Here is a 54,993-nt window from a genome sequence, read left to right as displayed (position 1 = left end):
GCATACCGCCATGGAAGCCGGTCCCATGCTGCGCAAGGGTGACATGAAGGGCGCTACCTGGATCGGTGCCTACGAGAAGAACAACGTGCAGACCGGTTTGGCGTGTGGCCTGCGCGGTCGGGCGCAGATCGGCAAGGGCATGTGGGCGATGCCGGAGCTGATGGCAGCGATGATCGAGCAGAAGATCGGCCATCCCCAGGCGGGCGCGACCACGGCCTGGGTGCCCTCACCCACGGCGGCGGTGCTGCATGCGCTGCATTATCACCAAGTCGACGTCGCGACGATTCAGCGTGAACTGGAAGCCAAGCCGAACGACGACCTGCTCGACGATCTACTCACCGTGCCGGTGGTCAAAAGCGCGGCTTCAGGCGCTAACAAGAACCCGAGCTGGGCCGATGACGAGATTCAGCAGGAACTGGATAACAATTGTCAGGGGATCCTCGGCTACGTGGTGCGTTGGGTCGAGCACGGCGTGGGCTGTTCCAAGGTGCCGGACATCCACGACGTAGGGTTGATGGAAGATCGCGCCACGCTGCGGATCGCCAGCCAGTTATTGGCCAATTGGTTGCACCATGGCATCGTCAGCGAGGTACGGGTACGCGAGACGCTGGAGCGCATGGCCAAGGTCGTCGACGAGCAGAACGCCCACGACCCCGACTATACGCCGATGACCTCGCACCTGGCGGAGTCCAGCGCCTTCCAGGCGGCATCCGACCTGATCGTCAAGGGACGCGAGCAACCGGCCGGCTACACCGAACCGCTGCTGCACCATTGGCGAGCGGTGCACAAGGCCAAGTTGGGTTGATCTGAACTGGGCGCCGAGGCTAACTCTTTCCTCGGCGCTCACCATCTGAGCCTGGCATCCCGCTTTCTGTCATGTCAGGCTTTTTGCCGATTTTGAACGCAAAAGTTTGGCGAGCTACGTCGCTCGTCAGGCTGCACATGGTTGCCGCATAGTGTAAGGGTGTTTTTAATACTCATTTCAGCTTTATGGGATATAAAGTATTTGTACCCAATGAAATGAGGTGTGCCATGAAAGTGAAAATGATTGCATTGACAGCTTTTATCTCCAGCGTGTTAGCAATTCCTGCTGTTGCGAGCGTTGGTCATGACGGTGGCGTTCCCGTGCTAGAAGATGGTATTTCATCGAGTCAGATGATTAGCAATGGCAACGAAAACCGATACACCGTGCCTATTGATAAGCCGACTACTTTAACAGTAACAAGTGAGCACTATGCTGGTAGCTCTAGCCGTGGAAACTATCTGAAGGCGGTGCTCTATGACGCATCAGGAGAAATGGTTGCCGCAGCGTCAGATCCTGATGGGCACTTTTCTCTTGTCAGGTCATTAGAGCCAGGAGATTATCAGCTTATGGTTACTGGAAGCACTACCATGGGAGGCGCTCATGAAAGTCGGAATATCTACCAACTCCACACCCAATATCAATAAGTGATGCATGGTAAATTAAGGGCCGGCTGATTGGGGTTGGCCGGTTCTTCTTGTAGTGTGCAATCCTAAAATAGCATGGGGTGTGGATAATGAAGGCAACGGACTCATATAAATACTATGGTGTTGTTAGTCGCGTATTGCATTGGATAACTGCAATATTGGTCATTATACAGCTAGCCGATGTATATATGCGTAGTTGGGACCCCAAGAATATTTTTAGTCAGTATGTACAGCCGTGGCATATGACGATAGGGGTTTCTATTTTGGGGGTAATGTTGCTCCGCATGATCTGGTTGTTGGTGCAGAGAAAGCATAGGCCACGAAGTAGAAGTATAATGGTAAGGTTTGGGCATTTTAGTATATACGTTGTTCTGATCGCTATCCCGTTGAGTGGCTTATTGCAAGGTTATCCCGTTTTAGTTTTTGATACTCTTCTGACAAAAGGTCTTGACACAAAATGGGATACGATTTTTCAGGAGCTGCATGGCCCACTTGCTTATATACTGACAGCGTTGATTGCAGGACATGTGTTTATGGCGATATTGCATCGCCTAGTACATCGTGACGGAACTTGGGAAAAAATGATAGGGAAAAATCAATAGCTTTGGTTAAGAATTTGTCGTGTGTAAAAAAGGAGGGGAGATGCTCCCCTCTAAAAGCCAGGCTGCGATGAAAATATTTTCTAAAAAGTCATGAAAGAATGGTCTTTATTATTTTTAAATTCATAGATTTTAAAGGGTGCTTCTTGAGCCCCGGGCATGCCTGGGGATCCTTTCGGCATGCCGACAAGGCCAATGCCATTTATATCTGGTTGTTTAGAGAAAAGCGTTGCTAGTGCTTTCTTAGGAACGTGACCCTCGATCCAATACTTACCCATTTTAAGGGTATGGCATGAAGCCAAATTCTTGGGCACTTCTGCTCGCTTCTTGATGCTATCCAGCGCAACATCATCCACGATCGTGATCCTGACACCTTGCGTTTCAAGGTAATGTGCATAAGCTGTACAACAGTCGCACCTGGGGTCTTTGTAAAGAATTGCTTCATCAGGTAGGTCGTTTGCCGACACTGCCCCTGTTGCCAAGAAACTACATGCCAGTAGTGAAGCAAGGAGTTGTTTAATGCCTGTATCCTTCATGAGGCCCCCTGAAAAGGTACCTGATTCCGTGAAGCCAGCGCCGACACTTCCCCTATCACCGCCAGCGAGCATTTTCTGACCGCCGATTCCGTCTCAACCGCTGAACGCATACCGGGGAGGACCAACCATGGCGACGCTGACCGACGAGAGCAGCCCATTTTGACAGGCATTTCTACCCGCCGGGCACGCTGATACTGGCTGCCGATGACCGTCAGCTCTCTGCGTGGTGCCTTTGTCCGACAGACGATCAGCATGGCGTGCCTCGGGGATAGCGCAGGCGGCTTCGCAAGGTGTTCAACACCGTCATGCGTCCGATGTCCTGCCCGAAGTCGAGGATGATCTGCCGCGCCTTGTGAATCACGAGCGCCGCACGATGCACCAGCTCTTGTAGCACGGTGCGGATCCGGCGCCGCTTGGCGGGATGGCGCACCGGGCTCAGCTCGCCGGTCATGCCCAGCTGCCCCATCAGCCGCAGGATGTTGTAGGCCAGCTGGGCGAGGTGCAGGATCAGATCGTTGGTGGCGAACTTGCCCGACGGCAGCCGCTCCAGGTCGAGATCGGTCTTGATCTCACTGTGGAATTGCTCGTGGGTGGCATGCGCCTGGTAGCGTTTGATCACCGCCTCCGGCGCCTCGTCCAGGCTGGTCCACCAGCCTTCCAACTCATAGTCCGGTTCGAGCAGCAACTGGCCATCGCGATCGGCGGTGCGCTCTACCAGGCGCATCACGCGTTGGACGACGTATTCGGTCTTGTTGTCGTCGTGGATCGAGACGGTCTGCGTCCACAGCGCCTGGCGCTTGCCAGGACGCAGCTCTTCCCAGTAGTCCGCCGCCACAGCCAACCAGGTATCCTGATCCGCCGTGGCCGAGCCGCGCGGGTTCCATTTGACGACATAGTCGAGCCGGCGCCCCTCGTCGGCAAAGACCTGGCGCTGCTGTTCGAGAAGCGCCAGGTGCGCCTGGCTGTCGAAGCCGCTGTCCTCGCGTAACAGGATCGGTTGCTTGGTCAGGCCTTGGGCGCGAGGCAGTACCCGCTCCAGAAAGGCGTTGCTCTCCTTCATGGTGTGCTGCTTGCCAGGCCGCAGTTCCAGACCCAGGCACCACCCTTCGTTGCCCAGATAGGCGGCGATCGGGGTGTAGCCATCGACCTTCTGGTAGGTCCGCGAGACGCCTTCCTTCTTCGAGTTGCTGTTGTCCATGACGAAGGTGTCGATGTCCAGGCAGACGTGCGTCGTCTCGGCGGTGATCGGTGCTTCGATCAGTGACAGCAGGGTCGTGGACCAGGTGGCGGTGCGCGCCTGCAGGTCGTTGGCGGCAAGTTTCTCCAGCCGCTGTCGCAGCGTCGCCGCGCTCGGCACCTTCTGCAGGGTCAGCAGTTGTTGGAAGGGCTTGTCGCGGCGGAAGTTCTCGACAGCGTCATAGTCGCTCATGCCCAGACACAGCAGGCCCAGGTAGCTCTTGATCACGTCACTGGTGCGCATGCCCAGCGTGGTGGGGAAGCGGCTGTCGATGCTGTCGACGCCAGCGATCTCGAAGCATTGCCCGATGATGGACAGCCCGGCGTGGCTGGTGAGGGTGCGGCGACTGGCGCGGAACTTGACGTTGGGCATGGCACTGTCTGGGTGAATGGCGATATTCGCTATATTGCCATGCAGTTCAGTAGGTTAGAAGCATTTCTGGGGGCTGGTCTCACGGATTCAGGATCAAATAATTGCTCCTGCAATAACGGATGCCAATTTAGAGCCGATCAGAGCGGACGAAGAGGTCATCGGTGGGATCATCCATAAACCGATGTTTGAGCGGCTTATGATGTGCGACTATGCGGTAGCAGACCTCACGACTGCTAACGCCAACGTATTTTATGAATTGGGGATAAGACATGGTGTGCGACCATACAGCACGGTTCCGGTAGCCGGAAGCGGCATGCGCTTACCTTTTGATGTTTCTCCTTTAAGAGCGATTCTCTATAACGTCGATGAATACGGATTTCCAGAAAACCCCGAGGAGACCCGTCACGCGCTAGCTGAAAGGCTTGAGTCATGTCGTGACCCAGCAGATGACAGCCCACTGTATCAGCTGTTAACCGATGTGCCGAGACCGGACCTTCAAAGACTAAAAACAGATGCTTTCCGGGACATTGTAGAGTACTCAAAGACCATGAAAGAGCGACTAAGGAGAGCTCGCGAAGAAAGTAGTTCTGCTGTTGAAAATATTGAGAGAGAAATAGATGTAGTGGACGCGGATCCCGCGATTGTTATCGATCTATTCCTTTCTTACAGAGCAGTAAAAGATTGGCAAAAAATGGTTGATCTAGTTGCTAAGATGTCTCCGCCCCTCAAGCAAACGATACTTGTGCAAGAGCAATTAGGTTTTGCACTGAATAGGCTTGGCCGGCATGACGATGCGGAGAGGATGTTGGCAGAAGTGATTGAGTGTCATGGCCCCAGTAGTGAAACCAACGGTATTCTAGGCCGTGTATATAAAGACCGATGGTTGAAGGCTAGTGAGGAGCAGAACCCGGCTGGTCGTGGCTTCTTGAATATGGCTATAGATGCTTATCTCCAAGGTTTTGAATCGGACTGGCGAGATGCATATCCAGGAATCAACGCGGTAACGCTCATGGAGTGCTCAGACCCTCCTGATCCCAGAAGAAATGAACTTATGCCTGTAGTTGCTTATGCAGTTAAAAGACGTCTGGCTAGTAAAAGGCCAGATTATTGGGATTACGCTACAGAGCTCGAAGTGTCCGTTTTATCTGATAAGGTTGAAGACGCGCAGTCCTCTTTAGGAATGGCCGTCGCATCAGTGCGCGAACCGTGGGAGCCGGAAACTACGGCAAACAATATCAGAATGATAAGGGAGGCGCGCGAAAACAGGGGTGTTGAATGTGAGTGGATCAAGGATATCGAGTCAAACTTGATGCGAACCAAACCTTGAGGCATCGACCTAATGTACTGCCCAACAAGGCCATCCAGCTGACGCTTGTACCTCGCGCGGCTGATGGCTGGCGTTATGCATCAGTAAGGAGTTGATTTCAGTGGAAGATAAAAAGCCATACTTATATTTGAATGCATTCTTGGCAAAGGATGAACATGCTTCTCTGAAAACAGACGACTACTTAAAAGGAACATCTCAAGTTAACGCTTATGAACTAGACAATAAGCATGAGCTTGAAGGTAAGCTATTCGTAAAAATTCCAACAGAGAAAAAGCCAAAATGGAGTGGCTTTACGGAGGATATAACAGGTGCTTCATTAGATGAACTTGCTAATCGTTCTAGCTCAGCGGTTCTTATTATAAAAACTGCAACAGCTACAATGGCTTTTACCTTCGGTTATGGTCGATTCTTGATAGATACAAAATATTTTGTACATGATTTTGGAATAAAAACTGCGCTTAACACACTTAATCATGACAGTTTGCGAAGCGTTGACCTTTTTACACTAGAAGATCAGGCAGTACAGAAAAAGTCGCAAGCCTCTAGAGAGTCTTCTGTTGGAGTATTTGGCATTGATATTTCAAGGGATGTTATTAGAGCTGTCACAGGTTCACCTAAAAACGGTGTAGATTTGAAAAACATCTCCGGTGGTGATGCTGTTTATTCATTTGGCATAGAAATGGGTGTGGATGAAATATCACAAGTGGTTGATTTGCTCTCTGGTTGCTATAAAAGTGATTCATATAAAAGTAACTTTTCGTGGGTTGATAATATCAGAAAGATTAAAGAGAAGTCCGAAATTGATCACTTAGATGGAAAGTTAATTGATGCTGTTAAAGCAAAGAGCTCTGAGATAACTATAACTATCCCCGAGATTGTTCAATGGGATAGTATCTATGGATTCAGCTATACTCGTACTAAGAATTCCATAAAGCCAACAATTGAGGCGAAGGAATACCTTGATAACATAGATGTTGCGACTATTTCTATTGACTCAATTAAGCGAGACAGGCTTTTTGTTTACGACGTTCATGAGAATGAGTCTGACTATCAAATCTATAAGTGCATTTATTTTGAGTATAAGGATACAGATAAAACCTACATATTATTTTCCGGTTTATGGTATGAGATCGATAATAGTTTTATTGCTAGGGTCGACTCTACGCTGGATCGAATAAATGTATCGACTTTAGCCTTTCCTAAGGTTCACGTATGGGACGAAATCAAAGACGGGAAAACAAAATCAAAAATTGAATCAGAAGGTGACTACAACGAACGAGCTTCGACTAGTCATAGCTACCATTTACTCGATAAAAAATTGATAAAAAGCAATAGAACGACTACACCTATCGAGCTATGTGACTTAATGACAGATAAAAAACAGTTTATTCATGTTAAACATAGGAAAGGTGGGTCAGCCGGTTTAAGTCATCTTTTTGCGCAAGGTAGTGTCTCTGCTGAGATTTTACTCGGCGACAAAGAGTTTAGGAAAAAAGCAAGAACTGTTTTAAGGGGAGTAAGCAGTGGTTTGCAGCATAGTGTTCCACTTAATAGTTTTAAAAGCGATGGTGTTGAAGTTGTTTTTTTGATTTTGGGTGAAGATTCAACAAGCTTAAAGAATAATCTACCGTTCTTTAGTAAAGTTAATCTGTCAAAGGCATTCGAAAACCTATCGCAAAGAGGATTTGAAGTAAGTATTGCTGGTGTAGGAACAGAGCCAAAACCTAGTGCATAACCAGGCGCTGCACCCGGATAAATTAGTCGCTTCGCTTCAAATTTACCGGTGAACGCAGCGTTATGCTTGAAGGAGTGAATGTGGAAGAAAGTCGATATTACAGGTACATCCTCAACAAGATAGCCGCTGCAAAAAAAGCAGCGGATGATATGGCAGTAGATATCGACCACCCCGGTATTGAGGGCGATCTGCGAGAGTTAGCGCTGAAAGAATGCATAGAGCCCTTTTTAACTCATAGTTTCAAAGTTGGAACTGGAAAGATCATAGACACCTACCAAAGCCTTTCTGATCAACTAGATGCAGTAATTTACCACACCAAGCTTGTGCCTCCCATTTTTTTTAGCAAAGAACTGGGTATCTACCCTGTTGAAAGTGTCCGCTATATCTTTGAGGTAAAATCGAAAATTTCTGCGACACAAATTAAAGATTCTCTAAAAAAGTTTTCCTCAATTCGTAGACTGAAGTCATTTCCAAGAAAGCAACAAGATAATTCAATTGCTCATGGCGGCTTACCGACTAATGTGATGTTTGCGTTCGGCAGCGATATTTCGGGCCCTGAAATTGATCGATTTTTAAAGTATGAATCCTATGAATCACCATCTACCACTGCTCTTGTGGTGCTGGGAAAGGGATATTGGTTCTACGATTCAGAAAATAAGAAGTGGTTTGGTCTAGATACATCAAGCAAAGCAGATCTATCTGAGTTTGCGATGTTTATGACAGGTTTTATGAACACTCTTTCTCGTGAGGAAAGCACCATGAGGGGGTTTAACCCAGGAGGTTATGTCAACTTAAATATCACCTTGGACCCAGTGGAACAAAAGCATAACCAATAGCGTCAGTCGGACCTGGACTTCCCCCACTCTAGTGGAAACTTCTGGTCTATGATGAGTGCATAGGAGGGAACGCCATGAGCAACCAACGTTACACCCCGGAATTCAAGGTGAAGGCGGTGAGGTCGAGGCAACAGACTCACCTAGGTGTTCAAGGGGGCCCGGGAGCGTTGGATATTAACTAATTAATGTTGTTACGCATGCGAAAGGAATGCCGAGAGGGAAAATGACGTCCTAAAAAGAGCGAGGTAGAGTAGCAATGGAGGAGTATCGTTTCCGCGAAGCGCGATCAGATGATCTTGCATCACTAGTCGAAATGCTTGCTGATGATGAACTTGGGCAAATCCGTGAGTCGCCGGGGACGCCGTTGAAAGTCGGCTACATCAGAGCATTTGAAGCTATCCAAAATGATCCAAATAACGAGCTTCTGGTTTGTGAATCGGATGGCCAATTGCTTGGTATGCTCCACATTACGTTTATCCCTTACCTGACTTATATCGGAAGCTGGCGAGCGTTGATGGAGGGCGTTCGTGTTGCGTCGTCTAAGCGAGGAGATGGGATTGGTGCCAAGCTTTTCGAGTGGGCAATACAGCGAGCTAAGGAAAAAGGCTGCCTGATCGTCCAATTAACCAGTGACAAGAAAAGGCCAGATGCAATTCGTTTTTACGAGAAGCTTGGTTTTAAAGCGACGCATGAAGGAATGAAGCTATGGCTGAACTAGAGAGTGTTTAACAGTTCATTAAAAGCTATCGCTAAAAGTGCTGCCGCGTTTCAAAAATAAACTTGGATGAGGCGTTAGGCGAATCAACTATCCAGATGGGAGGTCATCGATGCCACAAAAAGGTGAGCACAATTATTCTGCTACCGTCGTCTGGACCGGTAATTCTGGCGAAGGTACAAAGAACTATCGCGCCTTCTCGCGCGACCACGAAATAACCTGCGGTGACAAACCCGTAATAGCTGGGTCGGCGGATCCGGCATTTCTTGGCGACTCGTCCCGCTATAATCCGGAGGAGCTTTTGCTGAGCTCGCTCTCTGCATGCCACATGCTCTGGTATCTACATCTGTGCGCTGATGCTGGCATCACGGTGTCGAGTTACGAGGATAACGCCGAAGGGCGCATGATTGAGACCAAAAGCGGCGGCGGTCATTTCGATAAAGTGACACTCAAGCCCATCGTCAGCATCGGCGAAAACGACGATAGTGAGCTAGCGACGTCTCTTCATGAGAAAGCGCATTCGCTATGCTTCATTGCGAATTCGGTGAATTTTGAGGTCGCGTGTGAGGCCGACATTCGCTGCGGCCAATGAAGACCTGACAGTGCGCTACGCGTGACAGGTGCTGCCTGCAAGCAGGAGTGAATATGGAGCCCGAGGCTTTGCCATCACTGCGCGTGGGTGATGTGCTGGAGATCCAGTTCCCAGCCTTTACGCCACGAATCACCATCGAGACGCAAAACACGCTCACCGTGGAGATCGTTGCCGGTGATAACCTCGGCTTCGCTGATACGGTCGATTACGACGCCGTGGCGCTGCGTGATGGCTTGATCATGCTCTCTTGGCAAGAGCATATCGGCAGCACCATCGTGCATGTGCTGGATCTTGAAGCGCGTCAGGCGCGCACGGTGGTCACGCCGGCAAAAGGCGAGCTGATGCGTTTGGCGGGTCGCATCGAATTCACGTCCGCCTCATGAGGCGTGACGCTGGATAGCACCACGCTCCCAGCGGTGCTATACCCGAGGAGGGCCGAGGCACCGCGATCAGCGCGAAGGCGCATTGAATTCTGGCGTTGGCAGCCTTGATGAGCATCAGGATGAGATCTCTGCGGCGTTGGGCGGCGAGACAGGTGAGGACGTAAGCCAAATGCATATTCAAACGATGGCGCGATATAACCGCTGGATGAATCAGAAAATCTACGAGTGCTGCTCTGGATTGTCAGATGAGAAGCGAAAGCGCGATATGGGTGCCTTTTTCAAATCGATTCATGGCACTCTTAACCATTTGCTACTTACTGACCGGGTCTGGATGGGGCGGTTTACGGGTAAGCCCTTTCATGTCACGTCATTAGCTCATGAGCTCTACTCAGACTTCGATGTGCTTCGAAGCGAGCGCGAGGCTGAAGACAACCGCATAATCGAGTGGGTCGCCTCGCTTTCTCCGCAAGATTTAGACGAAGACTTGATCTATACCGGCATCGTAAATCCCGTGCCTCGGCGATATCCGCTTTGGTCTGCCCTTTCACATTTCTTTAACCATCAGACACATCATCGTGGCCAGGCTACAACGCTTCTTACGCAGTTGGGCATTGATGTCGGCGTTACCGACCTGATCGGGCTGCCAAGTGATGAGACATAAGCGATTTTGATTCGCTACGCTCACCCTTTGGGCTCTTGGACACAAGCCGTTGACGTAGAAATAAAAGGAATCTCGATATGTGCGATTATTCGTTGGTGCATTGGCTGGCGTTTTTGTCAGCGGCGGTGCTTCTGAACCTTTCCCCAGGGCCGGATATCGCGTTCATGCTAGGCCAGACGCTACGCAGCGGACGTCGATATGGGTTCGCTGCGATGCTCGGGGGTTGGTCGGGAACGGCATTGCATGTGGCCATGGCGGCGGCGGGCCTGTCGGCCATTCTGGCCACATCGGCCTTGGCGTTCTCGGTGATCAAGTGGGTAGGGGCTGCCTATTTGATATGGCTCGGCGTCAAAATGCTTTTGTCGAAGGGTGACTCTTTTGTCTCCAATAGCGGAAGCCATGATGCAAAGGCGCGGTCGGTCTATTGGCAAGGTGTGTTGGTGTCTGTGCTGAACCCCAAAGTGGCCATCTTCTTTCTCGCATTTTTGCCGCAATTTGTCGTGCAAGGTGCCGGGCCGGTGGGCGCTCAGCTGTTCTTGCATGGCAGTTTGATTATTGTGGTCGCGGCTTTTTATAGAGCCTCTTTTGGTAATGATGGGAGCGAAGCTGGGCGCTTTCTTGAAGGCAAGCCCGCGAGTGGGGATGTGGATGGATCGCGGCCTTGGCTCCTTGTTCGTTGCTTTGGGGGCACGTTTAGCCGCCAGTACCAGGTGACATGAGGATGGCGGCGGGTCTTTCCATCATGCTGAACTCCCCGCCACCAACTCACTCCTTGGGACTGGAGTAGACGCTCAACGCGGTCACTGTGGCGAGGATCAGCACCATCCCGACGATCTGAATGCTCACCAGGCTTTCGCCGAGGACAACGACACCGAAGAGCGAGGCGGTGACGGGTTCCACCATGGCGACGATGGAGGCGACGGCCGGGGCGGTGTGGTGCAGGCCGTTGACGTAGAAGATGAACGAGAGCCCGGCGCCGAGTATCCCCAGCGTGACGAACAGCGGCCAATCCGGCGTATGCAGTACGTCCAGGGTTTGGCTGGTGTCGCCAAGGCCGGCCAGGAGCACGGCGAGAACCGCGAAAGCGATCACCAGAATGGCCTGTGGGCTACCGTGCGGTGCCGCGTACTTGAACCCGAAGATGAACACCGCGTAGGAGACCCCGGCCAGCAGCCCGGCGCCCACCCCGAGCAGGGTGATCCCGCCCGCACCGACGTCATAGATGCGCGTCAGCAGCACGATGCCGAGCATCACCACCACGATGGCGGCCCACTTCAGCGGCGTGGGTTTTTCGAGCTTGAGCACGAACGAGAGCAGGTAGACGAAGATCGGCGCCGAGTACATCAGGGTCGCCGCCACCGCGACGCTGCCCTGTGAAATGCTGAGGAAGTAGAACGCGAAATTGCCCGCCACCCCCAGGCCGGCCACCGCCGACCAGCCCCAGAGGCGAGGGTTGCTCAACCCGCTTTTGCGCGGGCGGATCGCCAGCCAGCCGAGCACGAACACCAGGCCGATGGCGCCCCGGTAGAACGAGACGACGAACGCGTCCCAGTCGTCCGCCATGAGCATGCCACCGATGCCGCCAGATAAACCCCAGCAAAATGAGGCGAGAACCACGAGTGCCGTTGCACCTGTCATTGGGAGCTCCTGTCGTCAGGGGAAAGTGGAAAATCGACGCATTGTCCGCCGTAAAAAACCGGCATCCCCTGCGGGTCATGCCCACAGGGGATGCCGTCTCGTGCTGTGTGCCTCCAAGTGCATCAGGATCGTACCTTTTCCAGAAGTCGCTGGAGTGTCTTCTTGCTCCAGACGAAGAGCCCGGTAGGCGGCATCGCCGGCATGTACATCACCTTCAGCGCCTGTTCATGCTCGGCCTGGTCGCTGGATGAACGATCGTCTCGCTCGCTTTTACGATACTGCTCCTCGTTACGCATACCTTCTCCTTATCGCGTTGCCTTCAAGAACCTGACATGCCCCGTGAGTGCCGCTGCACCTGCCGTGGGAGTTTCTGATGTCAGGGGGAAGTGGAAGCCGGTTGGAACGCCGCGCGCTCGGTGGTCCTGTAGCCGATGAGAGCCGTGGCCACCGCGATCAGCGCGAAGGCGATGAAGCAGACGAGATACCCTCGGCTGCCGATCAGGTAACCCGCGAGGGGCGAGCCGACGATCTGCCCCACGGCGATCATCAGAAAGGGAAGCCCCAACCCGATGGCGGGGCGGTCCGCATACAGCCGGATGCCCCAGACGAGATAAACGCCGGTCAGCATGATGTAGGCCGCGCCGAACAGCGCGCCCGAGACGAACACCGCCGCCAGATTCGAGGGGCTGAGTACCAGCAGCCCGAGTGCGCCGGCCATCGCCGCGAGACTGCCGCGATGCACGGTGTTGAGGCCGAGGCGCGCGATCAGGTCGCCCGCCGCGCCACCCACCAGCCCCGCGACGCCGATCAGAATCCAGGCGATGTTGGCCGTGGCCTGCTCGAAGTGCCCCAGCGTGATGACCACCTCGCTCGAGAAGGTCCAGAAGGCGGCGCTGGCCATGCCCATGCCGGTGGCCGCGGCGATCAGCGTCAATGCTCGGGGCCGCCAGAGCCCGTCGACCTGGCCGTCGGAAGCCTTGGCGGTATCGCTGGCGCATGAGCGTGGCACGCTGATCAGCAACAGCAGGGCGTTGAGCAACGCGGTGACGGCAAAGGCGGCGTAGGCGAGCCGCCACTGGCCGGTGGCGATGAACGCGACCGGCCCGGAGACGGCGACGCCCAGGCTGGTACCGGCATTGATGACGGTGTTGGCCCGCCCTTGCCGAGGCGCGGTGATCGCGCGGGACACCGCCTGCGCCATGGGCGGCGAGGCCAGGCCGGTGCTCGTCCCGGCGAGCAGCACGGCGCCGGCCAGCCATATCGCCTGCGTGCTGACGGCGATGCCCGCCATGCCTACTGCCGCGATCAGGGCAGCAGCGACGGCGATCCGGCGTGGCCCGAAGCGTTCCACCAGCAGCGCGCTGAGCACGATGGCGAGGCAGTAGCCGACATAGGCACCGCTACCGATGATGCCGGCCAGGGTCGCGCTCAAGCCGACTTCCTCGCGCATGCTGGGCAGGAACAGCCCGTAGGCGAAGCGCGCCAGGCCGTAGGTGGTGCCGATCAGCATGGTGCCGGCGACGATCAGGCGGAATTCGGTGCGCGTCATGCGGTGTACTCCCCTCGGCCCGTGGCCGGCATCGTGTTGCTGAATGTAAAACGATCGTTTTCACTATGGGCGTAACGAGCCCCCGGCGCAGGCGCCGGTCGTGTGTACCCGATGACGCTCGTCCGGTCAGCGCTCGGCGGTATCGCTGGTGGCGCTTGGCGAGCCGCTAGCGTTCGATTCGAGTGCCGCCGTTACGCGATCCGCGCGAGACCGGCCAGCCGGTGCGCCGCGCGGCGAGCGGCATCGGCGGCGGCCTCGCCGCGATACGTCGCCGCGTGGGTCGCGCCCTCGAATAGCAACTGAATCGCCTCGACGAGGTCGTCGTCGTGCCGGCCGATCTCCGCGAGGACGATGGCGTCGATCCGCTCCCGCAGGCGCTGCTTGTGCCGCTCCATCGCCTCGGCGATCTCGGGCACGCCGCCGCCGGTTTCCCCCCAGGCGCGCAGGAACAGGCAGCCTCGGGCGCCAGCCTGGCCGAACCAGGTTTCCAGCGCGGCGAACAAGGCGTCGATGCTGTCGGCCTCCACCAGCCGATGGAAGCGGCGGTCGCGCTCGTTCAGGACGGCGGCGATCAGGCCGTTCTTGTTGCCGACGTGCTTGTAGAGCGTGCGGCTCGAGATGCCCGCAGCGCTCGTCAGCCGGTCCATGCCGGTGGCGGCGAAGCCGTGCCGTTCGAAGAGTTGCTCGGCGGTCTCGAGCAAGCGTGTGCGTATGTCCATGCAGGCAGTGTAAAACGATCATTTTACATGTGCAAGGAAGACTCCAACCACAATGTTCGAGGCCTGAGCCGTCGGGTCTTCAGAAGGCCGCGAGTAGCCCTGGGTCGAGCCGGGCTGCGACGATGCCGAGCCCCAGCAGGATGAGCAGGGCGCCAGCCAGCCGCTCGATGTGTCGCAGGCCATGGCCGAAACGACGGATCAGACCCGGATGGCCGGCCAAGTGGCCAACCAGCAGATCCCAACCGAGTACCACAGCGATCATCCACAACGCATAGAGACTCTGGACACCAACGGGCGTGCTACGCGCGTGAAGCACTGCGAACAGGCTGGCGTAGAACAGCGCATTCTTGGGGTTCAGCAACCCCGAGGCCAGCCCGGCGAGCAAGGCGCCGGGCGCGGTGCTCGTAGGGGCTTCTGCCTCGCGGTGCGAGCCTGCCTCGAGGCGAGTCTGCCCCGCCTGACGAATGAACTGGACGCCCATGTAAAGCAGAAAGGCGCCGCCGGCCCACTGGACGGCGATGAAGGGGCCGGCTTCGGCGTCCAGGGCCATGAGCCCACCCATAGCGAGCAGAATGAACAGGCCGTTGGCGAGGCCGATGCCGAGGCTGACCAGCGCCGCCGGCCTGCGCCCCAAGGCGACCGCGTAGCGCAGAACCAAGAAAAAGTCCGGACCAGGGCTGAGCAGGGCGAGGAAGTGCGCCCCGGCGACCAGCAGGAACTGTTGCAGCATGACGCGTAAGCCCCTTTCGAGTGCGTGGAGGGCCAGCCTGCGTCACCGTGTGGCGATAGTATTGAAAGAAAGTGCGCTACCTCAGGTACTGCGGTAGCGCCCCGGCGTGACCGCCACCCGAGCCTTGAAGGCGCGCTGAAAGTGACCTTGGTCGGCGAAGCCGAGTTCCTGCGCGAGCTCCGACAGTTCCACCCCCTGACACAGGCGGCGGCGCGCCTGCTGGATGCGCTGGTCGAGCAGCCAAGCATGGGGCGTTAACCCGGTCTCGCGGCGGAACAGTCGAATCACTTGATAACGGCTTAGTCCATGGTCCCGAGCCAGCACCTCGAGCGACGGCGGACGCTCGAGGCACTCGAGTAGATGCCGTTGGAGGTCGTTCAAGGCGGATGAGTTCGGCCAATGAACGGCCAGGGCGTCCCCGTGACACCACAGGCGACTGCCGAGGAACTCGATCAGTCCGGCCTCCTTGTCGGCCCTCGGAGCCGAGGAAAAAAGCAGCGCATTGAGCCGACAGAAGGCCTGGTAAGGCGCGACGTCGCGGGCGATGAATACCGTCGAGGGCATGGCCGGGGCAGCGTCGGTCTCGGCCGAGGCCTCATCCAGCACCTCGCTCACCCAGGTCGGTTCCAGATACAGCATCTGGTAGCTCCAAGGCTGATCCGGCAGCGGGTTGCAGTCATGCACCACGCCCGCCGGCACGCTGACCAGGCAGCCCGGTGTCAGCCGCTCGCGGCGGCGTTGGCACTGGAACTGACTTTGGCCACGGTCGACCACACCGATCGACAGGGTGGGATGGCTGTGGGGTCGGTAGCAGGCGCGGCTATCGCTGGCCCACCGGCTCTCGACAAAAGGCAGCGTCGGGTCTCGCCAGAACTGCGTCATGGGCGGATTCCTGAGGTAGCGAGGGGCGCTCAGCCCAGCGCAAAGGTCATCTCGTCGATTTTAAAGGCCAGCTATTGCTTGCAGCCGATGCCGCTGACGTCGCGGTTCCTATCTCGAGTCTACCTCGTCTGGCCGCCATGAACAGAACGCCCAGCGTTAGGCCAGTACCCAGGGAGTCAACAGGAATGGCTTCACGCTTTTGGCATAAACCATTTTGTTGCGCGATGCGCAACGCGCTACGGTATCGACTGATTCAGCCCATACCTCATAAGGGGTGGCAACGCCTACGTACTTGATTATGAGGATTATCACTAATGACGATGCATAATCCGCCGCACCCAGGGGCGTTCGTTCGGGAAGTGTACTTGGAGCCTTTCAACATCAGTTCTCGTCAGCTTGCCTCGAACCTGGGGGTTTCGCCGTCGACGTTGTCGCGGGTGCTTAAAGGGGAGAGCGGTATCAGCCCGGAAATGGCCCTGCGGCTTTCCAAGGTGCTGGGCCGCACACCGGAGAGCTGGCTGGCCATTCAGGACATGTATGACCTCTGGGTAGCGCGTAATACGCTCAACCTGAATGATGTTCGCCCTCTCGACTTCGATGCCGCTTAGTCAGGCGGCCAGCAGAGTCCAAAGCGCACGGCTTGTGGTCCCTGCTGCAGGCTTTTCATCATATGGATTCGCTTAGGGACGCCTAGTCAAAAAGGAGCAAAATGGCATTGCCATGACACAAAGTGATCTTCAAAAAGCCATCACCCGCGGCGAAGACAGCCGCCACCAGTTCAAGCGTGACGCCACCAACGCGGATAGTCTTGCCGCTGAACTGGCTGCCTTTGCCAATAGTGGCGGTGGCTGGCTGTTTCTGGGCGTGAATGACGATGGCTCGATTGCGGGGCTGGATGGGGCGGCGGTTCGGCGGTTGAATCAGTTACTCGGTAACGCCGCTTCCCAGCATGTACGCCCACCCGTGCATCCGCTGACCGAGAACGTGCAGACGAACCAAGGTCTTGTGGTGGTGGTTGAAGTGCCCGATGGGTTGGCCAAGCCTTATCTCGACAATCAAGGTCGCATTTGGGTCAAGCAGGGTTCGGACAAGCGGCATGTGACCTCCCGGGAAGAGATGCAGCGCATGTTCCAGCGCTCCGGGCTGGTTTACGCCGATGTAGTGCCTGTGGCGGGATCTTCCATAGAGGATATCGACGACAAGGCCTTTACTGCCTATTTCGACCTTCGCTATGGGGAAAGCGATGAGTTCTCTGGCCTGACACGGGAGCAGTTGCTGCAGAACTTGGGCCTGGGCGATGGTCAGGAGCTGAATCTATCGGGGCTGATGCTGTTTAGTCGCAATCCCCAGCGTTGGCGCCCAGCCTTTGAGGTGAAGGCGGTTGCCTTCCCCGGCACCGCTCTACACGATACCCGCTATCTGGACAGCGAAGACATCAAGGGCACCCTGTTGGAGCAGTTTCGGGGCGCTTTCGCTTTTATCAAGCGCAATCTGCACCATGTGCAGCACGGGCGCAGCTTCAATACCGTGGGTCAGCTTGAGATCCCCGAAACAGCGTTGGAAGAGTTGCTGGTCAACGCTCTAATTCACCGCGATTACTTCACCAGCGCCTCCGTCCGTCTCATGGTCTTTGCTGATCGGGTGGAGATCGTTAGCCCCGGCCACTTGTCGGATAGCTTGAGCCCGGAAGATATTCGCCAGGGCAAGACCATTCGCCGCAACCCTACGCTCACTGAACATGCCTCACATATCTTGCCCTATCGAGGCATGGGTAGCGGCATACCCCGAGCGCTTCAGGCGTGGCCTCGGATTGATTTGGTGAATGACTCGTCAGGCAATCAGTTCAGCGTCGTCGTCTGGCGGCCGGAGGCAGAATGGCGCTCAGGGTCGGGCGGCGACCAAGTCACCGGGGAAGTTACCGGGGAAGTTACCGGGGAAGTTACCGGGGAAGTTACCGGGGAAGTCATGCGACTACTCGTAGTCTTGCAGGGCGAAATGAAACGCTCGGAGATACAGGCAGCGCTGGGGCTGAAACATGAAGATCACTTCCGGGAAGCCTATTTGCGCCCGGCACTGAAGGCAGGCGCCATTGAAATGACGATTCCGGACAAGCCCAATAGCCGTTTGCAGAAATACCGGCTAACGGCCGCTGGCAAAGCCTGGCTGCATCGCCGGAGCGATAATAAAGAGTAGCTTTATGAGTCTGACAAAACGCCCCCGCGCCGTTTACTTCAAATCACGGCGCGGGGGCGTTTGCGTTTCAGGGCGCGGGTGAGGCGTTAGTTGCCGCCCTGCGTACGAGGCAGGACGTTGAGGGCCTTGAGCAGGTTGAGAGCTTCGCCGAGCTGGTAGTCGCTTTCGGCGAGCGAGGCTTCACGCTCGGTGCGTTCGGTGTCGCCGTTGATGTTGCGTAGGTGGTTCTCGAGATCAGCCTCGCGGATGTTGAGGCCGCTGCCTTCGGCGACTTCGAGACGGCCACGCACCACGTCGACATCCGGTTCGATGCCTTGGGCCTGGATCGAGCGGCCATCCGGTGTGTAGTAGAGCGCGGTGGTCAGCTTCAGGCCGTCTCCGTTGTTCAGCGGCAGCACCTGTTGGACGGAGCCCTTGCCGAAGCTTTCGGTGCCCATCAGTACGGCGCGTTGCTGGTCTTGCAGCGCGCCAGCGACGATCTCCGCCGCCGAGGCGCTACCACCGTTGATCAGCACCACCATGGGGACGTCCGGGGCGCTGGTCTGGGTGGAGGCCGAGAAGCGCATGTCGCTGTCCGGCAGGCGCCCTTCGGTGTAGACGATCAGGCCGCTGTCGAGGAACAGGTCGGCGACGTCGACGGCGCTGTCGAGCACACCGCCGGGGTTGTTGCGCAGGTCGAGCACCAGCCCCTTGAGCTCGCCTTCCTCACGCAGCGCGGCGATGGCGTCGCGGGCCTGCTCGCCGGTGCGGCTCTGGAACTGGCTGATGCGCAGGTAGCCATAGCCTGGCGACAGTAGCTCGTGTTTGACGCTTTCGGTCTGGATGGTCTCGCGCGTCAGGGTGACGTTGCGCGGCGCATCTTCGCCCTCGCGCATGATGGTCAGGCGGATATCCTCGCCTTCGTCGCCGCGCATCATGTCCACGGCTTCCTGCAGCGACATGCTCTCGGTGGGCGTGTCGTCGATGCGCAGGATGCGGTCCTGGGCCTGGAGCCCGGCGCGCGCGGCGGGGGTATCGTCGAGAGGCGAGATGATCGTCAACTGGCCCTCTTGCATGCCGACTTCGATGCCCACGCCGCTGAATTCGCCCTCGGTGGTCTCGCGCAGTGCCTCGAAGTCGTCCTTATCGAGGTAGGCGGAGTGCGGGTCGAGCTCGCCGAGCATGCCGCGAATGGCGTTGCGCATGAGCGTGGTGTCGTCGACTTCGTCGACATAGGTGCGCTTGATGCGTTCGAAGACCTCGGCGAAGGTCTGCACATCTTCCACGGGAAGGGCGTTATTGCCGGCCGGTGACTGGTTGCTCTGCTGAGTACTTGGTTGGGTACTGGGCTGAGTGCTTTGCTGGGCGTGCGCCGGCAGCGGCAGGGTTAGCGCCCCGATCACCAGGGCCATGCCCATTGCTAGAAAGTGACGAACGATGAGACGTGGGGAACGGGATTGGCTTGCGGTCATGCTGTCTCCACAACGCGGCGGAACGGGCTCGTGTCAGTCGCGCCGGAAGGGGCGACCAGGTGGCGGGGCGAAGGCGAACCCACGCGCGCCGAGGCCCAGCATAGCCTTTATGGGTCGGCGCAATCCAGCACGGCGGACGTTCAGCGCCGGGCGATCCAGTCGCTGGGGTCGATGGGGTCTCCGTTCTTGCGCACCTCGAAATACAGTGCGGGGCTGTCGCGGCCGCCGCTGTCGCCGACGGCGGCAAGGGTGTCGCCGCGCGTGACCTGGGCGCCGACCCCGACATTGAAGCGTTGCAGGTGGGCGTAGAGCGTCATGACATTGTCGCCATGATCGACGATCAACAGGTTGCCGAAGCCGCGCATCCAGTTGGCAAAGACCACGCGGCCGGCGTGTACGGCGGAGACCGGCGTGCCCGCCTCGGCGCCGATGAGCATGCCGTTGCGGTCGACGCCGTCGCCGTTACCGTAGGTGGCGAGCATGTCGCCCTGCACCGGCCAGGGTAGCTCGCCCCGGGTTTGGTCGATGTCCGTGGAAGGCGGCGGTTGGTCGAGGCGTTCGAGCTTGGTCTGCATCTGCTCGAGCAGTTGCTGAGCGTTCTCGCGGTCATCGGTGAGCGCGGCCAGTTTGGCTTGCTCGGAGGTGTAGCGCTCCTTGTACTTCGAGAGGATGGCTTCGCGTTCGCTGCGTTGATCGCTGAGCGTTTCGCGGCGTTCGGTCAGCTCACTGGCGAGGCTGTCCAGGCGCTCTTGGTGTGACTGTAGTGCGCGTTGCGTTTCGTCGAGCTGATCCTCGAGCTTGGCCAGGGCGTCGAGGCGTTGCTGACGCGCCTGGTTGAGATGATTGAGATACTGCTGAAGGCGGTCCAGCCGCGCGGGGTCGGTCTGATTGAGCAGCAGTTTGAGCTGTGGCGTGGGGCCGAGCCGGTAGAGCGCGTTGAGTTGTGTGGCAAGCGCAGCGCGTTGCTGGCGGCGTTCTTCCTCGAGGGTCTGGCGCTGCTGCTTGAGCTCGGCGACTTCCTGGTCGAGTTGATCCTGCTCGCGCTGCAGGCTGGTCAGCCGCTGTTGGGTGTCGGCCAGCTCGGTTTCCACCTCGCGCAGTTCCTGCTGCGCGGTGTCACGCTCGTCACGCGTGCCCTCGAGGCGTGACTCGGCGTTCTCGATGTCACTGCCCAAGGCTTCGAGTTGACGTTTGACCTCTTCCGGCGAGTTCTGCGCCCAGGCGCCCAGCGACAGCCACGCACACGAGAACGCCATGGCGCAGGCCATGGCGATTCGTTTGCTGGACGTTGGCGCGCTCATGCGCCGGCTCCGCAATACACGCACACCGTTCAGGGCGTATCGACCAGCACGCGGCCGGTCATTTCCTCGGGGATCGGCTCGTGCATCATTGTCAGCAGGGTCGGCGCCAGGTCACACAGGCTGCCGTCGTCCGCCAGGGTGGCGCCGGCGCGCGGCGTGACGTAGACCAGCGGTACCTGAAAGGTCGTATGCGCCGTCTGCGGGTTGCCGGTTTCAGGGTGCACCATTTGCTCGGCATTGCCGTGGTCGGCGGTGACCAGGCACTCGCCGCCGGCACGCTCGATGGCCTCGATCACCCGGCCCAGGCAGACATCGACCGCCTCGATGGCCTTGACCGCGGCATCGAAGTCGCCGCTGTGGCCGACCATATCGCCATTGGCGTAGTTGCACACGACCAGATCGAACGTGCCCGCGTCGATGGCCGCGACCAGCTTGTCGGTGAGTTCGTAAGCACTCATCTCCGGCTTCTCGTCGTACGTCTTGACGTCCTGCGGCGAGGGAATCAGCTCGCGGGTCTCGCCGTCGAACTCGTCCTCGCGGCCACCGGAGAAGAAGAAGGTGACGTGGGCGTACTTCTCGGTCTCGGCGATGCGTAGCTGTTTTAGGCCGCGCTTGGCGACGGTCTCGCCTAGAGTGTTGACCAGGTCGGTAGGCGGAAAAGCCACCGGTGCTGGGATGTTCGCGGCGTATTCGGTGAGCATCACTAGCCCTTCATGGGCCAGCTTGGGCCGCGCCTGGCGAGTGAAGCCGCTGAAGTCCTCCTCGGCGAAGGCGCGAGTCAGTTCGCGGGCGCGGTCGGCACGGAAGTTCAGGAACAGCGCGGCGTCGCCGTCGGCCATGCGCACCGGCTCGCCGTGCGGGCGGATGCTGGTGGCGGCGACGAATTCGTCGGTTTCGTCACGTTCGTAGGCGGCGTCCAGCCCGGCCTCGGCACTGGTGGCGATCTGTGAGCCCTCACCCTCGACGATGACACGATAGGCCTGCTCGACACGGTCCCAGCGATTGTCGCGGTCCATGGCGTAGTAACGGCCGACGATCGAAGAGACATAAGCGTTGTCGGCACCGAACAGCTCGGCGAGCCGCGCATTGGCGCGTTCCAGCGAGGCCCGAGCGCTTTTGGGCGCGGTATCGCGACCGTCGAGGAAGGCGTGCAGATAGACGTGCTTGGCGCCACGATCGGCGGCTAGCGCGGCCACGGCGAGGATGTGATCCTCGTGGCTGTGCACCCCGCCGGGCGAAAGCAAACCGAGTAGATGCACGGCACGACCGGCGGCCACGGCGGCATCGATGGGTGCCGTCAGCGCGGTGTTGGCGGCCAGTTCACCGTCTTCGATGGCCTTGGTGATACGCGTGAAGTCCTGATAGACGATACGCCCGGCGCCGAGGTTCATGTGGCCGACTTCGGAATTGCCCATCTGGCCGTCGGGCAGCCCGACGTACTTGCCATCGGTGTGCAGCAAGGCGGAGGGGTAACGTTGTTTCAGCGCGTCCATGACCGGCGTCTTGGCCGAGTAAACGGCGTTGTACTCGGTGTCGTCGTTCTGGCCGTAGCCATCGAGGATCAACAGCGCAACGGGCCGGGGACGCTGGGTGTGGGTATCTGCCATAACATGCCTCGCGGGAATCTGATGGGCGTCGCATCGGCGCATTCGGCCGATGACCCCATGAAGCGGCAGTGCCGCTGGGGGTTCGCGACTCACGTCTCCTTGCTGCATCATAACGCAGTCACGACAGAGCGTCAGCCGCGTTGGTGGGGCCGGACGCTCGCGCATGGCTCATGTATACTAAGGCGCCCGCCGGGGCATGCGGCGTTCGCCGAGCGCACACGACGCCGACAGACACACAACGAGAGTTATCCGCACCCATGATCGATCAGTTATTCGAATTCGTGCAAAACCACCTGCTACTGTCAGGCGCTTTTCTGGTGGTACTGGTGGCATGGATCGCCTACGAGCTGAAAGGCTCGAACAGCGGCGTCTCGCCGTCCGAAGCCACCTCGCTGATCAATCGCGAGGAGGGGCTGTTTCTGGATATTCGCGAGGTCAAGGACTTCAAGGCGGGGCATATCGCCGGTGCCCGCAATATTCCCAAGGGCCGTCTGGAGGATCGCCTCAAAGAGCTCGAGGACTACAAGGAAAAGCCGGTGGTGGTGGTATGCCAGCACGGCCAGCACTCCGGCGCTGCCGTCGGGCAGTTGACCCAGGGTGGCTTCACCCGCGCGGCCAAGCTCAAGGGCGGTATGACCCAGTGGCAGTCCGATGAGTTGCCGGTGGTCCGCAAGTAAGCGATACACTGGCGGGGCGGCGCACGCCGGCCCCCGCGTCTCATGCATAGATAAGTCAAAGGAAGTGCAACATGGCGGAAGACAACAATCAGGCCGCTCAAGGTGGCAACGACACGCAGAACCAGCTGCAATTTTCCATGCAGCGTATTTACGTCAAGGATGTCTCCTTCGAGTCGCCCAACGCGCCGAGCGTATTCCAGAACGCGTTCAAGCCCAAGGTTGGGCTCGACCTCAACACCACCAGCGAACAGGTCGGTGAAAACCTCTACGAGGTCGTGGTCAAGGTGACGGCGCAGGTCACCAACAACGAAGACGGCGCCACGGCGTTTCTCGTCGAAGTGGAACAGGCCGGTCTGTTCCGCATCGCCGGCTTGAGCGACGACCAGCTCGACCACACCCTGGGCGCGTTCTGCCCCAATATGCTGTTCCCCTATGCGCGCGAGTGCATCGACAACCTGGTCAATCGCGGCAGCTTCCCGCCGCTGATGCTATCACCGGTCAACTTCGAGGCGATGTACGCCCAGAAGAAGAAGCGTGAGAGCGAAGCCGCCGAGAACGTGCAGTAAGCGATGGCCGGACCGCGCATTCATGTGGCGGCCACGTTGGTCGCCGCAGCGGAAATCACCCTGCCCGAAGGTGCCTCGCGCCACGTGGCGGGCGCGCTACGCCTGCGTGAAGGCGCGGCGTTGCGTCTGTTCGATGGCGAGGGTCATGAAGCCGACGCTGAGATCGTCAGTGTCGGGCGCCGTGAGGTACGCGTACGGGTCACCGCCGTGACTGAGGGTGGCCCCGAGTCGCCGCTGGCGGTGCACCTGGGTCAGGCGATTTCCAAGGGCGACCGCATGGACTACGCGATCCAGAAGGCCACCGAGCTCGGCGTCGTGGCGATCACCCCGCTCTACACCGAGCACGGCGACGTGCGCCTCAAGGGCGAGCGCGAAGCCAAAAAACTCGCCCACTGGCAAGCCGTCGCGGTCAGCGCCTGCGAGCAATGCGGGCGCAGCCGCGTGCCCACCGTGCATCCCCCGCAAACACTTGATGTCTGGCTCGCAACGCGTGACGAAACGCTGCGCCTCGTCCTGCATCCTTCCACCGACACCACCTGGCAGCATGCCAGCGACGTCACTCGCGTCGCACTGCTCGTCGGCCCCGAAGGCGGTTTATCCCCCAACGAAATCGACGCCGCCCGTGCCGCCGACTTCGCCGCCCTGACCCTCGGCCCGCGCATCCTGCGCACCGAAACCGCCCCCGTCGTCGCCCTCACGCTGCTCCAGCATCACTTCGGCGATTTGGGGTGAGTGCCGCGACTCAGTTGGCTGTCACCTTCCACGGAATCGGTGGCGGCATGATCCGTTCCCCATCGAATTCGGGCACGTCGCCGAAGCGGTCGCTGCCGGCTTCCCATTCCTTCTGAGCCTCGGCGATCTCGGCCTTGCTGTGACCGACGAAGTTCCACCAGATGAGGATGTCCTCGTTCAGCGGTTCGCCGCCGAGCAACAGGGCGCGTGTGCCGGCTTCCATTGCGAGCGTGATCTCGTCGAGCCCGCTGCCGAGATAGGCCATCTCGTTGGTGTCGAAACGGTCACGCTCGATGGTGAGGCTGCCTTCCAGCACGAGGACGCCATACTCGAAATCGGTACGGGCGGGGAGCGTCAGCTGGGTGGCATCGGGGCTGACGATGTCGAGCCCGACTAGCGGCGAGAAAGCATGCGTGGGCGCCTCGCGGCCTTGAAAATCGCCTATCAGCAACGTCACGTCCGCGCCCTGTTCGCTCCAGCGCGGCAAGTCGGGGTAGTGATCGAAGCGTGGCGATGTGTGACGCGTGGCGTGGGGTAGGGCGATCCACAACTGGGCGGCGTGCAGTTGGCCGGATTCGGGGATGGATGCCTCGGTATGGGCGATGCCACGGCCCGCGGTCATCAGGTTGAGTTCGCCGGGGCGGATGCGCTGGGCGTTGCCCAGGCTGTCGTGATGCATGATTTCGCCGGCCAGCATCCAGGTAAAGGTCTGTAGGCCGATGTGCGGGTGTGAACCAACACGCATGCCGCCTGCGCCGGCGGTGAAGGTAGCCGGGCCGGCATGGTCGAGAAAGCACCAGGCGCCGATGAGCCGACGGCCTCTTTGGGGCATCACGCGGTTGACCGGGATGCCGCCGACATCTGCCGTGCGGGCGTGGAGATGCTGAACCAGCCGGTGCCCGTCCACGACGGGGCATTCACGGGAATCGTAGAGATGGGGACGATGCTCTGTATTGCTCATGCGCGGTCTCCTTGGCGAGACGTAGGCTGCCGCCACCAAGCGCATCGGTGGCGGCAGTGTGGCCGCGGTAGTGGTCTAGTGTTTCAGCACCGCGTCACGGCTCTGGATCAGGTTCGAGTAGTGGGGCAGATGTTTGGCCAGAATGCCGCCAAAACCCTCGATGTCGTTGCGCCAGTCGCGATGCAGTTCACAGGCCGCCGAGAACCAGTTCATCAACTGTACGCCGGCCTGGGACATGCGGTCCCACGCAGCATCGCGCACGGTCGGGTTGAAGGTGCCCGAGGCATCGGTGACCACGAAGACCTCGTAGCCCGCTTCACGCGCGGCCAGTGCCGGAAAGGCGACGCATACGTCCGTCACCACGCCGGCGATGAGCAGCTGCTTTTTGCCGGTGTCCTTGATCGCCTGAACGAAGTCCTCGTTGTCCCAGGCGTTGATCTGGCCGGGGCGGGCGATATAGGGCGCGTCGGGGAATTTTTCCTTCAACTCCGGCACCAGCGGGCCGTTGGGGCCGTCCTCAAAGCTGGTGGTGAGGATCGTCGGCAGATCGAAGAACTCGGCGATGTCGGCCAGAGCCAACACGTTGTTCTTGAACTCGTCTGGGGTGAAGTCGCGGACCAGGGACAGCAAGCCTGCTTGATGATCGATCATCAGTAGGGCGGCATCGTTCTTGTCGAGTCTTGAGTAGGAATAACTCATGGCACATCTCCCTCTGTGGTGGAAAAGAGTGGGAGGCCCTTTGGGGCTCCCACCGACTGCGGGCGAGCCGACGCCCGAAGTAGTGACGATGCCGCGCCGAGCTACCCGGCCTGGAACCGGCGTAGGGAGTCTTCGGTGTCTGCGCTCGAGTTCATGACGAAGGGGCCGTAGCAGCGTGGTGTGCCCCTCGGGGATCGTGAGCGTGGCCGCGCCGTCTCGCTTCAAGCGTAGATCCCAAACGTTGGTTGGGCTGTATGTGTGCCGCATCGACGTTGTGAGGGAATCGCCGATTTATGCCGCTAACCCCGCGACGGCCTTTGCTCGCGTTGCCGGGCGGCGTCATAATGAGGACATATCTCTCGTCAGTGGTCGCCATCATGTCCCGTTCCCCAGATTCCGCCCCACGTTCTTCCGCTCCCGGCCGGCGTGCGTCGAGTTCGACGCGGCCGCCCCTGGCGCGTATTGGCGAGGTGGCGTATCTCAAGGTGGTGGCGGTCAATACCACCGGGGCTTTTCTCGATTGGGGCCAGTCGAAGGACGTGTTGCTGCCGTTCGCCGAGCAGCGTTTCCGTCCCGAGGTTGGTAAGCGGGTGTTGGTGATGCTCTACGAGGACGCCCAGGAGCGGCCGGTGGCGTCGATGCGTCTGGATCGCTTCCTGGCCGATGAGGCGCCGGATATGACGCCCGGCGACCGCGTCGCCCTAGTGATCGCCGAGCGTACCGACCTGGGCTTCAAGGCGGTGGTCGATCACCGCTATTGGGGCTTGCTGTACGCCGATGACATCATCCATCCGCCTCGGCGGGGCCAACGGCTGACCGGTTATATCAAGCGCGTGCGCGAAGACGGGCGGCTTGATCTGGCCATGCTGCCGCCCGGCGAGGCGGGGCTCGATGTGGTCGGTGACAAAGTGCTGGAGTTGCTGCGCTGCCATGGTGGGTACGTGGCGCTGGGCGATAAGACACCCGCTGCCGAGATCAAGGCGCGCATGGGCGTGAGCAAGAGCGCCTTCAAGCAGGCGGTGGGCAGGCTCTACAAGAAGCGGCTCATCACCATCGAGGAAGAAGGCATCCGCCTGACGCGTGAGGCGATAGACGCGCATCAGTCCGGCTGAGACGCTGCTGGCGCCTTGGTCTTCCGCTGGTCGCTGCGGCATACTGCGCGCATTCATTCCTAGCCTGGAAGACCGATCATGAGCGAGCGCGCCTTGAAGCTCGGCGTGGTGATGGACCCCATCGCCGATATCGCCTACAAGAAAGACACCACCCTGGCCATGCTGTGGGCCGCTCAGGAACGCGGCTGGTCGCTTTATTATCTCGAGCCGGAAGATCTGTACCTGGAAGGCGGGCGCGCCATGGGCCGGATGCGCGCGCTGGAGGCGTACCGTGACCCCGAGGCGTGGTATCGACTCGAGGAAGTGCAAGCCGCGCCGCTGGCGGAGCTCGACGTGATCCTGATGCGCCAGGATCCGCCGGTGGATGATCACTTCCTCAACGCCGTGCACTTGCTGGGCTTCGCCGAACGCGAGGGCGTGCTGGTGGTCAATCCCACCCAGGCGCTTTTGACCAGCAACGAGAAGCTCTTTGCCCAGCAGTTCCCGCATTGCATCCCGCCCTCCGTGGTCTCTTGCCACGATGCCGTATTGCGTGACTTTCATGCCCGGCACGGCGATGTGATCTTCAAGCCGCTGGACGGCATGGGTGGCAGCGGCATCTTTCATATCACGCCCGAGGGCCGCAATCTGGGCTCGGTCATCGAGCAGCTCACCGAGCGCGGCACGCGCCAGATCATGGCGCAGCGTTATCTGCCCGAGATCAAGGCCGGCGATACGCGCATCCTGCTGATCGACGGTGAGCCCGTGCCGTATGGCCTGGCGCGGATTCCCAGCGCCGGCGAGACGCGCGGCAACCTGGCGGCTGGCGGGCGCGGCGAGGCCCGCGAGCTCACCGACCGCGATTACTGGCTCATCGAGCAGGTCAAACCGGCGATCCTCGACAAGGGCCTGATCTTCGTCGGGCTCGACGTGATCGGCGATTACATCACTGAGATCAATGTCACCAGTCCCACCTGCGTGCGCGAGATCGACGCCCAGCGTGGCACCGACATCGGTGGATTGTTGATGGACGCCATTGCCCGGCGCTTTTGAGCGCCGCTTGCCATCCCACGATGGCGAGGTTCAGCAGGGGCAGTGATACAATCGCTGCGACAAGCACCAATTTCGGCGTAAGCGAGAGGCGGGACGCGCCTCGACGCCCGGGAGGCTCATGCAAAGCTTGAAGCATCATTTTCTGCTGGCGATGCCGCATCTCGACGACCCTAACTTCAAGGGGACGTTGACTTACCTGTGTGACCATGACGACAACGGCACCATGGGCGTGATCGTCAATCGCCCCATGGAGCTGACGCTAGATGCCCTGCTCGAGCAACTCGAACTGGATGCCTCGGAGTGCCTGCAGCGTGACTTGCCGGTTCACTATGGCGGCCCGGTCCACAAGGATCGCGGTTTCATTCTGCATCGCGGCTCGAACCTGCCCTGGGATTCCAGCCTGCAGGTCGCTGACGACCTCGCCCTGACGACCTCCATGGATATGCTCAAGGCCATCGCCGAGGGCCGGGGCCCCGAAGACTTCATCGTCTGTCTGGGTTGCACCGCCTGGCAGGCAGGCCAGCTCGAGGATGAGCTCAAGCAGAACACTTGGCTGACGGTGGAAGGCGACGCTTCGATCCTCTTCGACGTGCATGCCGAACAACGCCTGAACGCGGCGGCGGGTATCTTGGGCGTCGATCTGAACTTGATGACGCGTGAGGCGGGACATTCCTGATGGCCGAGGCAGGGCAACGGCTGGTACTGGCCTTCGACTACGGCACGCGGCGCATCGGCGTGGCGGTAGGTAACGAAATGCTGGGCAGTGCTACGGCCCTGGCGCCGTTGCCCGCGCGTAACGGGATTCCCGAGTGGCAGCAGATCGGCCAGTTACTCAAAGAATGGGAGCCGGATCTGCTGGTGGTGGGGCTGCCCCTCAACATGGACGGCACCGAGTCGGACATGAGCCAGCGCGCGCGCAAGTTTGGTAACCGCCTGCATGGGCGCTTCGGCAAACCGGTGGAAGTGTTCGACGAGCGCGGCTCCACGCGCGCCGCCAAACGCATCGCCCGCGACGCCGGGCACCGGGGCAACTATCGCGACGATGGCGTGGACGGCATCGCCGCGCAGTTGATCCTGGAAAGCTTTTTCGCCGACGACACCTTCCTGCAACGCATGCCATGATGCACCGCGACCGGCCTGGGGCCGGTCGCGGGTGCGCTTAGCTATTAATCTTGAATGATTAACTCTCCAAGTTCAGCTCCGGCGTGGGGCGGCTGAAGCCACGCGTCAGCCAGGTCAGCCACGCCAGGCCGCACAATAGCCACGCACTGCCCAGCATGATCGCTAGGTGATCCAGGCTCGCCATCAGCCACAGTATCGCGCCCAGGCCGATCAACGGGCAGATCAGGAACCACAACGTATCCAGCCCGCTGCGGCGGCGTTCCTTCAGGTAGTAGTGGAAGATCACCGAGAGGTTGACCAGGGCGAAGGCCAGGAAGGCACCGAAGTTAATGAAGGATGCTGCCGAGAGCACGTCCATGGTCAGTGCCAGCAAGGCGACCAGGCCGCTGAACACCAGCCCTCCCAGCGGCGTGCCGAAGCGGCTTAGTTTGCCCAACCAGCGCTTGGGAAGCACATCGTCGCGGCCCATGGCGTAGAGCAGGCGCGCGCCGCTGGCCTGGGCGGCGATGCCGGAGGCGAACTGGCCGACCACCAGCCCGATCAAGAAGATCGAGACGAAGATGTCGCCGCCGATGTTGCGCGCGATCTCGTAGGCGGCGGCATCGGGGTTGGCGAAGTCATGCCCCGGTGCGGCGAGCTGCACGAAATACGACACCACCACGAAGATCAGTCCCCCGATCAAGGTGATCAACAGGATGGCGCGTGGCAGGGTACGCTGCGGATCCTTGGTTTCCTCGGTCAGCGTGGTAACGGCATCGAAGCCCAGAAAGGAGTAGCAGGCCACGGCGGCACCCGCCATCAGCACCGGCAGGGTCGCGGTGGAGTCGGCGCCCAAAAACGGCGTCAGGCTCCAGAAGGGCTGGCTGGGGTCGCCCAGCACGTAATGCATGCTTAGCCCTACGAAGGCGACCAACACCAGGATCTGCACCAGCATCATCACGCTGTTGACCGCACTCGCCAGCTTGAGGCCGAGGATGTTGATCGTGGTGGTGACGGCGATGAAGGCCAGTAGCCATAACGGCGTGGGTATCGCCGGGAAGGCCGAGTGCAGATAGGCGGCGCCGATCAGCCAGATCACCATGGGCAGAAACAGGTAATCGAGCAGGATCGCCCACCCGGCGATGAAGCCCAGGCGGTCGTCGATGGCGTGGCGCACGTAGGCATAAGCCGAGCCGGCCACCGGGTAAGCACTCGCCATGCGCCCGTAGCTATGCGCGGTGAACAGCATGGCGATCAGCGCCGCCAAGTAGGCGCCCGAGACGGCGCCCTCCGTGGTGACGGCGAGCACGCCGAAGGTGCCCAGCACGATGATGGGCGTCATGTAGGCCAAGCCGAACAGCACGACCTGGCTCAGGGAGAGGGTCTTCTTCATTTGGTTCATCGTCGCCTCCTGTTGTGGTTGTTGCGACTATTTAGTGATTGTTGCGACTGTTACTGGGTGGCCGGGAGCTGGCCGGGACTCGGGTTTAGAAATGCCAGTAGCGGCCTCGGTCGGTATCCTGGCGTTGGCCTTGCAGGCCGATACGGCAGTCCTTCAGGTAGTCGTAATCGCGCCGTGCGTCCTGCAAGCGCTGGGGGTCGAGTTGCAGCGTGGTGACGCTTTCTTCGCGACCGGCGCGGAACAGCGTCTCGCCGTCCGGGGCCACCAGCGCGCTTTCGCCGGCGAAGGTCAGGCCCGCGCCTTTGCCCGCGCGGTTGGTCATGGCGACGAAGTAGTGATTGTCCTGGGCGCGCGCCTGGGCGGCGCGGGCATGCATGGGGCCGTAAGGGTCCATGTTGCCGTTGGTGACCAGCAGCAGGTCGCAGCCGAGCTGTCCCAGTGCGCGTGCGGGCTCGGGAAACTCCAGGTCGTAGCAGATCAGCAAACCGACCTGAAAGCCGCGCCATTCGACGCAACCCACGCTATCGCCGGGAGCCACGAGATCGCGCTCGTCGGGCCATAAGTGTGCCTTGCGATAGCGCAGCGCAATGCCATCTTCAGGGGTGATCAGTACGGTGGTGTTGAAGACGTGCTCGCCATCGCGCTCGAGCAAGCCCAAGGCAAGTGCGGTGTCATGCTCGCGGCTGGCGGCGATGAGCGTGGCGAGTTCATCGCCGTCGAGGCTCAACGTGCGGTCGTCGACGTGGCCGGGCTCGGCAAAGCCGGTGAGGTGCGTTTCGGGAAAGACGATCAGCGACGTCTCGGGGTCGGCGTCGCGTAGACAGGCCAGGGTGCGCGAGAGGTTGTGGGCGATATCGCCCTCGCGCCCGGCCAGTTGTGCCAAGGCTATCTGCATGAAAAACTCCGAAGCGTCATTGTGGCTGTGCGGTCATTCGGATGCTCCCTCAGTATCCGCGATCACACAGGCATGACTATTCCCCGACGGGGTTACCCCTTGGGGGTGAGCGAGGAGAGCGAGATGATGAGCGACGCAGACGATAGCGAGCAGATGGAAGTACCGAGCGGTCTGGAAAGCGTGGCCTGGCATCGCGCCTTCGGGGCCTTGGCGGACAAGCTGGATGGCGCCAATTTCTGGCTGGCCACGGTGCGTACCTTGGGGCGTCACGTCGACTTCGATACCTGGGTGGTGCTGATCTTCCATCATCGACAGCCGCCGCGCATCCTCGCCGAAAGCGACGAGGACGACGGCGCCGACGAGGCGCTGTTCCAAGATTATCAGCGCGGTCTGTATCTGCTTGATCCGTTCTATATCGATGCTCGGGACCACGCGCGTGCGGGATTGTACACGCTGGCCGACGTGGCACCGCAGTGCTTTCAGCACACCGAGTACTACCAGCGTTACTTCCAGCGCAATATCGTCGCCGACGAGGTGCAGTTCAATTGCCCCCTCGATGCCGAACGCACGCTATGCCTATCGTTAGGATCGACCCGCGCTTACTCGCCCGAGGCGCTCGGCCTTCTGAGTCTGGTGCAGCCGTGGGTGCTGGCACTGATGCGCCAGCGCATGCATTTCGAATTCGAACACGAAGATGGCACGCCGCCGGGGCCGCACCCATGGCATCCATCGCCCCAGGCGCCGCGCGAACTGGAATCCCATCAGTCACTGACCGAACGCGAGCGCGAGGTCAGCCAGCTCATGCTGGGCGGCAGTTCGACCAAGGAGATCGCCCGGCGCATGACGATCTCGGTGGAAACCGTGCGCGCCCACAAGAAACATCTTTACGCCAAGCTGGGCATCAACTCGCAGTCGGAGCTGTTTGCGTTGTTCTGGCAGGCGCGTCGTTAACCTAAGCACGCTGCAGGTTGGCGCCCCAGCTTTATAGCGTGCGGTCGTCGACGCCGAAGGTCGGCGGCACGAACCAGCGCACGTCTTGGGCGTCGCGCTCGATATAATCCTCGACTTGTAGCAGGTTGGCGAAGATCGCCATGCGCATGGGAATGCCGTTGTCCGCCTGGCGGAAGATGGCCAGACGCGGGTCGCCATTGAGGTCGACATTAAGGTCGTTGGCGCCGGGGCGGCTGTCGCGTGGCAGGGGATGCATGACGATGGTGGTCGGGGAGCAGCGCTGATCGAGGAAGGCGCGATCGACGATGAAGTCCTGGGAGATGCCGGCGAAGGTCTCCGACATCTCGTCGGTGAAGCGTTCCTTCTGGATACGCGTGGTATAGATCACGTCGAGGTCGCCGAAATCGTTGGCCAGACTCTCGCGCTGCTCTACGCGATGCCCGCGTGAGGTGACCAGGTCGATCAAATGACGCGGCATTTCCAGCCCCGGCGGCGATACCAGCGTGATGCGCAGCGGGTCGAAAAGCGACAAAAGCTTGATCAGCGAATGCACGGTGCGGCCGTGCTTGAGGTCGCCGGTCAGCAGCAGGTGCGCGCCTTCGAGACGCTTGCCCAGGCGCGTGAATTCCTTCTCGATGGTGTACAGATCCAGCAGTGCCTGGCTGGGGTGCTCGCCGGGGCCGTCGCCGCCGTTGATCACCGGAACACACGTGGCCTCGGCGAATTCCGCCACGGCGCCTTGGTCGGGATGGCGCAGGACGACAGCATCGACATAACCGCCCATCACGCGGCTGGTGTCGTAGAGGGACTCTCCCTTGGCCATCGACGAGAAGGTGAAGCCGGTGGTATCGCAGACACTGCCGCCGAGACGCGAGAACGCCGCGTGAAAGCTGATGCGGGTCCGCGTGCTGGCCTCGAAAAACAGGTTGCCGAGCACCGCGCCCTCTAGCACGCGGGTTACCTTGCGCCGCTGGGCGAAGGGCTCCATGCGGCCGGCGAGCTGCATCAGGTGCTCGACGTAATCGCGGGACAGGGAATCGACGGAAAGCAGGTGGGAACTCATCGGTAAGCCTCGCAAGTGGCGCAGGGGGTCGCTGCGCGTAGTGTACGCATACGCGCCGTTGGCTTCATCCGTTGCTTGTAGTCAACACGATGCGGCACCCCGCCGGTGCGGTTCGCTTGGCCTGGGCGCTAGCGACTTCTATGGTAATGAATGTCATATCCCACCATTCAAGGAGCGAATGTCATGGGTGAGCAACATTTCCCCGCGCAGGAACAAGCCGATCAACCCGGCGATGAACATGTCATGCGGCCCGAGCCCGAGTATATCCGCGACAGTTATCGCGGCACTGGTAAGCTCGACGGTAAGGTCGCCATCATCACCGGCGGCGACAGCGGTATCGGTCGCGCCGTGGCGGTGCATTTCGCCCGCGAGGGTGCCAATTGCGTCGTCGTCTATCTCAACGAAACGCGTGACGCCGAGGATACCCAGGCGCTGGTCGAAGCCGAGGGCCGTGAGTGCGTCCTGGTGCACGGCGATGTCGGCGATCCGATGCTGTGCCACCATGTGGTCGACACGACGCTGGCGAGCTTTGGCGCGATCAACATCCTGGTTAACAACGCCGCCGAGCAGTATGACTGGGACGACGTCACGCAGATTCCCGACGACCAGTTGCAGCGGACCTTCCAGACCAACGTCTTCAGCCATTTCTACATGGCCAAGCACGCGCTACCGCACATGCACGAGGGCGACACCATCATCGCCACCTCGTCGGTCAACGCCTTCAAGGGCAACGACACGCTGATCGACTACACGGCGACCAAGGGTGCCATCCAGGGCCTGGTTCGCTCGCTGGCGATGTCACTGGTCGACCGCGACATTCGCGTCAACGCCGTCGCCCCCGGCCCGGTGTGGACGCCCCTGATCCCCGCCAGTTTCGACGAGGACAAGGTAGCCGGCTTCGGTGGCCAGGTGCCCATGGACCGCGCCGGCCAGCCCAGCGAAATGGGCCCCGCCTACGTCTACCTCGCCAGCGAGGAATCTTCCTACATGAACGGCCAGACGCTGCATCTCAACGGCGGCGTGATCCTCAATACCTGAACCGCGACACGGGCGGCATCAGTCGGCATCGTTCGGCAGCCGCCCGCCCAGGCGTGCGGTGCGAGGCATGGCGCTCGGCTATTACGGGATTACTGCAACGCTAGATCAAGCGTTTAAGCGCACATCCTGTCTTGTGCTTTATTAAAGTGTCATTAATTAACTATTAAGTAGTTTGTGCGGCCATTTTCTACTCGAATAATATCTCGGCCAGTTGTCATATAACGGCAATACTGTAGTGACATGATCAAAGAATAAAAAAATCACCAACCATGTTGACTGTCATGCAAAATCAATCGCGTATCCGCCTTGAACGCGTTACCAAGCGTTGGGATGCGACGACAGCCGTCGATGATATTTCCTTCGATGTGACACCCGGCCAGTTTGTCATTCTGCTGGGGCCTTCCGGCTGTGGTAAATCCACCACGCTACGCATGATCGCGGGTCTGGAAGAGGCCAGCGCTGGCAGTGTCCATATTGGTGAGCGCGATGTGACGTATGTGCCGCCTGGCGACCGTGGGCTCAGCATGGTGTTTCAGTCTTATGCGTTATTCCCGCACTTAAGCGTTGCTGACAATATCGTGTTTGGCCTGCGCAGCCGTAAGGTGCCTAAAAACGCAAGGCGGCAGCGCCTGGCGAAAGTCGCCGAACTCGTGGATCTCACCGATTACTTGAATCGCAAACCCGCCCAGCTTTCCGGTGGCCAGCGCCAACGCGTGGCTCTGGCGCGCTCCATCATTTCAGAACACCCCATTTGTTTGATGGACGAGCCACTTTCCAATCTGGACGCACGCCTGCGTAGCGATATGCGCCGCGAAATAAAAGCGTTGCAAAACCGCCTGAATATGACGGTGATATACGTTACTCACGATCAAGTCGAAGCCATGAGCATGGGTGACCGAGTTATCCTCATGGAGAATGGCAGCATCGTACAAGATGGCACGCCCCCTGAACTTTACAACCGCCCAGCCAGCACCTTTGCTGCCAGTTTCATTGGTAGTCCGGCGATGAATCTGTTGCCGCTAGTCAAGGGGGAGCAAGGCGCCATCATTGAAAGTGAGCCCACCATGCCGGTCGCCCCTCTGGAGGCTGCCGGCGGACAGTTGGGTATTCGCCCTGAGGATATCGAACTGCGTCCTGCCTCTGATTCGGGAGTACCTGCCAGCGTGCTTGGCGGTGAGTATTTGGGCGCCGATACGATTGTCCATTTATCCATCGGGATGCACAGGCTAAGGGCGCGTCTCACTGGGCAGCAGACCGACCTTGTGCGGCAGACCTGCCGGGTCGGTTGGCGTCCGGAGGCCGTCCATTTCTTCGGTCACGATGGCCTGCGTCGCGACGACCTCTCGCCTTACTCCCTGCTGGCGGATACGGCGCCAGCACTAAGCACGACCGCACATGCCCCCTTGCAGGACCGTTCTCTCCACCAACAGAGTTGAGGAGTTACCCATGCGTACACGCATCCCGCTTGCCCTTTCAGCACTTACTGCGGGCCTGTTAAGCGCCGGTCAGGCCGTCGCCGATGACCCTGTCGAACTCACCATGTACTACCCGGTCGCCGTCGGTGGTGCACTGACCGATGTCGTCGATGACTTGGTCGAAGAATTTGAAAGCGGACATCCCGATATCGACGTGGAGGCGATATACGCCGGCAACTACGATGACACTCGTGTACGAGCCATGTCCGCCATCGAAGCCGGCGATACGCCTCAGCTATCGGTACTGTTCTCTATCGACCTTTACGAACTACTTGAGCAAGACGCCATTGTTGCCTTCGATGATCTGGTTGAAACCGACGAAGAGCGCGAATGGCTCGACAGTTTCTACCCTGGGTTGATGGAAAATGGCCAGTTGGATGGCAAAACCTACGGTATCCCTTTCCAGCGTTCGACCATCGTGCTGTATTGGAACAAGGACGCCTTTGAGGCCGCCGGTCTTGACCCCGACACGCCGCCCGAGAACTGGGAGGAAATGGCCGAGATGGCGGCCACCGTGCGTGAAGCTTCCGACGGCGAGCAGTGGGGCGTCATGGTGCCTTCCACCGGTTATCCCTATTGGATGTTCCAGGCTTTCGCGTTTCAGAACGGCCATCGATTGATGAGCGAAGACGGCACCGAGGTGTATTTTGACGACCCTGCCGCCGTCGAAGCGCTCGAATACTGGGTATCACTCGCGGATGAATACGATGCGATGCCGGACGGCACCATCGAGTGGGGCACGCTGCGCCAGAACTTTCTCGAAGAATCCACTGCAATGATGTGGCACACCACGGGCAACCTGACCGCTGTGCGTAAAGAGGCGGACTTTGATTTTGGCGTTGCCATGCTGCCGATGAAAACCCAGCGCGGTAGCCCGACGGGCGGTGGCAATTTCTACGTTTTCAAAGACGCCAGCGAGGAAGAGCAGCGCGCGGCGATGACGTTCATACGCTGGATGACTGCCCCCGAGCGTGCCGCCGAGTGGTCGATTGAAACTGGCTATATGGGCGTCAGCCCCGCTGCCTACGAAACCGAGGCGCTGCGTGAGTATGTGAACGACTTCGCACCTGCGGCGGTGGCGCGTGACCAGCTAGATCACGCGACAGCGGAGCTTTCCACCTATCAGGGCGGTCGCGTTCGCCGTGCCCTGGATAATGCCGTACAAGCAGCGCTAACCGGTCAGATGACCCCGAAAGAGGCACTTGAGCAAGCGCAGCAAGAAGCCGAGAGCGCATTGCGCCGCTACGCTCGCTAACGCAGTTCTCCATGCTCGCCGGGGTGCGCCCCGGCTTTTTCCGAGGTGCGGCATTTCATCATGACGTTAACCGCCCATCGCAAAATGCAGCTGTATGGTGCGCTGTTATTGCTGCCCGCCGCTGTGCTGTTGGCTACCTTCGCCTACTTGCCGACGGTCATGACCGTTATCAACAGCCTGTTTTTACCCGGCTTTCGTGGCGAACCCGCTGAGTTTGTCGGGATTGAGAACTATCAGATGCTGTTCGATGACCCTACGTTTTGGCAGGTGGCACGCAACAACCTGCTTTATGCGTTGGGCACCATTCCTACTTCCATCGCGCTGGCCCTGGGCATGGCGCTGTTCGTCAATGGCAAGCTGCCGGGGCGCGGCTTTGTGCGCATGGCCTACTTTACACCGACCATCCTGCCGATGATCGCTGCCGCCAACATCTGGATGTTTTTCTACGCACCGCAGATCGGCCTGTTCAATAGCCTGCTGGAAAGGCTAGGGTTTTCCGGCATCAACTGGCTGGGTGACCCCAGTGTCGCGCTTGGCTCGGTCATCGTGATGTCGATATGGAAAGAAGCTGGCTTTTTCATGATTTTCTACTTGGCCGCCTTGCAGAGTCTGCCGCCGGACCTGAAAGAAGCGTCGGATCTCGAGGGGACCAGTCGCTGGAGTTTCTTTTGGCGGGTCACTTTCCCGCTTTTGATGCCCACCACTTTATTTGTACTGATCAACGCGCTGATTAACGCGGTACGGGTCGTTGATCACCTTTTCATTCTGACCAAAGGCGGGCCCAATAACGCCACTAACCTGCTGCTTTACTACGTTTATGAGAATGCCTTCTCGTTCTTTGACCGCACCACGGCGGCGACCATTACAGTCGTGATACTGCTGGTGCTGGCAGTGGTGGCCACGCTCAAGTTCACGATTCTCGACCGCAGGACGCATTACCAATGAACCTCGCCTCGGCCTATACGCCCCGCGTTCGTTACCCTGTGCTGCCATCGCTCGAGACCGTTGCGGCATGGCTGCTAGCGCTTATCTGGATTTTTCCATTGTTGTACGCGTTTTGGGCGGCCTTTCATCCTGGCGAATTCATGGTCAACCTTGAGCCGTTTGCGCCGCTCACGCTGGATAACTTCATTGAGGCGTGGGCGCAGGCGCCGTTTGGTCGCTACTACCTGAATACCTTCGCACTGGTGGCCGGCGTGGTGCTCGCCCAGTTTGTGGTGTGTACGCTGGCGGCGTTTGCCTTTGCCCGCTTTCCGATACCCGGCAAGAATGTGCTGTTCATGCTGGTGCTGATTCAGTTGTTTGTATTTCCCGAAGTGCTGATCGTCGAGAACTATCGCATCGCCAGCGGGTTGGGGCTCGTCAATACCATCACCGGTATCGGTCTGCCTTACGTGGCCAGCGCCTTTGGCATTTTTCTGCTGCGCCAGACTTTTAAAACAATCCCCCGCGAGCTTGAAGACGCCGCGCGTATCGAAGGCTGCAACTGGCTGGAAATCTTGTGGAAGGTCTACGTTCCGCTGGCCAAACCTACCTATCTTGCTTATGGGCTGGTATCGATCAGCCACCACTGGAATAACTTCCTGTGGCCACTCGTCGTCACCAACTCGGTGGAAAGCCGGCCGTTAACCGTCGGGCTGGGCGTGTTCTCCGCTCCAGAGACCGGCGTCAACTGGGCCACTGTCAGTGCGGCCACCCTGCTGAGCATCGCCCCTCTGTTGGTGGCGTTTCTATTGTTCCAACGCCAATTTGTGCAGTCGTTCTTGCGCGCAGGAATTCGTTAAGCCACGCCTACCGTTATCAATGACGACGTGAGTCCAAGACCTGGCACTTCAATCGGTATTCTGCGGCAGCCGCCCGCCCAGTCTCGTCGTGATCTCGCGGGCGGCTCGGCTCACCAGGCCGCCGAGTTCGGCGAGCCGTGCTTCGGGAATGCGTGCGGCGGATCTCGCCGAGGGCATCGCGCAGGCGGGACGGGGTGTCGAGGGTATTGGGCGTCACCTTGTCGAGGCCGCGCGTGGGGAGGAGGCGCTCGACCTCATTGCTTGGCAGCCAAGCGAGCAGTGCCTTGCCGTCTCTCGATGGCTCAAACCAATGGGAGGTGTCGGGACTCGACGGACTCCTCGATCCCTGCAGTGGCAGAACGCCAGTTATGGATGAGTACGACCATTAGCGACTTCAGGAACTGCTAGCAAAGCAGCCTCATTAGACTCGATTCTAACAGGCTCGCTTACAAGAAGAGAGCGGCAGCACGGGAAGCACAGAGCCCCTTCGCTGGGCATTGGAAAATCGTCATAGTTTCAAGCACATCCGGCCCTCACTAGCCGCACCGGCAAGCTGACCTACCCCAGCTTGCCCCTGAACGCTTATCTCACGTTCGACCGTCTTTGATATGAGGTACATCGGGTGCTCGGTGGCTATGGAACTGAGCAACCGATTAATCATGAATAATGACTTAGGCCTTTACCCCTAGGGCGGCGATATGCTCCGGCAAGCGCTCATGGGAGCCGTACATGAAGTGGTTCTCCATGCGCTCAGCAAATTGGGCGGCTTCCGGTTCACGCCCCACCGCCATGGCCACTTCGCGCACGTGCATCGGCGATGCCCCGCAGCATACGCCGAGGTAATTGACCCCTAGGGCATGAGCGTCGCGCGCAAAGGCGCCGAGCTCGTAACGGTTGCAGAACAGCGGGTCCAGGGCGGTCGGGAAGGCGCGTCCGTGGGGCGCCGGGCAGCTGCATCCCTGATTGTCGGAGAGGTTGAAGAACGTCGGCTCCTGCTCGGTGGTGCGATAAGTTACCGGCAGTGCTGCCACATGACAGGAAACGGCGTCGCGAATCTGCTGGATCCAGGGGCGCATGGTGTCCGGCCCTCTGAAGCAGTTCAGGCCGACCACGCTGGCTCCCTGCTGCTCGAGGGCGACACAGGTTTCCACGATGCCGGGGCCATCGACCATGCGGTTCTCGGCCATCGGCGCCAGGGTGACGACGGCAGGCAGCCCCTGGGCCTTGATCGCTGCCAGGGCCGCTTCGGCTTCGCCGGCATAGTAGAAGGTTTCCGCGATGATGAAATCGGCGCCTTCCTCGACGGCCCATTGCACCATCTCGTCGAACATAGCGCGCACGCTCTGCTGGGTGGCCGGATCTTCCGGGTCCCAGACGTTGCTGTTGGAAATGTTGCCGGCCATCAGGTTACCGGGCTTTTCATCGGCCACCTTGCGAGCGATCTTCAACGCAGCCCGGTTCAGCGGTTCTAGCAGCTCTTCCTTGCCGATCACCCGCATTTTTTCGCGGTGGCCGTTGTAGGTGAACGCCTGAACGACGTCCGACCCCGCATGCTGGAAATCGCGATGCAGCGCTTCCAGAGCGTCCGGGCGCAACAGCGCCACTTCGGGCACGAACTCACCGGCGGAGAGATAACCGCGCCGTTCGAGCTCGAACAGAAAGCCCTCGGCACAGATCAGGGGGCCCTGGTCGAGTCGTTGGGTGATCAGGTCTTGCGTCATGGATGAGTGCCTCGGGGGTGGTGTGCGTCTTCAATCGAGGCCGCATTTTGGCAGCCCCGTGGCTTCCACCACCAATGAAGAATTCCCACCTCAAAGTGAATCAGGCTCATGTTGATAAGGAATTCTAGTAGGGGAGTGCATACCTCATCAGCTCTGTCGCTGCAGGTTCCCCGATGATCAGATGAACGACCTGGCATCCTTTGCTGGCCGCCAAGGATGCCAGGTCGTTCATGACGCGGGTGGAAGAGCAGGCCCAGCCAATCAAGCAACGACAATCAGAGATTTTCAATGAAATGGCTAACGAGACTAAGTTAGCTTGTCTGTTCAGTCCTGAGCGCCGGGCAGCCGACCGCCCAGGCGTGCCGTGATCTCGCGGGCGGCGCGGCTCACCAGGCCACCGAGCTCGGCGAGGCGTGCTTCGGGAATACGCGCGGCGGGACCGGACACCGAAATGGCGGCGAGCGGCAGGCCGTTCTCGTCGTGCAGTGTTGCCGCCACGCAGTTGAGGCCGATGGCGTGTTCCTCGCGGTCGCAGGCATAGCCCTGACGGCGGATCTCGCCGAGGGCGTCGCGCAGACGGGACGGCGTGTCGAGGGTATTGGGCGTCACCTTGTCGAGCCCGCGCGTGTGGAGGATGCGCTCGACCTCGTCGCGCGGCAGCCAGGCGAGCAGTGCCTTGCCGACGCCCGAGGCATGCAGCGGGGCGCGCGAGCCCAGTCGCGTGATCATGCGCATCATCTGCGGCGACTCGCTCTGGGCGAGAAACACGGCCATGCCCTGATCCCGGATGCCCAGGTTGGCGGTTTCCTCGGTCTCCGCCGTCAACTGGTGCAGGAAGGGGCGGGCGGTAGCAACGAAATCGCGTGCCTCGAGGAAGGCATTGCCCACGCGGAACGTCTTGGCGTCGATGTGCCACACGCCCATCTCCGCATCCTGAGCGATGAAGCCCTGCTGGTGGAGCGCCTGCAGCAAGCGGTGCGTGGTCGACGGGGCCAGGCCCACGATCTGGGCGATATCGGACAGGGCCAGCCCGCCGGGCGCGGCGGCGAGCCCTTCGAGAATACTCAGGCCCCGCACCAACGATTGACTGTGGCCGCTGGTGGTTTTGCCGTTGCCGGCGGGGCGTCCGACCGACTTGCGTTTGCTTTCCGTCACGCTTGGCTCTCTCTCTCACGAAGCATTCATGGAAAATTCTTCCACGAATTCCGCTGCCTCGCCAGCCCACCAAAGGCGCAAGCCGCCGCTTATCCTGGCGCAGGGTTGCCTTCAGGCGGCATGGGCGTCCAGGCGGAGCCGTGCGATGCGATGGATCTGCGTGATGGCGGTGCGGCGCTCCTCGTCGGGCGTATGCGCGAGACGAGCCTCGAAGGCGTCGAGAATCTCGCGGCGATGGTAGCCCTTGACCGCCATCACGAAGGGAAAGCCGAAGCGTTCCTTGTAGGCGGCGTTCAGGCGCTCGAAGCGGGCGAGCTCCTCCGGTGTGCACTGATCGAGCCCGGCACCGGCTTGTTCCTGGGTCGAGGCCTGGGTCAGCCCGCCATCCAGCGCGACCTTGCCGGCCAGGTCAGGATGCGCGCGGATGACGGCGAGCTGGCGCTCGGCGGAGGCGGCGTCGAGCACGGCGGCCATCGCCTCGACGAGGCCCGCGGGGCTGTCATGATGGGCCGCGAGGCCGCTATCCCATGCTTCCTCGGCGATCCACGGAGAATGTTCGTAAATACTGCCGTACGCTTCCACGAAGGCTGAGCGGTCGAGCGTCGTAGGGCGTGGCGAGAGCAAGGGTTGGCGCATGCGCGTCTCCTGATGCTATGTTGTTCGCAGTTGTTGTATACAAAATAAGGGTAAGGGGTGTCGACGCATGCGTCCATCCCGCCGCGTTGCCTGTCTCTCCGTGTCATGCCGATCTGCAAGGAGCCATCATGGGTTATCTCACCACGCACGTTCTGGATACTGCGCGGGGCTGCCCCGCTCATGGCCTGCGCCTGACGCTTTATCGGCTTGACGCCGATTCCCGCCAGACGCTGGGCGAGTTCGTGACTAACGACGATGGCCGCTGCGATGGTCCACTTCTCGAAGGCGAGGCCTTTCGCGTCGGCGAGTACGAGCTGGTCTTCCAGGCCGGGGCGTATCTCGACCGCCAAAAGGAGGCGGCCGCGTCCGGTCCGCGTTTTCTGGATAGCATCCCGATACGTTTCGGCATCGACGATGCGGACGCTCACTACCATGTGCCGCTGTTGTTATCGCCATTCGGCTATTCCACCTATCGCGGTAGCTGAGCCGTGGTGGGCAATGCGATGATCAGCGCAAACGCATTCGGGAGTCGTGAATGAGCGAGTTACGTCGGGCGCATGCCGCCAGGAAAACGCGTCGCAACGAGGGCAAGGCCGGCGATGGGGCGCAGCGTCATGACGCCATCTACCGCGCGATCAGCGACGCCATCATCGAGCACCGCCTGCAGCCCGGCGCGCGCCTGCGCGAGGATGCCTTGTCGGAGGTGTTCGGCGTGAGCCGCACCGGCATTCGCAAGATCCTGCAACGCTTGGCGCTGGAGCATCTCGTCACCCTGACGCCACGGCGTGGCGCGAGCGTCTCCCGGCCCACCGCCGAAGAGGCGCGCGATGTCTTCGCCGCCCGTCAGTTGGTGGAATGCGAACTGATGGCGCAAATCGCTTCGCGCGTCACCGAGAGCGATATCAAGGCGCTGCGTGACTGTGCCAACCGCGAGCGCCAGGCGCTCAAGGCCGGTAAACAGAGCGAGGCGATCAAGCTCTCGGCAGCCTTCCATAATCAACTGGCCGCGCTGGCGGGCAATGCCACGCTCAGTGAGTTCATCGGCCGCCTGTGTTCGCGCTCGTCGCTGATCCTGGCCGTTTACGGCAACACCGGCCACCTCGGCTGTGAGTCGCACGACCACGATGAACTGATTCGCCACCTCGAAAACGGCAACGCCGATCGTGCCCGCGCCTTCATGCAGCGCCATCTCAAGGCCATCGAAGCCTCGCTCTCCATCGCCGAGGCCCCCGAGGAAACCCCGGATCTGTACGCCATCTTCGATGGCTCCCCGGCGTAAGCTCCCCCGTATCGACGGGGCATCGTAACGGCGTTTGCTTACTGCGCTACCTCGGCGGGCGTCGAGACCTGCCCGCGCATCAGGGCGTAGTAGCACACGCCGCCCAGGCCAGCACCGAGTAGCCATGCGAAGCCTTCCAACGCAGCAAGCGCCGGCACCCACACCGAGGCCAGCGAGAACAGTGCGCCGATGGCGAAAGCCGCCAGGCCGCGGCGATTCCAGCCGTTCTGGTAGTAATAGGCACTGCCCGGCGCGGTGGAGAACAGCGCCTGAACGTCCAAATGGCCTCGGCGGATGACGTAGTAGTCGATCACGATGATGCCGTAGAACGGAGCGATGATGGCGCCGATGGCGTTGACGAAGCCGGGAATGCCGATCTGACTGATCACGCTGACCCACAAGGCCCCGATGAAGAAGGCGATGATCGCCGTGATCAGCCCGCCGAGCCGGAAGCTGATACGGCGCGGGAACAGGTTGGACAAGTCATAGGCGGGTGGAATGAAGTTGGCCACCAGGTTGATGCCCACCGTCGCGGCGAAGAAGGTCAGCGCGGCGATGATTGTCAGCGGCAGGCTATCGACGCGGTCGACGATGTCCGAGGGGTTAGTCAGTGCCTCGCCGAACAGGGCGAGCGTCCCGGCGGTGATGATCAGGGCGATGAATGAGAACACCGCGACGTTGAGCGGCAGCCCGAGCCAGTTGCCGAGCCGCATGGCGCGATCGCTTTTCACGAAGCGCGCGAAGTCGCCGAAGTTGATCACCACTGCGGCGAAGTACGCGATCATGGTGCCGAGAACCGTGAAAAAGGCGCCGACGGCGCTGCCGGCGGCGTCGCTGTTACCGCTGAAGATGTTACCGATGGCTGGTAGCAGCGAGGCACCGGCTTGCCACCAGACCACGCCCATCAGCACGATCATTACCGCGTAGACCAGCGGCCCCGCCCAGTTGAGGAAGCGCTTGATGCGCTCGATGCCCGCCCAGAACATCGCTAGCTGAAAGACCCACACGATGACGAAGGCCAGCCAGGCCACACTCGACAGCCCCAGAAATTGGCCGCCCTCGGGTATGCCCAGCGCGGTCAGCAAGAGCGTGACGGCCGTGGAGGCGAAGTAGGTTTGTACGCCGTACCAGAAGATGCCGATCACCGCGCGCAGCATCGCTGGCAGGTTGGCCCCGTGTACGCCGAGGCTGGCGCGCACCACCACCGGAAACGGAATGCCGTATTTGACGCTGGGGCGCCCGGTCAGATTGACCAGCACCATGACTACCAGGCCGGCGAGAATGATGGCGGCCATGACTGCCCAGCCGTTGAGGCCGTAGCTCAGAAACAATGACGCGGCCAGGGTATAGCCGAACAGGCTCTGGATGTCGTTGGCCCAGACATTGAAGATTTCGAAGGCGCCCCAGCGGCGTTCGCCATGGGGGCAGCGGCGCCAGGTCGGCGTTGTAGAGACTTGCATCGGGCGCCGTGAGGCGCAGGTCGTTATCGTTCATGGTAGCGCTCTATATCGGTATGCAACGTCGTGGAGGACAGCGTCATCGTTATTGGTTAAAACGCCGGCAGGCCGGCCAATAGCGCATCATCAGGTAATAGGCGAGGCCGGCCGGCAGCAGGCTCGCGTACCACGAGACCGCCGAGACGTTGAGCGCCACCAGAGCGCCGATCAGCGTGGCGATGCAGGCGGCGTAATTGATGCCGCGATAAGGGCCGTTTGTGTCATAGAGCTTGTCGAGATCCAGCGTGCGCCGGCGAATGAGGTAATAATCCACCGCCATGATCGCGAAGATCGGCCCTAGAAACGCCGAATAGGTCTGCACGAATAATTGCAGTCCGGCCGCGGAATCGTCCTTGACCAGCTCCCAGGGAAAGGTCGCGAAGGCCAGCAGCCCCACGATCACGGTGGCGCTGCGGAATTTCAGCTTGAAAACGTCCATCAGTACGTAGGTAGGCGGTACCACGTTGTTGAGCACGTTGGTGGTGACCTGGGCGAAGGCGATGAACAACAGCGTGGTGATCAGAAGCGGCGGATTGTCGACGGCGTTGGCGAAGACATCGATGGGATCGGCGACACCGGTGGCACCTGAGACCATCAGCCCGATCAAGCCCATGAACAGCGTGCAGGGCAGGATCGACATGGCGTAGAGCGTGGCCAGAAGCCCCGGCCCGCTGCCGTGCTTGAGTTCGCGCGAGTAGTCGCTGGCGTTGAGGATCATGGTGCTGTAGATGCCCAGGAACAACATCGTCGCGCCCCAGAAGGGCAGTCCCCAGGTGCCGTCGATGTCGATCAGCTGTTCGCCGATGACATCGCCGTACTTGTCGAGCACGCTGAAGAACATGTAGACCAGCGAGGCCAGGATGAAGCCACTGCCGATGTTTTCCAGCCACTTGATGCCCTGAAAGCCGAACACCGACAGGGCGATCTGCAAGAGCTGGAAGGCGATGAAATAGAACACCAGATTGTCGAAGCCCAGCAGGGTCGACGACACGGCGTTCAGGGCGCCGGCGCCGATCCAGCTCTGAAATCCGTACCAGACGATGGCCGGTACCGCACGTATGAGCCCCGGTAACCGCGTGCCGGTAAAGCCGAAGGCGCTGCGTGCCTGGACCATGAAGGGAATGCCGTACTTGTAGCCGGCGGCACCGTTGATCGTCAGTGCGACGCCGATCACCACACAGCCGATGGCGATCGCCAGCGAGGCCTGCAACAGGTTGAGCGTACCGACGATGCTCGAACCCATGGCGAAGGTGCCGATCGACACGCAGCCACCGAACCAGGCCAGTAGGTACGAGAGGCGTCCCATGATGCGGGTACGCTGTGGGTCCAGGGACTCTTGTCCCGGTGCCTTGCCGGCAGGGCGCGGCCCTTCCAACGTGGCGGAGTCGCTTGTCATGACGCTTTCCTCGGGCGGGACCGTGCCCCGCGATTTGTTGTTGTGCGCCCCGCTGGGGGACGTCCGAGTGGCGTAGCGTGCTGCTGTTTATCTATCTTTCAGGCGTCTTGGTGTTTTGATTATCGGTAAGAGGACGCCGGCGATGATTTGGGCTGCTTTAGGCTTGAGCGTTAGTGAGTGTTGGTCGTGGCGCGGAAACGTGACTCCCCCCGTTTGCGGGCATTAGCGTGATAAATGGGCGAAATGGCCGGTGAAGGACTTGGGACGCGGAAAGGCGAGGTCGCCATGCTTGCTGGTGCCGAGCCCGAGGCCGACCAGCGCCTCGGCCAATTTCACGGCGGCGGTGACCCCCTCGACGATGGGGATGCCCACTTCTTCTTCGATGGTGGCACGCAAATCAGCCATGCCACCGCAGCCGAGCACGATGGCGCCGATGCCGTCTTCGTCCCGGGCGCGTCGGCAAGTTTCGATCACCCGTGTGAGGGCGGCGTCGCCGTCGTCCTCCAGGTCGAGCACGGGGATCTCTGCGGCACGGATACGACGGCAATGATGCGCGAAGCCATAGGCCTGCAGCAGATGCTCGGCGATGATGCCGGTGCGCCCCAATGTTGTGACCACTGAGAAGCGTGTGCTGATCAGGCTGGCCACGTGAAAGCCGGCCTCGGCGATGCCCAGCACCGGCGCGCGAGTTAGCTCCCGGGCCGCCATCAGGCCAGGATCGCCGAAGCAGGCGACGATGTAGGCGTCGCTGCCGTCGCGCTCCCCCTTGGCGATTTCTTCGGTCACGCCCACGGCGCTGATCGCCTCGTCGAAGTGACCTTCGATGGACACCGGGCCGCTTTCCGGTTGCGTGGCCACGATCCGGGTGCCCGGCGCCGCGATGCGGCTGGCGGACTCACCGATGCGTGTCGTCATGCCGGTGCTGGTGTTGGGGTTGATGAGGTGCAAGCGCATGGGGCATTCCTTGGGTGCGAGGCAGGACCGCGCATGTTTTGTCTACAAAATTTCTAGTATTGAATACAAAATAAGTCAATGCCGGATCGCCCTCGTGTCGGATGGCTGCCGCGCCAGACATGCCTCGAGCCGCCGAGATCCGCCGGATGGCGTTTTCGTTGGCCAGTGAGTCGAGGTACCGGCAAGGGCGCGACGAGGGATTGATTTTTTGTATACATCAACGCACGCTAAGTTAATCCGAGCGGTACAACAATAAACCGGGAGTCTTCATGGGCATGGCATCCTCCACCGATCCGTCCGACGTTTATCCACGCGATCTCGTCGGCTATGGCCGCACGCCACCGCAAGCGAACTGGCCAGGCAAGGCCCGCGTCGCCGTACAATTCGTCCTCAACTACGAAGAGGGCAGCGAAAACAGCGTGCTGCACGGCGATAGCCACTCCGAACAGTTTCTCTCCGAGATCGCCGGGGCCGAGGCCTATCCTGACCGCCACCTGAGCATGGAGTCGATCTACGAGTACGGCTCGCGGGCGGGGGTGTGGCGCGTGCTGCGCGAGTTCGAGCGGCGCGGGTTGCCATTGACCGTATTCGGCGTTGCCATGGCGCTGGAGCGTCATCCCGAGGTGGCGCAGGCCTTCCAGGAGCTGGGCCACGAGATCGCCTGTCACGGCTGGCGTTGGATTCACTACCAGAACGTGCCGGAAGCCGTCGAGCGTGAGCACATGCAGCGTGCCATCGAGATCTTCCGAACGCTCTACGGAGAGGCCCCGCTGGGTTGGTACACCGGTCGCGACAGCCCCAATACCCGGCGGCTGTTGCTCGACCAGGGCGGCTTCCTCTACGACAGTGACTACTACGGCGACGATCTGCCGTTCTGGAGCGACGTCCAGGACAGTCAGGGCCAGACGCACCGCCACCTGATCGTGCCCTACACGCTGGATACCAACGACATGCGCTTCGCCTCGCCCACCGGCTTCGACCACGGCGAGCCCTTCTTCCAGTACCTGCGCGATGCCTTCGACGTACTCTACGCAGAAGGCGCGGAAACGCCGAAGATGCTCTCCATCGGCCTGCATTGCCGACTGATCGGCCGCCCCGGACGTTTCCGCGCGCTGCAGCGCTTCCTCGATCACCTCGAGGCCCACGACCGGGTGTGGATAACCCGGCGTGTGGATATCGCTCGCCACTGGGCGGCGACGCATCCGGCTTGAATAAGGAGAGACGAGGTATGCCACAGCACACTTACTACGCCCCCCATGGTGGCTTGCCGCCGCAGAGCCAGTTGATTCATGGCCGTGCGGTGTTCACCGAGGCCTATGCGGTAATCCCCAAGGGGGTGATGAGCGATATCGTCACCAGTTTCCTGCCGCACTGGGAGAAGACCCGGCTATGGGTGCTGTCGCGGCCGCTTTCTGGCTTCGCGGAGACATTTTCGCAGTACATCATGGAGGTCTCGCCTGGCGGTGGCAGCGAGCGACCGGAGCCGGATGAAGGCGCCGGGGGCGTGCTGTTCGTGGTCGAGGGCGAGATGACGCTGACCATCGCGGGGGAAGCGCACGCGATGGGACCGGGAGGCTATGCCTATCTGTCGCCGGGCTGCGACTGGCAGCTGCGCAATGGCAGCGACGCGCCGGTGCGCTTCCACTGGATTCGCAAGGCTTACGAGTTCGTCGATGGGCTGGCAGTGCCCGAAGCCTTCGTCACCAACGACAATGACATCGCGCCGATCGCCATGCCGGATACCGACGGCCGCTGGGCCACGACGCGTTTCGTCGATCCCCAGGACGTGCGCCACGACATGCACGTCAACATCGTGACCTTCCAGCCCGGGGGCGTGATCCCGTTCGATGAAACCCATGTCATGGAGCATGGGCTCTACGTGCTGGAGGGCCGTGCGATCTACCACCTCAATCAGGATTGGGTCGAGGTCGAGGCCGGCGACTACATGTGGCTGCGGGCCTTCTGTCCGCAATCCTGCTACGCCGCCGGGCCGGGGCCGTTTCGTTACCTGCTCTACAAGGATGTGAACCGCCATATGAAACTGCGCTTGAGCTGAGACAATCCTCCGAGGAGAACGCATGCTCGAACTTACCGCCCAGCCCCTGACCGCCGAAGCCTTCGCGCCGTTCGGCGATGTCATCGACCGCCGGGACGCCGACGGCTTTCCCATCAACGGCGGTCGCACCCAGCGTTATCACGACCTGGCGCGGATCGAAACGTTCGGAGAAGGGGCTCGGCCGCTGATCAGCCTCTTCGTCAGCCAGCCCGTGACACTGCCGCTGACGCTGGACTTTCTCGAACGTCATCCGCTGGGCAGTCAGGCGTTCATGCCGCTGCACGGGGAGCGCTTCATCGTCGTCGTCGCGCCACCGGGAGAGGCCGTGGACCCGGCACGGGTACGGGCCTTCGTCACCGATGGCCGCCAGGGGGTCAACTACCGCGCCGGCACCTGGCATGCCATTCACTCGGTGCTCGACGTGGAAGGCGAGTTTCTGGTGGTCGACCGTGGCGGAGCGGGCGACAACTGCAACGAGTTCCCGCTGGCGATGCGTGTGAGCCTGCCTTGAGGCTCTCGTCGTAGACAGTCGCCGACATTCATCCCGCTGGCAGCGGCTTCCCGCGTGCGGCGCGTTGCCGTTCGCGCAACCATTGCTGCATCAACGCCACCAGCAGTAAGAGCTCGGCCAGATCGCCGCCGTAGTACATCCATTGCGCGGCTGCCTGGATCTCGCCGGGACTGGCGCCGGTGCCTGCCGGGAGCAGCCAGGCGTACATCAGTTTGCCGAGCGTGGCGTGGGTGGCGATGGCCAGGATCAGCACGCCCAGGCGTGTTCGCCAGCGCGGCCGATGCGGTGCCGGATCGGGACCGGCGATCGCCCAACTGAACAGGCAGCCGGAGATCACGAAGTGCAGATGGATGACGTGGTGCAGCCAGGGGGTGGCGATGCTCTGGGTGTACAGCGGGGTCAGATACAGCAGATACATGCCGCCGATATCGAGTAGCGCGGCGCTCAGCGGATGGCTGAGTATCCGCACCGGCATGCTGCCCAGCAGCGTGACTGTCTCCCGCGCCCGGGGCGGCGCTAGGTTGCGCAGCAGCAGGCTGATCGGTGCACCGAATACCAGTCCCAACGGCGCGAACATGCCGACCAGTAGATGCTGCAGCATGTGCCCGCGCAGGTCGTGGTGGGCGAAGGCATTGACCGGCGCGGCGAACGCCACGGCCAGCGTGATGGTACCGACGACAAAGCTAGCGCTGCGCCAGGGCGACCATGGCTTGCCGGCATGGCGGGTGCGCCACACGCCGGCGAGATACAGCGTTGCGGCCAGCAGCGCGAGCCATTGCGCGACGTTGGGCATGTACACGTCGGAGGCTAATGCTGACTTGTAGCGTGACCACGCTGGGCGCGCCTGAGCAACAGCCAGCCGATCGCCAGGACGACGACGCCGAAGCCGATCCAGGCGATGTCGTAGAGCCACAGGTTATCGACGTAGCGTACCTGATGCAGGCGCAGGATCTTGTGATCGACCACGCCATCGAAAACCTGGAAGCCCCCCGCGCCCAGCAGGAATCCGGGGCCACGGTAGCCGGGCGCCTGGCGGCCGGCGCCATGCAGTTCGATCATCATGAAGAAGCCGACCACCAGCAGGACCAGCTCGATGGCGTGCAGCACACCATCGGAGGCCAGCGCGAAGGCCGTGTCGCGATCAACGAAATGGTGCCAGGCCAGCAACTGGTGGAAGATGATTTCGTCGACTGCCGCCATGCAGCCGATGCCGATCAACGCGCTGGCCAGCAGGGTGCGGCGCGGATCGGCGTGGCTGGGATAGGGAAGGGATGACATGCAGGCCTCCTGCCGGTCAATGAATTCGTGAGCGCTCACTCCTTGAGCGCCTCTGCAATGTAGGCAGTCGAGGCCATGTGGTAAAGCGAAGACGTCCCGGAGAACACGAAACACCGCCATGGTGGCGTTCAACGGTAAGGGCGGGCACGGTGAGCGCAGGTTTCTCCTCATCCGCTTGCTCGGGGGCCGGTTCCATGCGAGATGCTCGCCACTCCGTTGAACGTATCAAGGAAGTCTTCTTTACCTTTCTGATGCTGGGCCTGACCTCCTTTGGCGGCCCCATTGCCCACCTGGGGTATTTTCGTGCCGAGTTCGTCACGCGGCGCCGCTGGTTGTCGGAGGAGGACTACGCGGATCTGGTGGCGTTGTGTCAGTTTCTTCCGGGACCGGCCAGCAGTCAGGTCGGCTTCGCCCTGGGACTGTTACGGGGCGGGGGCTGGGGAGCCGCCGCCGCTTGGACGGCCTTTACCTTGCCCTCGGCCCTGGTGCTGGTGCTGTTCGCTTCAGGAGCCGCCGCCTTGGATGGGCCGATCAGCGAGGGTGTCCTGCATGGTCTCAAGGTGGCGGCCGTGGCGATCGTCGCCCACGCCGTCTGGGGCATGGCGCACAAGCTTTGCCCGGACCAGCGGCGTGCCGGCATTGCGCTGGCGGCAGTGCTGATCGTCGTGCTGATCGGTGGTCCGGCGGGGATGATAGCGGCCATCTTAACCGGTGCGGTGGGCGGTATGCTGCTGTGCCGTGACCACGGCGATCCCGTGTCGCGAGACTTGCACTTCCCGGTGTCTCGACGCGCTGCCCAGATAGCAGCCGTGTGTTTCGTCACGTTGCTGATCGGGCTGCCTTGGCTGGCCTGGGTGTCGTCGTCCCCTATGCTGTCGATGGCTGACGCCTTCTACCGTGCCGGTGCGTTGGTCTTCGGGGGCGGGCATGTGGTGCTCCCGCTGCTGGAAAGCGAAGTCGTCCAGTCGGGCTGGGTAACGCCCGATAGTTTTCTCGCCGGGTATGGCGCCGCCCAGGCGGTGCCGGGGCCGCTGTTCACCTTCGCGGCGTACCTGGGTGCTGAGATGGGGGCGTTGTCCGTGCCGCTGCTTGGCGCGGCATTGGCGCTCATCATGATCTTCTTGCCGGGGCTGTCATTGCTGGTGGCCGTGCTGCCCTACTGGAACGTCTTCAGGCGTCTGGAACGCGTGCAGTCATTGATGCGAGGCGCGAATGCTGCAGTGGTGGGCATTTTGGGTGCCGCCCTTTACCAGCCGGTCTGGACCAGTGTGGTGGTCGGGCCTTACGAGTTTGCGTTGGCCCTGGTTGGTTTCCTGCTCTTGAGTGTCTGGAAATTGCCAGCCTGGGCGGTAGTGGCAATTCTGGCGCTCGGGGGGCTCGTCATTACGCTGTAGTGAGTGTGTAGTGTCTGGCAGAAGCCCTAGACCTCATTGGTTAGGTCTTGTTTATTCATCCTGCTTTCCGTGATCATGCGTCGAGATATAGGCCTGATCGGGGCGGTTAGGGTCGTTCAGGTAGAGGTAAGACAGTAAGCTTTCTCGGCGAAGCGAGTTAAGGTACTGTTTTTGAAGATATTCTGGGTTGCGTTGCAACAAGAGGGCAAGCTCGCTGACCCGGTATGGTCGAAGAGCACAAAGTGAGACGATCACGTTCCTTATGCGTGATGTATCGCGGGTTCTTTGTCCCAACTCGCTCAACTGCTGGGCCAGAGGCTCTGGCAGCTCTGCCAGAAGCTCTGTCCGCGGTGCGGTAGATAAGCCGTTGGACTCCGGAGATAAGCCGTTGGACTCCAGAGATAAGCCGTTGGACTCCAGAGATAAGCCGTTGGACTCCGGAGATAAGTGGTCAGACTCCGGAGATAAGCGGTCAGACTCCGGAGATAAGCGGTCAGACTCCGGAGGTAAGCCGAAAAGGTCGTCGGTAAGTTCCATTTCATTTGGAAAGCGCTCACCTGGAACGTAATAGGTTGCCGAGCCTTTAGGAATCTGGGTCAGCAGCCCTAGGTCACGCAATCGCACCAAGTGCTGGCTGGCTGTCAGCGTATCGACGCGGCTCTGGGCGCGGTAGTCTGCGTTGGTGATACGGCCGGTTTCGCGAACCAGCAGCAGGGCGCGGCACTCTTCTTCCATAAGCTGTAAATGGCGGAAGTGTTTTAACCACTCGACAGCTTCTTCGTCCAGGAAGTGTACAAACAGCAGGGTGGCCATGAAGCGGTCTTCATGACGCTGAGACTCGAAGACCGGCGGCGTCAGCCCGGCTTGTTCCATATGGCGACGCATGACACGAATGCCGCTGCCTTTGGTTTCTGCATAGCGTGTCTCGTGCAGTACGGCGGCTAGTGTCGGGTTGCGCCAAGCACTACTTGGCTGGCCTAGTTATTCCTCGGGCTTGAGTGAATAGCCTGGGTTATGAATCTCGATACGATTGCTGAAGCGGATAATCTGCACTGGCTCGTGGCGCCGGTAGTTGCGGTGCATCAGCGCATTGACAATGGCCTCGCGAATTACTTTGGCGGGAATTAGCGGCGTATCGCTGCGCTGTTGGCTGCCTTGGGGCAGATGAAAGGCGGTGGGCAAGTCATCCATGACCGTTGCCGCAGCGCGATTGATCAGGCGCGGCAAGGTATCGCGCATATCCAGGGTGGTGAAACGTTGGTCGGGGTCGTCGATCCACTCCTTGCCGGGCACCCGGATATAGTCCACTCGCTGGGCGGGCAATAGGCGTCTGAGTGCAATCCGTCGGCCGAACAGCAAGGTGCCGGCCAGGGTCGGTTTCAGTTCGCCACGCTGGCGCGTGACAGCGCCCAGCGCTTCCAGCAGTTCCTCGTCGGTGTAGTTGAGCTCTTCGGCCAACTCGTTGGCGGCACGCCGGTCACGACGGTAGTCCTCGACGGCGTCAGGGTCGATATCCTCGAGCGTGGCGGCTTCCAGTATCGAGCGATCGAATTCGAGCTGGGCACGCTGCTGATAAAGAATCTCCAGATCATCGCTGTTGCAGCGGTAATCGCCGTTTGGTCCTCGCCGCCAGGCGGCTCTGGGTAGCGCCGACGCCTGGAAATAGATCGGTTTGTCGCCGGGACGCGCTTCTGCCACATAAACGGCAATCACGCGCTTGCCTTCGACCAGTTCGGTGTTGGCCTGTACACGAATAGGCACGTTGAACTTGCTGGCGCAGGCCGAGTGCAAGTCATTCAATAGACGATCGGGATCATCGATGCCCTCGACCTGATAATGGCCTTGGTCGTCACCGGCCACGC

58 protein-coding genes and 2 pseudogenes (2 of these 60 running past the window's edge) are annotated in these 54,993 nt (G+C 60.3%); 33 read left to right on the top strand and 27 right to left on the bottom strand.

Translation table 11 applies throughout. The annotated features are described in order from the left end of the window. The 3 genes from SR908_RS07855 to SR908_RS07845 all read left to right on the top strand — a co-directional run. Positions 1–805, top strand: partial view of a malate synthase G gene (locus tag SR908_RS07855; protein ID WP_097021409.1) — the final stretch only. Its footprint begins 1,400 nt before the window's first position; the window shows 805 of its 2,205 coding nt (coding positions 1,401–2,205); the start codon falls outside the window, past its left edge; the stop codon is at positions 803–805. A 227-nt stretch (positions 806–1,032) separates the two neighbouring features. Beyond that, positions 1,033–1,449, top strand: coding sequence for a hypothetical protein (locus SR908_RS07850; RefSeq protein WP_143748557.1), 417 nt, complete (start codon positions 1,033–1,035; stop codon positions 1,447–1,449). An 89-nt stretch (positions 1,450–1,538) separates the two neighbouring features. Further along, positions 1,539–2,051 (top strand): cytochrome b, encoded by a 513-nt coding sequence (locus SR908_RS07845; protein ID WP_097021408.1) that lies wholly within the window; start codon positions 1,539–1,541, stop codon positions 2,049–2,051. A gap of 80 nt (positions 2,052–2,131) precedes the next feature. Here SR908_RS07845 and SR908_RS07840 read toward each other — a convergent pair whose 3' ends face one another. Further along, positions 2,132–2,584: a DUF411 domain-containing protein gene (locus SR908_RS07840; RefSeq protein WP_097021407.1), complete on the bottom strand. Its 453-nt coding sequence runs from the start codon at positions 2,582–2,584 to the stop codon at positions 2,132–2,134. Between the two features lie 247 nt (positions 2,585–2,831). Beyond that, complete coding sequence (locus tag SR908_RS07835; protein ID WP_040244555.1) at positions 2,832–4,193, bottom strand: IS1380 family transposase; 1,362 nt, start codon at positions 4,191–4,193, stop codon at positions 2,832–2,834. A 313-nt stretch (positions 4,194–4,506) separates the two neighbouring features. Here SR908_RS07835 and SR908_RS07830 point away from each other — a divergent pair, with 313 nt between their 5' ends. From SR908_RS07830 to SR908_RS07795, 8 genes are all read left to right on the top strand, one after another. Continuing rightward, positions 4,507–5,520 (top strand): TRAFs-binding domain-containing protein, encoded by a 1,014-nt coding sequence (locus SR908_RS07830; RefSeq protein ID WP_322527392.1) that lies wholly within the window; start codon positions 4,507–4,509, stop codon positions 5,518–5,520. A gap of 100 nt (positions 5,521–5,620) precedes the next feature. Then, positions 5,621–7,255, top strand: a complete 1,635-nt coding sequence (locus tag SR908_RS07825) for a TIGR04141 family sporadically distributed protein (protein ID WP_246925070.1) — start codon at positions 5,621–5,623, stop codon at positions 7,253–7,255. Between the two features lie 80 nt (positions 7,256–7,335). Continuing rightward, positions 7,336–8,091 (top strand): DUF6602 domain-containing protein, encoded by a 756-nt coding sequence (locus SR908_RS07820; protein WP_246925067.1) that lies wholly within the window; start codon positions 7,336–7,338, stop codon positions 8,089–8,091. Positions 8,092–8,347: 256 nt separating this feature from the next. Further along, positions 8,348–8,809, top strand: a complete 462-nt coding sequence (locus tag SR908_RS07815) for a GNAT family N-acetyltransferase (protein WP_246925064.1) — start codon at positions 8,348–8,350, stop codon at positions 8,807–8,809. 109 nt (positions 8,810–8,918) lie between these two features. Further along, complete coding sequence (locus tag SR908_RS07810) at positions 8,919–9,398, top strand: OsmC family protein (protein WP_246925061.1); 480 nt, start codon at positions 8,919–8,921, stop codon at positions 9,396–9,398. A 53-nt stretch (positions 9,399–9,451) separates the two neighbouring features. Continuing rightward, positions 9,452–9,781, top strand: a complete 330-nt coding sequence (locus tag SR908_RS07805) for a MoaF-related domain-containing protein (RefSeq protein ID WP_246925058.1) — start codon at positions 9,452–9,454, stop codon at positions 9,779–9,781. A gap of 169 nt (positions 9,782–9,950) precedes the next feature. Beyond that, positions 9,951–10,442 (top strand): DinB family protein, encoded by a 492-nt coding sequence (locus SR908_RS07800; protein ID WP_246925055.1) that lies wholly within the window; start codon positions 9,951–9,953, stop codon positions 10,440–10,442. 77 nt (positions 10,443–10,519) lie between these two features. Then, entirely contained in the window at positions 10,520–11,161 is a 642-nt protein-coding gene (locus SR908_RS07795; protein WP_246925052.1) for a LysE family translocator, read from the top strand. Positions 11,162–11,207: 46 nt separating this feature from the next. Here SR908_RS07795 and SR908_RS07790 read toward each other — a convergent pair whose 3' ends face one another. The 6 genes from SR908_RS07790 to SR908_RS07765 form a co-directional block, all read right to left on the bottom strand. Next, positions 11,208–12,080: a DMT family transporter gene (locus SR908_RS07790; RefSeq protein ID WP_246925049.1), complete on the bottom strand. Its 873-nt coding sequence runs from the start codon at positions 12,078–12,080 to the stop codon at positions 11,208–11,210. A 122-nt stretch (positions 12,081–12,202) separates the two neighbouring features. Further along, on the bottom strand, positions 12,203–12,376 hold the full coding sequence (locus SR908_RS07785) for a hypothetical protein (RefSeq protein ID WP_246925046.1): 174 nt from the start codon (positions 12,374–12,376) through the stop codon (positions 12,203–12,205). An 80-nt stretch (positions 12,377–12,456) separates the two neighbouring features. Further along, entirely contained in the window at positions 12,457–13,629 is a 1,173-nt protein-coding gene (locus tag SR908_RS07780; RefSeq protein ID WP_246925043.1) for an MFS transporter, read from the bottom strand. Between the two features lie 191 nt (positions 13,630–13,820). After that, positions 13,821–14,330: a TetR/AcrR family transcriptional regulator gene (locus SR908_RS07775; RefSeq protein WP_245846296.1), complete on the bottom strand. Its 510-nt coding sequence runs from the start codon at positions 14,328–14,330 to the stop codon at positions 13,821–13,823. Positions 14,331–14,427: 97 nt separating this feature from the next. Further along, entirely contained in the window at positions 14,428–15,078 is a 651-nt protein-coding gene (locus SR908_RS07770) for a LysE family translocator (protein ID WP_246925040.1), read from the bottom strand. 81 nt (positions 15,079–15,159) lie between these two features. Then, positions 15,160–15,960: an AraC family transcriptional regulator gene (locus SR908_RS07765; RefSeq protein ID WP_246925037.1), complete on the bottom strand. Its 801-nt coding sequence runs from the start codon at positions 15,958–15,960 to the stop codon at positions 15,160–15,162. A gap of 314 nt (positions 15,961–16,274) precedes the next feature. On the opposite strand from SR908_RS07765, the gene SR908_RS07760 reads away from it, so the two are divergent. Then, positions 16,275–16,568, top strand: coding sequence for a HigA family addiction module antitoxin (locus SR908_RS07760; RefSeq protein WP_246925034.1), 294 nt, complete (start codon positions 16,275–16,277; stop codon positions 16,566–16,568). 112 nt (positions 16,569–16,680) lie between these two features. After that, complete coding sequence (locus SR908_RS07755) at positions 16,681–18,153, top strand: Fic family protein (protein ID WP_246925020.1); 1,473 nt, start codon at positions 16,681–16,683, stop codon at positions 18,151–18,153. 86 nt (positions 18,154–18,239) lie between these two features. On the opposite strand, the gene SR908_RS07750 is transcribed toward SR908_RS07755, so the two are convergent. From SR908_RS07750 to gpmI, 3 genes are all read right to left on the bottom strand, one after another. After that, on the bottom strand, positions 18,240–19,604 hold the full coding sequence (locus SR908_RS07750; RefSeq protein WP_246925017.1) for a S41 family peptidase: 1,365 nt from the start codon (positions 19,602–19,604) through the stop codon (positions 18,240–18,242). 140 nt (positions 19,605–19,744) lie between these two features. Continuing rightward, entirely contained in the window at positions 19,745–20,905 is a 1,161-nt protein-coding gene (locus tag SR908_RS07745) for a murein hydrolase activator EnvC family protein (RefSeq protein ID WP_246925014.1), read from the bottom strand. A gap of 29 nt (positions 20,906–20,934) precedes the next feature. Further along, the gene (gene gpmI, locus SR908_RS07740) at positions 20,935–22,512 is read right to left on the bottom strand and encodes a 2,3-bisphosphoglycerate-independent phosphoglycerate mutase (protein ID WP_246925011.1); all 1,578 of its coding nucleotides are present in this window, start codon (positions 22,510–22,512) and stop codon (positions 20,935–20,937) included. Positions 22,513–22,769: 257 nt separating this feature from the next. Between gpmI and SR908_RS07735 the strand changes: the two genes are divergently transcribed. The 3 genes from SR908_RS07735 (at position 22,770) to SR908_RS07725 (ending at position 24,487) form a co-directional block, all read left to right on the top strand. After that, positions 22,770–23,189 (top strand): rhodanese-like domain-containing protein, encoded by a 420-nt coding sequence (locus SR908_RS07735; protein ID WP_097021575.1) that lies wholly within the window; start codon positions 22,770–22,772, stop codon positions 23,187–23,189. Positions 23,190–23,260: 71 nt separating this feature from the next. Continuing rightward, the gene (secB, locus tag SR908_RS07730) at positions 23,261–23,755 is read left to right on the top strand and encodes a protein-export chaperone SecB (RefSeq protein WP_040240498.1); all 495 of its coding nucleotides are present in this window, start codon (positions 23,261–23,263) and stop codon (positions 23,753–23,755) included. A 3-nt stretch (positions 23,756–23,758) separates the two neighbouring features. Continuing rightward, entirely contained in the window at positions 23,759–24,487 is a 729-nt protein-coding gene (locus SR908_RS07725; RefSeq protein ID WP_246925008.1) for a 16S rRNA (uracil(1498)-N(3))-methyltransferase, read from the top strand. Between the two features lie 10 nt (positions 24,488–24,497). On the opposite strand, the gene SR908_RS07720 is transcribed toward SR908_RS07725, so the two are convergent. Then, positions 24,498–25,448 (bottom strand): pirin family protein, encoded by a 951-nt coding sequence (locus SR908_RS07720; protein WP_246925005.1) that lies wholly within the window; start codon positions 25,446–25,448, stop codon positions 24,498–24,500. Positions 25,449–25,523: 75 nt separating this feature from the next. After that, complete coding sequence (gene ycaC / locus SR908_RS07715; protein WP_246925002.1) at positions 25,524–26,147, bottom strand: isochorismate family cysteine hydrolase YcaC; 624 nt, start codon at positions 26,145–26,147, stop codon at positions 25,524–25,526. A gap of 377 nt (positions 26,148–26,524) precedes the next feature. Between ycaC and SR908_RS07710 the strand changes: the two genes are divergently transcribed. The 4 genes from SR908_RS07710 to ruvX all read left to right on the top strand — a co-directional run bounded on the left by SR908_RS07710 (position 26,525) and on the right by ruvX (position 29,413). Beyond that, complete coding sequence (locus SR908_RS07710) at positions 26,525–27,259, top strand: CvfB family protein (protein ID WP_097021581.1); 735 nt, start codon at positions 26,525–26,527, stop codon at positions 27,257–27,259. A 78-nt stretch (positions 27,260–27,337) separates the two neighbouring features. Then, the gene (gene gshB / locus SR908_RS07705) at positions 27,338–28,291 is read left to right on the top strand and encodes a glutathione synthase (protein ID WP_075368663.1); all 954 of its coding nucleotides are present in this window, start codon (positions 27,338–27,340) and stop codon (positions 28,289–28,291) included. A 118-nt stretch (positions 28,292–28,409) separates the two neighbouring features. Next, positions 28,410–28,967, top strand: coding sequence for a YqgE/AlgH family protein (locus SR908_RS07700; protein WP_097021583.1), 558 nt, complete (start codon positions 28,410–28,412; stop codon positions 28,965–28,967). Beyond that, a complete protein-coding gene (ruvX, locus tag SR908_RS07695) occupies positions 28,967–29,413 on the top strand; it encodes a Holliday junction resolvase RuvX (RefSeq protein WP_246924999.1) in 447 nt (148 codons plus the stop codon). Before SR908_RS07700 ends, ruvX begins: the two co-directional genes overlap by 1 nt. Positions 29,414–29,471: 58 nt before the next feature. On the opposite strand, the gene SR908_RS07690 is transcribed toward ruvX, so the two are convergent. Further along, a complete protein-coding gene (locus SR908_RS07690; RefSeq protein ID WP_246924996.1) occupies positions 29,472–30,794 on the bottom strand; it encodes an APC family permease in 1,323 nt (440 codons plus the stop codon). 85 nt (positions 30,795–30,879) lie between these two features. Then, positions 30,880–31,689, bottom strand: a complete 810-nt coding sequence (locus SR908_RS07685; RefSeq protein WP_246924993.1) for a carbon-nitrogen hydrolase family protein — start codon at positions 31,687–31,689, stop codon at positions 30,880–30,882. A gap of 123 nt (positions 31,690–31,812) precedes the next feature. Here SR908_RS07685 and SR908_RS07680 point away from each other — a divergent pair, with 123 nt between their 5' ends. Beyond that, positions 31,813–32,640, top strand: a complete 828-nt coding sequence (locus SR908_RS07680) for a helix-turn-helix transcriptional regulator (protein ID WP_246924991.1) — start codon at positions 31,813–31,815, stop codon at positions 32,638–32,640. Positions 32,641–32,671: 31 nt separating this feature from the next. On the opposite strand, the gene pyrB is transcribed toward SR908_RS07680, so the two are convergent. Continuing rightward, positions 32,672–33,703: an aspartate carbamoyltransferase gene (gene pyrB / locus SR908_RS07675; protein WP_246924986.1), complete on the bottom strand. Its 1,032-nt coding sequence runs from the start codon at positions 33,701–33,703 to the stop codon at positions 32,672–32,674. Positions 33,704–33,886: 183 nt separating this feature from the next. On the opposite strand from pyrB, the gene SR908_RS07670 reads away from it, so the two are divergent. The 5 genes from SR908_RS07670 (at position 33,887) to SR908_RS07650 (ending at position 39,255) form a co-directional block, all read left to right on the top strand. Next, positions 33,887–34,741, top strand: a complete 855-nt coding sequence (locus tag SR908_RS07670; RefSeq protein ID WP_246924983.1) for an SDR family oxidoreductase — start codon at positions 33,887–33,889, stop codon at positions 34,739–34,741. Between the two features lie 281 nt (positions 34,742–35,022). Beyond that, positions 35,023–36,177, top strand: a complete 1,155-nt coding sequence (locus SR908_RS07665; RefSeq protein ID WP_097021813.1) for an ABC transporter ATP-binding protein — start codon at positions 35,023–35,025, stop codon at positions 36,175–36,177. 10 nt (positions 36,178–36,187) lie between these two features. Beyond that, positions 36,188–37,471 carry an ABC transporter substrate-binding protein gene (locus SR908_RS07660; RefSeq protein ID WP_075368668.1) on the top strand — a complete coding sequence of 428 codons (1,284 nt, stop codon included), beginning with the start codon at positions 36,188–36,190 and terminating at the stop codon, positions 37,469–37,471. Positions 37,472–37,531: 60 nt separating this feature from the next. Further along, positions 37,532–38,416, top strand: a complete 885-nt coding sequence (locus SR908_RS07655; RefSeq protein WP_097021589.1) for a carbohydrate ABC transporter permease — start codon at positions 37,532–37,534, stop codon at positions 38,414–38,416. Further along, positions 38,413–39,255: a carbohydrate ABC transporter permease gene (locus SR908_RS07650; protein WP_097021590.1), complete on the top strand. Its 843-nt coding sequence runs from the start codon at positions 38,413–38,415 to the stop codon at positions 39,253–39,255. Before SR908_RS07655 ends, SR908_RS07650 begins: the two co-directional genes overlap by 4 nt. A 16-nt stretch (positions 39,256–39,271) precedes the next feature. On the opposite strand, the gene SR908_RS07645 is transcribed toward SR908_RS07650, so the two are convergent. After that, positions 39,272–39,523 (bottom strand): hypothetical protein, encoded by a 252-nt coding sequence (locus tag SR908_RS07645; protein WP_246925086.1) that lies wholly within the window; start codon positions 39,521–39,523, stop codon positions 39,272–39,274. A gap of 18 nt (positions 39,524–39,541) precedes the next feature. Here SR908_RS07645 and SR908_RS07640 point away from each other — a divergent pair. Continuing rightward, positions 39,542–39,800 (top strand): annotated as a pseudogene (locus tag SR908_RS07640) (IS630-like element ISHsp2 family transposase); the annotation flags it as partial. 126 nt (positions 39,801–39,926) lie between these two features. Here the strand turns inward: SR908_RS07640 and SR908_RS07635 are convergent. The 3 genes from SR908_RS07635 to uraD form a co-directional block, all read right to left on the bottom strand. Next, the gene (locus SR908_RS07635; RefSeq protein ID WP_246924980.1) at positions 39,927–40,976 is read right to left on the bottom strand and encodes a homocysteine S-methyltransferase family protein; all 1,050 of its coding nucleotides are present in this window, start codon (positions 40,974–40,976) and stop codon (positions 39,927–39,929) included. Positions 40,977–41,300: 324 nt separating this feature from the next. Beyond that, positions 41,301–42,131, bottom strand: coding sequence for an IclR family transcriptional regulator (locus tag SR908_RS07630; RefSeq protein WP_246924972.1), 831 nt, complete (start codon positions 42,129–42,131; stop codon positions 41,301–41,303). Positions 42,132–42,242: 111 nt separating this feature from the next. Continuing rightward, complete coding sequence (gene uraD / locus SR908_RS07625; RefSeq protein ID WP_246924969.1) at positions 42,243–42,767, bottom strand: 2-oxo-4-hydroxy-4-carboxy-5-ureidoimidazoline decarboxylase; 525 nt, start codon at positions 42,765–42,767, stop codon at positions 42,243–42,245. A gap of 128 nt (positions 42,768–42,895) precedes the next feature. On the opposite strand from uraD, the gene uraH reads away from it, so the two are divergent. Together uraH and SR908_RS07615 are read left to right on the top strand one after the other, a co-directional pair. Beyond that, positions 42,896–43,252, top strand: a complete 357-nt coding sequence (gene uraH, locus SR908_RS07620) for a hydroxyisourate hydrolase (RefSeq protein WP_246924966.1) — start codon at positions 42,896–42,898, stop codon at positions 43,250–43,252. A gap of 50 nt (positions 43,253–43,302) precedes the next feature. After that, positions 43,303–44,046 carry a GntR family transcriptional regulator gene (locus tag SR908_RS07615; RefSeq protein WP_246924963.1) on the top strand — a complete coding sequence of 248 codons (744 nt, stop codon included), beginning with the start codon at positions 43,303–43,305 and terminating at the stop codon, positions 44,044–44,046. Between the two features lie 38 nt (positions 44,047–44,084). Here the strand turns inward: SR908_RS07615 and SR908_RS07610 are convergent. From SR908_RS07610 to SR908_RS07600, 3 genes and pseudogenes are all read right to left on the bottom strand, one after another. Further along, positions 44,085–45,540 (bottom strand): annotated as a pseudogene (locus tag SR908_RS07610) (NCS1 family nucleobase:cation symporter-1). Between the two features lie 48 nt (positions 45,541–45,588). Continuing rightward, the gene (locus SR908_RS07605; RefSeq protein ID WP_246924960.1) at positions 45,589–46,938 is read right to left on the bottom strand and encodes an NCS1 family transporter; all 1,350 of its coding nucleotides are present in this window, start codon (positions 46,936–46,938) and stop codon (positions 45,589–45,591) included. A 222-nt stretch (positions 46,939–47,160) separates the two neighbouring features. After that, the gene (locus tag SR908_RS07600; protein WP_246924957.1) at positions 47,161–47,892 is read right to left on the bottom strand and encodes an aspartate/glutamate racemase family protein; all 732 of its coding nucleotides are present in this window, start codon (positions 47,890–47,892) and stop codon (positions 47,161–47,163) included. Positions 47,893–48,161: 269 nt separating this feature from the next. Between SR908_RS07600 and puuE the strand changes: the two genes are divergently transcribed. Genes puuE through SR908_RS07585 form a run of 3 tightly spaced genes read left to right on the top strand, consistent with a single transcriptional unit; the run spans position 48,162 to position 50,459 of the window. After that, on the top strand, positions 48,162–49,103 hold the full coding sequence (gene puuE / locus SR908_RS07595) for an allantoinase PuuE (protein ID WP_378075724.1): 942 nt from the start codon (positions 48,162–48,164) through the stop codon (positions 49,101–49,103). Positions 49,104–49,120: 17 nt separating this feature from the next. Then, positions 49,121–49,948, top strand: a complete 828-nt coding sequence (locus SR908_RS07590; RefSeq protein WP_246924953.1) for a bifunctional allantoicase/(S)-ureidoglycine aminohydrolase — start codon at positions 49,121–49,123, stop codon at positions 49,946–49,948. Positions 49,949–49,970: 22 nt separating this feature from the next. Further along, complete coding sequence (locus SR908_RS07585) at positions 49,971–50,459, top strand: ureidoglycolate lyase (RefSeq protein ID WP_246924950.1); 489 nt, start codon at positions 49,971–49,973, stop codon at positions 50,457–50,459. Between the two features lie 28 nt (positions 50,460–50,487). On the opposite strand, the gene SR908_RS07580 is transcribed toward SR908_RS07585, so the two are convergent. Then, positions 50,488–51,252 carry a cytochrome c oxidase assembly protein gene (locus tag SR908_RS07580; protein ID WP_246924947.1) on the bottom strand — a complete coding sequence of 255 codons (765 nt, stop codon included), beginning with the start codon at positions 51,250–51,252 and terminating at the stop codon, positions 50,488–50,490. 14 nt (positions 51,253–51,266) lie between these two features. After that, the gene (locus tag SR908_RS07575; protein ID WP_097021602.1) at positions 51,267–51,737 is read right to left on the bottom strand and encodes a DUF2243 domain-containing protein; all 471 of its coding nucleotides are present in this window, start codon (positions 51,735–51,737) and stop codon (positions 51,267–51,269) included. A gap of 194 nt (positions 51,738–51,931) precedes the next feature. On the opposite strand from SR908_RS07575, the gene chrA reads away from it, so the two are divergent. Beyond that, entirely contained in the window at positions 51,932–53,131 is a 1,200-nt protein-coding gene (gene chrA, locus SR908_RS07570) for a chromate efflux transporter (RefSeq protein WP_246924944.1), read from the top strand. 51 nt (positions 53,132–53,182) lie between these two features. Here chrA and SR908_RS07565 read toward each other — a convergent pair whose 3' ends face one another. Both SR908_RS07565 and SR908_RS07560 read right to left on the bottom strand, forming a co-directional pair. Next, positions 53,183–54,064, bottom strand: coding sequence for an ATP-binding protein (locus tag SR908_RS07565; protein ID WP_378075737.1), 882 nt, complete (start codon positions 54,062–54,064; stop codon positions 53,183–53,185). A 48-nt stretch (positions 54,065–54,112) separates the two neighbouring features. After that, positions 54,113–54,993: the 3' portion of an AlbA family DNA-binding domain-containing protein gene (locus SR908_RS07560; RefSeq protein WP_246924937.1), read on the bottom strand. Its footprint extends 154 nt past the window's final position; the window shows 881 of its 1,035 coding nt (coding positions 155–1,035); the start codon falls outside the window, past its right edge; it ends in the stop codon at positions 54,113–54,115.

Source organism: Chromohalobacter canadensis (assembly GCF_034479555.1).
In the GTDB taxonomy this organism is placed as follows: domain Bacteria; phylum Pseudomonadota; class Gammaproteobacteria; order Pseudomonadales; family Halomonadaceae; genus Chromohalobacter; species Chromohalobacter canadensis.
The sequence above is the reverse complement of the archived record's forward strand: the minus strand, read 5'-3'. Positions and strand labels throughout refer to the sequence as shown.

What these genes read in the sequence shown, in the direction of transcription:
- SR908_RS07850 (WP_143748557.1), top strand. Translation starts at nt 1,033, where the DNA reads ATGAAAGTGAAAATGATTGCATTGACAGCTTTTATCTCCAGCGTGTTA.
- SR908_RS07845 (WP_097021408.1), top strand. Translation starts at nt 1,539, where the DNA reads ATGAAGGCAACGGACTCATATAAATACTATGGTGTTGTTAGTCGCGTA.
- SR908_RS07840 (WP_097021407.1), bottom strand. Translation starts at nt 2,584, where the DNA reads ATGAAGGATACAGGCATTAAACAACTCCTTGCTTCACTACTGGCATGT.
- SR908_RS07835 (WP_040244555.1), bottom strand. Translation starts at nt 4,193, where the DNA reads ATGCCCAACGTCAAGTTCCGCGCCAGTCGCCGCACCCTCACCAGCCAC.
- SR908_RS07830 (WP_322527392.1), top strand. Translation starts at nt 4,507, where the DNA reads ATGCGCTTACCTTTTGATGTTTCTCCTTTAAGAGCGATTCTCTATAAC.
- SR908_RS07815 (WP_246925064.1), top strand. Translation starts at nt 8,348, where the DNA reads ATGGAGGAGTATCGTTTCCGCGAAGCGCGATCAGATGATCTTGCATCA.
- SR908_RS07810 (WP_246925061.1), top strand. Translation starts at nt 8,919, where the DNA reads ATGCCACAAAAAGGTGAGCACAATTATTCTGCTACCGTCGTCTGGACC.
- SR908_RS07805 (WP_246925058.1), top strand. Translation starts at nt 9,452, where the DNA reads ATGGAGCCCGAGGCTTTGCCATCACTGCGCGTGGGTGATGTGCTGGAG.
- SR908_RS07800 (WP_246925055.1), top strand. Translation starts at nt 9,951, where the DNA reads ATGCATATTCAAACGATGGCGCGATATAACCGCTGGATGAATCAGAAA.
- SR908_RS07795 (WP_246925052.1), top strand. Translation starts at nt 10,520, where the DNA reads ATGTGCGATTATTCGTTGGTGCATTGGCTGGCGTTTTTGTCAGCGGCG.
- SR908_RS07790 (WP_246925049.1), bottom strand. Translation starts at nt 12,080, where the DNA reads ATGACAGGTGCAACGGCACTCGTGGTTCTCGCCTCATTTTGCTGGGGT.
- SR908_RS07785 (WP_246925046.1), bottom strand. Translation starts at nt 12,376, where the DNA reads ATGCGTAACGAGGAGCAGTATCGTAAAAGCGAGCGAGACGATCGTTCA.
- SR908_RS07780 (WP_246925043.1), bottom strand. Translation starts at nt 13,629, where the DNA reads ATGACGCGCACCGAATTCCGCCTGATCGTCGCCGGCACCATGCTGATC.
- SR908_RS07770 (WP_246925040.1), bottom strand. Translation starts at nt 15,078, where the DNA reads ATGCTGCAACAGTTCCTGCTGGTCGCCGGGGCGCACTTCCTCGCCCTG.
- SR908_RS07765 (WP_246925037.1), bottom strand. Translation starts at nt 15,960, where the DNA reads ATGACGCAGTTCTGGCGAGACCCGACGCTGCCTTTTGTCGAGAGCCGG.
- SR908_RS07760 (WP_246925034.1), top strand. Translation starts at nt 16,275, where the DNA reads ATGACGATGCATAATCCGCCGCACCCAGGGGCGTTCGTTCGGGAAGTG.
- SR908_RS07755 (WP_246925020.1), top strand. Translation starts at nt 16,681, where the DNA reads ATGACACAAAGTGATCTTCAAAAAGCCATCACCCGCGGCGAAGACAGC.
- SR908_RS07750 (WP_246925017.1), bottom strand. Translation starts at nt 19,604, where the DNA reads ATGACCGCAAGCCAATCCCGTTCCCCACGTCTCATCGTTCGTCACTTT.
- SR908_RS07745 (WP_246925014.1), bottom strand. Translation starts at nt 20,905, where the DNA reads ATGAGCGCGCCAACGTCCAGCAAACGAATCGCCATGGCCTGCGCCATG.
- gpmI (WP_246925011.1), bottom strand. Translation starts at nt 22,512, where the DNA reads ATGGCAGATACCCACACCCAGCGTCCCCGGCCCGTTGCGCTGTTGATC.
- SR908_RS07735 (WP_097021575.1), top strand. Translation starts at nt 22,770, where the DNA reads ATGATCGATCAGTTATTCGAATTCGTGCAAAACCACCTGCTACTGTCA.
- secB (WP_040240498.1), top strand. Translation starts at nt 23,261, where the DNA reads ATGGCGGAAGACAACAATCAGGCCGCTCAAGGTGGCAACGACACGCAG.
- SR908_RS07725 (WP_246925008.1), top strand. Translation starts at nt 23,759, where the DNA reads ATGGCCGGACCGCGCATTCATGTGGCGGCCACGTTGGTCGCCGCAGCG.
- SR908_RS07720 (WP_246925005.1), bottom strand. Translation starts at nt 25,448, where the DNA reads ATGAGCAATACAGAGCATCGTCCCCATCTCTACGATTCCCGTGAATGC.
- ycaC (WP_246925002.1), bottom strand. Translation starts at nt 26,147, where the DNA reads ATGAGTTATTCCTACTCAAGACTCGACAAGAACGATGCCGCCCTACTG.
- SR908_RS07710 (WP_097021581.1), top strand. Translation starts at nt 26,525, where the DNA reads ATGTCCCGTTCCCCAGATTCCGCCCCACGTTCTTCCGCTCCCGGCCGG.
- gshB (WP_075368663.1), top strand. Translation starts at nt 27,338, where the DNA reads ATGAGCGAGCGCGCCTTGAAGCTCGGCGTGGTGATGGACCCCATCGCC.
- SR908_RS07700 (WP_097021583.1), top strand. Translation starts at nt 28,410, where the DNA reads ATGCAAAGCTTGAAGCATCATTTTCTGCTGGCGATGCCGCATCTCGAC.
- ruvX (WP_246924999.1), top strand. Translation starts at nt 28,967, where the DNA reads ATGGCCGAGGCAGGGCAACGGCTGGTACTGGCCTTCGACTACGGCACG.
- SR908_RS07690 (WP_246924996.1), bottom strand. Translation starts at nt 30,794, where the DNA reads ATGAACCAAATGAAGAAGACCCTCTCCCTGAGCCAGGTCGTGCTGTTC.
- SR908_RS07685 (WP_246924993.1), bottom strand. Translation starts at nt 31,689, where the DNA reads ATGCAGATAGCCTTGGCACAACTGGCCGGGCGCGAGGGCGATATCGCC.
- SR908_RS07680 (WP_246924991.1), top strand. Translation starts at nt 31,813, where the DNA reads ATGATGAGCGACGCAGACGATAGCGAGCAGATGGAAGTACCGAGCGGT.
- pyrB (WP_246924986.1), bottom strand. Translation starts at nt 33,703, where the DNA reads ATGAGTTCCCACCTGCTTTCCGTCGATTCCCTGTCCCGCGATTACGTC.
- SR908_RS07670 (WP_246924983.1), top strand. Translation starts at nt 33,887, where the DNA reads ATGGGTGAGCAACATTTCCCCGCGCAGGAACAAGCCGATCAACCCGGC.
- SR908_RS07665 (WP_097021813.1), top strand. Translation starts at nt 35,023, where the DNA reads ATGCAAAATCAATCGCGTATCCGCCTTGAACGCGTTACCAAGCGTTGG.
- SR908_RS07660 (WP_075368668.1), top strand. Translation starts at nt 36,188, where the DNA reads ATGCGTACACGCATCCCGCTTGCCCTTTCAGCACTTACTGCGGGCCTG.
- SR908_RS07655 (WP_097021589.1), top strand. Translation starts at nt 37,532, where the DNA reads ATGACGTTAACCGCCCATCGCAAAATGCAGCTGTATGGTGCGCTGTTA.
- SR908_RS07650 (WP_097021590.1), top strand. Translation starts at nt 38,413, where the DNA reads ATGAACCTCGCCTCGGCCTATACGCCCCGCGTTCGTTACCCTGTGCTG.
- SR908_RS07635 (WP_246924980.1), bottom strand. Translation starts at nt 40,976, where the DNA reads ATGACGCAAGACCTGATCACCCAACGACTCGACCAGGGCCCCCTGATC.
- uraD (WP_246924969.1), bottom strand. Translation starts at nt 42,767, where the DNA reads ATGCGCCAACCCTTGCTCTCGCCACGCCCTACGACGCTCGACCGCTCA.
- uraH (WP_246924966.1), top strand. Translation starts at nt 42,896, where the DNA reads ATGGGTTATCTCACCACGCACGTTCTGGATACTGCGCGGGGCTGCCCC.
- SR908_RS07615 (WP_246924963.1), top strand. Translation starts at nt 43,303, where the DNA reads ATGAGCGAGTTACGTCGGGCGCATGCCGCCAGGAAAACGCGTCGCAAC.
- SR908_RS07605 (WP_246924960.1), bottom strand. Translation starts at nt 46,938, where the DNA reads ATGACAAGCGACTCCGCCACGTTGGAAGGGCCGCGCCCTGCCGGCAAG.
- SR908_RS07600 (WP_246924957.1), bottom strand. Translation starts at nt 47,892, where the DNA reads ATGCGCTTGCACCTCATCAACCCCAACACCAGCACCGGCATGACGACA.
- puuE (WP_378075724.1), top strand. Translation starts at nt 48,162, where the DNA reads ATGGGCATGGCATCCTCCACCGATCCGTCCGACGTTTATCCACGCGAT.
- SR908_RS07590 (WP_246924953.1), top strand. Translation starts at nt 49,121, where the DNA reads ATGCCACAGCACACTTACTACGCCCCCCATGGTGGCTTGCCGCCGCAG.
- SR908_RS07585 (WP_246924950.1), top strand. Translation starts at nt 49,971, where the DNA reads ATGCTCGAACTTACCGCCCAGCCCCTGACCGCCGAAGCCTTCGCGCCG.
- SR908_RS07580 (WP_246924947.1), bottom strand. Translation starts at nt 51,252, where the DNA reads ATGCCCAACGTCGCGCAATGGCTCGCGCTGCTGGCCGCAACGCTGTAT.
- SR908_RS07575 (WP_097021602.1), bottom strand. Translation starts at nt 51,737, where the DNA reads ATGTCATCCCTTCCCTATCCCAGCCACGCCGATCCGCGCCGCACCCTG.
- chrA (WP_246924944.1), top strand. Translation starts at nt 51,932, where the DNA reads ATGCGAGATGCTCGCCACTCCGTTGAACGTATCAAGGAAGTCTTCTTT.